The following is a 55,894-nucleotide window of genomic DNA, read 5'->3' as shown; positions in this document are numbered from 1 at the left end:
AATCTATTTACTGATGATGGGTACCCTGATGCTCCCCTGGGGGTTAGTACTGCTTATCACTTGTTGCATGAATGAGATCAAGGCCAATAAGCCGCGATCGTCGTCATCGCAGAGTGAGACAAAAGACGGCTAACCATGCACACGCAACCGTTTTCCTTGCCGGCAGTTCATGCTATTCTCTGTGGCCTCTAAAGCAGTGTGAAACACACCCACAGGAGTTTTAAGACGTATGTCTTCCCGCAATAATTCGGCGCGTATCGCCATCGTGATGGGGTCCAAAAGCGACTGGGCTACCATGCAATTTACCGCAGAAATTCTTGATGCCCTGAACGTTCCGTACCATGTCGAAGTGGTCTCCGCCCATCGCACGCCCGATAAGCTGTTCAGCTTCGCTGAAAGCGCCGAAAGCAATGGCTATCAGGTGATTATTGCTGGGGCAGGCGGCGCGGCGCATCTGCCGGGCATGATTGCGGCGAAAACCCTGGTGCCAGTGCTCGGCGTACCGGTTCAGAGCGCAGCCTTAAGCGGTGTCGACAGCCTTTACTCCATTGTTCAGATGCCGCGCGGTATTCCGGTCGGCACACTGGCCATCGGCAAAGCCGGCGCCGCGAACGCCGGTCTGCTTGCCGCGCAGATCCTCGCCCAGCATGATGCTGAACTCCACCAGCGCCTGAGCGCCTGGCGCCAGGCGCAAACCGATGAAGTGCTGGATAACCCGGACCCGCGGGGTGCGGCATGAAACAGGTATGCGTACTCGGCAACGGCCAGTTAGGCCGCATGCTGCGCCAGGCCGGCGAGCCGCTGGGTATCGCCGTCTGGCCGGTGGGTCTGGAAGCCGATCCGGAAGCGGTGCCATTCCAGCAGAGCGTCATCACGGCAGAAATTGAACGCTGGCCGGAAACCGCCCTCACCCGCGAGCTGGCCCGCCACCCGGCGTTCGTCAACCGCGACGTCTTCCCGATTATCGCCGATCGCCTGACGCAAAAGCAGCTGTTTGACAAGCTTGGTCTCGCCACTGCCCCGTGGCAGCTGCTGGCGGATAAAAGCGAGTGGCCGGCGGTGTTTGCCCGCCTTGGCGAACTGGCGATCGTTAAGCGTCGCGTTGGCGGTTACGACGGCCGCGGCCAGTGGCGTCTGCGGGAAAACGAGATCGATCAGCTACCGGCCGATAACTACGGCGAGTGCATCGTCGAGCAGGGGATTAACTTCTCCGGCGAAGTGTCGCTGGTGGGTGCCCGCGCCCATGACGGCAGCACCGTCTTCTACCCGCTGACCCGCAACCTGCATCAGGACGGTATTCTGCGCGCCAGCGTCGCCTTCCCGCAGGCCAATGTCCGCCAGCAGGAGCAAGCGGAAAGCATGCTGACGGCGATCATGAACGAGCTGAACTACGTCGGCGTGATGGCGATGGAGTGCTTCGTCACTGCCGAGGGACTGCTGATCAACGAGCTGGCGCCGCGCGTGCACAACAGCGGCCACTGGACGCAAAATGGCGCCTCCATCAGCCAGTTTGAGCTGCATCTGCGAGCGATTACCGGCCTGCCGCTGCCGCCGCCAGTGGTTAACAGCCCGTCGGTAATGATCAACCTGATCGGTACCGATCTCAATTACGACTGGCTGAAGCTGCCGCTGGTCCACCTGCACTGGTACGATAAAGAGGTGCGCCCGGGTCGTAAAGTCGGCCACCTGAACCTGACCGACAGCGATACTGACCGTCTGAGCGCGACGCTGGAAGCGATCAAGCCGCTGCTGCCAGCGGAGTACACCAGCGGTCTGTTCTGGGCGCAATCGCAGCTCAGCTAAACTCTTCGTGCCGGGGATTTGATCTATCCCCTTCCCCGGCACACCTTGAGGCGCGTACAATCCCCCCCTTGCTGTAAAGCCCATTTCTGTTTTGACTTCAGAGGATACCCCATGACCAATGGGACGGATTATCGCGCCATTCTCGCCAGCGATACGCCACTGATTGACGTACGCGCCCCGGTGGAGTTTAGCCAAAGCGCGATGCCGGCGGCGATCAACCTGCCGCTGATGAATGATGAAGAGCGCGCCGCAGTCGGCACCTGCTATAAGCGCCAGGGGCCGGAAGCGGCGCTGGCGCTCGGCCATAAGCTGGTTCAGGGCGATCTGCGCGCCAGCCGGATCCGGTCATGGCTGGAAGCATGCGCCCGTTACCCGCACGGTTACCTGTGCTGCGCCCGCGGCGGCCAGCGCTCGCATATTGTCCAGCAGTGGCTGAAAGAAGCTGGCGTGGATTACCCCCTGATCGTCGGCGGCTATAAAGCGCTGCGCCAGGCGGCGATCCAGTCTACCGACGCGCTGGTACAGCGGCCGATCGTGCTGATTGGCGGCTGCACCGGCAACGGCAAAACCCAGCTGGTTTGCTCGCGACCGGACGGTATCGATTTGGAGGGCCATGCCCACCACCGCGGCTCTTCGTTTGGCCGCACGCTACAGCCGCAGCATCCGCAAGCCACCTTTGAAAACCACCTGGCGGTCAGCCTGCTCAAAAAAGCCGAACAGCAGACGCGCTGGGTGCTGGAAGATGAAGGCCATATGATCGGCGCCAACCATCTGCCGGAGTGCCTGCGCATCCGCATGGCGCAATCGCCGCTGGCGGTGGTGGAAGATCCGTTTGACGTTCGCCTTGAACGGCTGCGCGAGGAGTATTTCGATCGCATGTATCGCGACTTTATCGCCGCCTATGGCGAAGAGAAAGGCTGGCAGGCATACGGCGAGTATCTGCATCACGGCCTGTTTGCCATCCGCCGTCGCCTGGGGCTGCAGCGTTTTGCCCAGCTCACTGAACGCCTCGATGAGGCGCTGGTGCAGCAGCAGCGCACCGCCAGCACCGAGGCGCACTTCGCCTGGCTGGTGCCGCTACTGGAAGAATACTACGACCCGATGTATCGCTATCAGTTGGGGAAAAAAGCCGGGAAGATTATTTTTCGCGGCAACTGGCAGGAGGTCGCCGCCTGGCTGGCGAAGTAATCGCATGCTCGATTGTCCCGGCTTGCGGCGTAAACGCCTTAGCCGGGCTACCGGTCGGCACGATTTGTAGCCCCGGTGAGCGCATCGCGACCGGGGAGATGTGACCGCTTAGAAGTCGTAGCGCAGACGCACCAGGTTCATATCGCCCAGATTGTCGGTGCTGGAGGTAAACACGTGCTCGTAGTCAACGCGGAAACCGTAATCCAGCTGGAAGCTAATCCCCAGACCGTTATCGATACGCTGGTAGTTGCGGCCATTCACGTACTGCAGGCGGTCGCCCATAAAGTACGGCTGAATAGATTTAACAGCGTATTGATTGATCGGGAATTTATAGCCCGCAAAATATTCAATCCCCCAGGCGTCGCCGGCGAAGTAATTATGCACATCGGTTTTTTTGGTGGTGAGGAAGTTCTGATACCAGCCGCCGCCGAAGGAGAAGGTCCAGTTATCCGGGGTCCAGCTCAGCGCGGTACCGACGATGTTCTGGTCATAGGTTTTGCTGTCGGCGCTTGACGGGTCGCGCATTTCGGCGCGGGTGTAGTTCCACGCGGTCCCCCAGGTCAGATCCTTCATGATGTGGTAGTCCGCGCCAACAGAACCGCCGCCTTTACGTTTATAGCGTAGACCGTTACCCGGCAGGTATTCGCTGTCTTCGAACAGATAAGAGCCGTAAAGATCGACATCGCCAACGGTTTTCTTATATTTCAGCATATTACGTGAACGATAAGAACCATCGTAATCGCCGTTAATGCCGTTGCCCGGCGCCTGGCCGATCATGTCGTAGTCCCAGATATCGGTTTTCACCCCCACCACATCATAGTAAATACTGTTCTGCTGACCGTAGGTTAACGTCCCCCAGGTATCGCTTTTCAGGCCGGTATACAGCATGCGGCGGGTAGTATTGTTCGCCCCTTCCGCGTAGTGGTTATCCCAGTCGAACAGCGCCGGAATGTTCACCCCCAGTTCGTAGTAGCTGATCCAGCTAATATCATCGAACAGGTAGTAATCCGCCGCGAAGCGGAAACGGGTGCCGCCGTCGAAACCGTTACGCTTATAGGAGCCTTTATCGCCATCGCCGGTCATCATGTTGAATTGCGGACGAATACTCCCGCCGACGGTAAAGTTAAGCCGGCTTAACGGATCGCCCGCCTGCGGATCTTGTTTCAGCAGCGTGATCTCCGCGTGAGAAGCAAATGAAGTGAACACCAGTGTTGCGCCGATCGAGATCGCCAGCGCTTTTATTTTATGTGCCATAGTTTTTCCTTGATTAATAAGCAACCTTATATTTACCAGCTGAATATTAACCGCGAATCAGTACAGCGTGTTGTCGGTTTTTTAATGTTTTGTGCGCTTAAAAATCAACGAGTTATCAATTTGTGCGCTTAAAATAAAAGCGCCGCCAAAAACGGCGGCGCATCATCAAAATGCAATAATCTTACTGGCTAAACTGACGGAACAACGCTTTCCCTTTTAACAAACGCAGCCCCAGCCCGCCGCCGCACAGGGATAACAACACCGCCCCCGTCAGCGGCAGCATCACCCACAGCCGCCAGTCCGGCGTCCAGGGGAAATCAAAGACTTTCGTCTGCAGCATCGCCAGCGCCACTTCGGCGCCTATCGCCGCCACCAGGCCGGAAACCAGCCCCAGCAGGGCAAACTCCGCCCACAGCGTGGCGCGCAGCAGCGATTTTCCGGCCCCCAGCGTGCGCCAGACCACCAGCTCCTGATGACGCTGGCGCATACCGACCTGGACCTGCGCCAGCAACAGCAGCACGCCGCAGGCCGTGACCAGGCCCACCATCACCTCCAGCGCCCGGCTGACCTGGGAGAGCACCTGGCCGACCTGACGCAGGATGGCGCCGATATCCAACAGGCTAACGGTGGGAAACTCGCGGTTCAACTGGGTCAACATCGCGGGACCGTTATCCCAGCGGAAGCTGGTGAGCCAGCTCTGCGGCTGCCCGTCCAGCGCCCCGGAGGGGAAAATAAAGAAGAAGTTGGGCCGCAGGCTCTCCCAGTCGACTTTGCGCACGCTGCTCACCTTCGCGCTGAAGTCCTGAGTATCGCCGGTAAAGGTCACCGTATCGCCGATCTTCACCCCCAGTCGCTGCGCCAGTCCCTCTTCAATCGATACCTCGCCCGGCTTCGGCGGCCAGTTGCCAGCCACCAGTGGATTATGATCCGGACGCTGTTCGCTCCAGGTGAGATTAAGCTCGCGATTCAGCGCTTCGTCTTTGTTCCCGTCCGTGGAGTGGCCGTTGATCTGCGTCAGACGAGCCCGGACGATCGGATAAAATTCCGCCGCCCGCGTCTGGTGTTCGGCGAGGAAAGTCTTCACCGGCATTATCTGCTCAGGGGCGATATTGATCAGAAAGTAGTTTGGGCTCTCCGGGGGCAGCTGCTGCTGCCAGCGGTCGAGCAGATCGCCGCGCAGCACCAGCAGGAGCGCCAGCAGCATAAACGACAGGGAAAACGCCGCCAGCTGGCTGAGGGTCGACCACGGCTGGCGCAGCAGGCGGTTCACCGCCAGGCGCAGCGGCAAGGCGCTGAGCGTCAGGCGTTTGAGCAGCCACAGCAATCCCCAGCCCACCAGGCCGCACAGCAGCGCCAGCACCACCGCCCCGGCCAGCACCGACCACAGCAGGGGGCTGCCGCCCATCAGCCAGGCCAGCAGGCCCACCACCACGGCGCTGACCGTCGGGATCCAGATTTTCAGCGGCCAGACGTTAGCCACCACGTCCTGGCGCAGCACCCGCAGCGGCAGGGTCGCCAGCAGCAGCCGATAGGGGCGCAGGCCCACCAGCAGGGAAATCACGCCGGTCGCGCCCACCGCCCACAGCCACGGCCAGCCGCTGGCCGGCGGGAGCGCGGCGGGCAGAACCGGTTTGAGCACCAGCAGCAGCAGGCGCTCCAGCGCTAGCCCTGCTGCCCCGCCGGTTATCAGCGACAGCGTCAATAGCAGCAGCCATTGGCCGACAATCAGCTTGCGCAGCTGCGCCCGTCCGGCGCCCAGCGTCTTGAGTATGGCGACCAGATCGTAGCGGCTGCGGCAGTAGTGGCCCATCGCCACGGCCACCGCCGCGACGGCCAGCAGCAGCGTCAGCAGCGCGGATAACAACAGGAATTGCTGCGAGCGTTCGAGGGATTTGCCCAGCGCGCTGTCGTCCTGGTCAAGACCAATCCAGCGATGCTCCGGGCCGAGTTTCGGCAGCAGCCACTGCTCATAATTGGCCAGCTGTTCAGCGTCGCCGGCGAACTTATAGCGCCATGCGACGCGACTCCCGGGCTGCACGGCGCCGGTCTTTGCCACGTCGGCCATATTCATCATCAGCCGCGGCGCCATCTGGAAGGGGTTGAACCCCGCATCCGGCTCCTGAATCACTTCCCCGGCAATGCGCAGCGTGGCGTCGCCAACGTCAATCGTATCGCCGGTTTTCAGGTTCAGCAGCGCCATCAACCTTGGCGCCAGCAGCACGCTGCCCGCCTGGGGCTTCAGCCCCGGCGGCTGCGTCTCGAGAGTGCCATACAGCGGATAGCGGTCATCCACCGCCTTGACGTCCGCCAGCTGCGGCGTATCGCCCGCAAAGGTCATGGTGGCGAAGCTCAGCTGTTCGCTGACGCTCAGCCCTGACTGGCCCGCTTGCGCGATCCACTCAGCGGGCACCTCGCGCGAACTGCGCAGCGTGCGGTCGCCTGCAATAAACTCACGGCTTTGCTGGCTGAGGCCTTTCTCCATCCGATCGCTTATCGACCCCAGGGCCAGCACGCAGGCCACGGCGAGGCTTAACGCCAGCCAGACGATCAGCAGCGACGGCGAGCGCCATTCGCGCCAGAACCAGCGGGCGATCATGCTTCCTCCCGCAGCTGGCCATCCACCAGGCGCAGACGACGGTCGCAGCGCGCCGCCAGCAGCGGATCGTGAGTGACGAGGATCAGGGTGGTGCCGTGTTCGCGATTAAGCGAGAACAGCAGATCGGCAATTTTATCCCCGGTCTGGCGATCGAGGTTGCCGGTGGGCTCATCGGCGAACAGAATGGCCGGACGACCATTGAAGGCCCGGGCCAGCGCGACCCGCTGCTGTTCACCGCCGGAGAGCTGTGCCGGCAGGTGGTGCAGGCGTTTGCCAAGCCCCAGCTGCTCAAGTAGCGCGCGGGCATCGCCCCGGCTCTGGCTGTCGCTGGCGCCACGCAGCAGCGCCGGCAGCTCGACGTTCTCCAGGGCGTTGAGCGTCGGGATCAGCATAAACGACTGAAAGACAAAGCCGACGTGCTGCGCCCGCAGCGCCGCCCGCGCCTCCTCATCCATCCGATGCAGCGGTTTGCCCAGCATCGATACTTCCCCACTGCTGCCATCGTCCAGGCCGGCGAGGATCGCCAACAGGGTCGATTTACCGGAGCCCGACTCGCCGATCAGGGCGATGGTCTGCCGCGGTTTGACAACCAGCTCAACTCCGGTAAGGATGGAGAGCTGATGCTCCCCCTGACCGACGGACTTCTTAAGATGATGAACTTCAAGTATGTTTTCCGCTGGCATGTGCCTTTCCTGTTTTTGTTCCTGTTTACCTGCCGCGCGATGGCGGCGGATACGCTGCTGATCCTCGGCGACAGCCTGAGCGCTGGCTATCGGATGGCGGCCAACGCCGCGTGGCCTGCGCTGCTCAATGAGAAGTGGCAGGCGAAAACGCCAGTGGTGAACGCCAGCATCAGCGGCGATACCTCCCAGCAAGGGCTGGCCCGTCTGCCTGCGCTGCTTAAACAGCATCAGCCGCGCTGGGTGCTGGTTGAGCTCGGCGGCAATGACGGGCTACGCGGCTTTCCGCCGCAGCAGACCGAGCAGACGCTGCGCACCATTATTAAGGATATCAAAGCGGCCAACGCCGAGCCGCTGCTGATGCAAATTCACCTGCCGGCGAACTATGGCCGCCGCTATAATGAAGCCTTCGGCGCGATTTACCCGGCCCTGGCCAAAGAGTTTGCTATTCCTCTCCTGCCCTTTTTTATGGAGGAGGTGTATCTGAAACCCCAGTGGATGCAGGACGACGGCATTCACCCGAATCGCGACGCGCAGCCGTTTATCGCCGAGTGGATGGCGAACCGGCTGGCTCCCTTAGTTAATCATGACTCCTGAACGCCAGGGGTTGCTGACAGGTAAAGTTATGCAAAAAACGGTTTTAGTGACAGGCTGTTCCAGCGGAATTGGTCTGGAAAGCGCACTGGATTTAACCCGCCAGGGCTTTCGCGTGCTGGCGGCCTGCCGCAAGGCAGAGGACGTGGCGCGGATGCAGGAGCTGGGGCTAACCGGTATTTTGCTCGATCTGGACGACCCGCAGAGCGTGGAGCGCGCGGCGGCGGAGGTGCTTGCGCTGACCGATAATCGTCTCTACGGCCTGTTCAATAACGCCGGATACGGCGTCTATGGCCCGCTGAACACCATCAGCCGCCAGCAGATGGAACAGCAGTTTTCCGCTAACTTTTTCGGTGCCCATCAGCTCACCATGCTGCTGCTGCCAGCGATGACGCCGCACGGCGAAGGTCGCATCGTGATGACCTCGTCGGTGATGGGGCTTATCGCCAGCCCCGGCCGCGGCGCCTACGCCGCCAGTAAATACGCCCTCGAGGCATGGTCCGACGCGCTGCGCATGGAGCTGCGTCACAGCGGTATCAAGGTCAGCCTGATTGAGCCGGGCCCGATCCGCACCCGCTTTACCGATAACGTCAACCAGACGCAAAGCGACAAGCCCGTTGAAAACCCGGGCATCGCCGCCCGTTTTACCCTCGGGCCGGAGGCGGTAGTGGAAAAAGTGCGCCACGCTTTTATCAGCGATAAGCCGAAGCTGCGCTACCCGGTCACCCTGGTCACCCACGCGGTGGCGCTGCTCAAACGCCTGCTGCCAGCCCGCGCGATGGACAAAATTATCCACGGCTGAGTTGAAGCGCGGCATGCCGCCCCCATGTAAAACAGAAATCGACTAACGAGAAATGCCCATGTCCGAACAGAATATTGTCAACATTAGCGAAGCGAACCTGCAGCAGACGCTACAGCAGTCCATGAACGTCCCGGTGCTGTTTTACTTCTGGTCTGCCCGCAGCCAGCACTGCGAACAGCTGACCCCGGTTCTTGAGCGCCTGGCCGCTCAATACAACGGCCAGTTTACGCTGGCAAAGGTCGATTGCGACGCCGAGCAAATGCTCGCTTCACAGTTTGGTCTGCGCGCCATCCCTACGGTTTATCTGTTCCAGAACGGCCAACCAGTGGACGGTTTTGAAGGCCCGCAGCCGGAAGAAGCGATCCGCGCCCTGCTGGATAAAGTCCTGCCCCGCGAAGAGGAGCTGAAAGCGCAGCAGGCCCTGGCCCTGATGCAGGAAGAAAAATACGCCGATGCCCTGCCGCTGCTGAAGGAGGCCTGGCAGCTGTCGAATCAGGACAGCCAGATTGGCCTGCTGTTGGCGGAAACGCTGATTGCTCTGCACCGTTCCGATGAAGCGGAAAATGTACTGAAGACTATTCCGCTGCAGGATCAGGATACCCACTATCAGGGTCTGGTGGCGCAGATTGAGCTGCTCAAACAGGCCGCCGACACGCCGGAAATCCAGCAGCTGCAGCAGCAGGTGGAACAGAATCCGGAGGACGCGCAGCTGGCCTCCCAGCTGGCGCTACAGCTGCATCAGGTCGGGCGTAACGAAGAAGCGCTGGCGCTGCTGTTCAGCCATCTGCAGAAGGATTTAGGCGCTGGCGACGGCCAGGCGCGCAAGATGCTGCAGGAGATCCTCGCCGCCCTCGGTACCGGCGATGCGCTGGCCGCCAAATACCGCCGTCAGCTCTATTCGCTGCTGTACTAATCCGTTGCCAGCCCCGGATAGCGCTGCGCTTATCCGGGCTACGCGAACGATGCGGAACCTAGCCTTAGTCGCCCGGGTGAGGCGTGAACGCCGCAACCCGGGATCGTTCACGGGCGCTTTTTCAGCTGCGTCACCACCAGCTGATGGCGGGCGTTGAAGAACTTCCGGTAGGTCAGATAGCCGGCGATAATCGTCGACAGGCTGGCGGTCGACAGCAGCATAAAGGTCACCATGATCTGGTACTTAATCGCCTTTACCGGGTCAATACCGGCAAAAATTAGCCCCGACATCATCCCTGGCAAGCTCACCAGCCCCACCGTTTTCGCTGAATCGACGGTGGGTATCAATGACGCGCGAATGCTGTCGCGGATCAGCCGCGCCGAGGCCATTTTCGGCGTCGCGCCGAGGCTCAGCTTCTCCTGAATCTGCTGCTGCTCGCTGCTGAAGCGCTGGCCCATATTGTTGTAGCACAGCCCCACCGCCACCATGGCGTTCCCGGCCACCATCCCGGCAATCGGGATCACCTGCATCGGCACGAAGGCTATCGAGCCAGAGAACACCAGCACCGCCAGCGTCAGCCCGGCGCCGGTGGTGATGGCGATAAATGACGAGACAAACGCCTTATCGATATACTTGCTGCGCTTTTTGGCATTCCACGCCGCGTTAAAGCAGATAAACAGCACCATCAACAGCGTCAGAACCGCATGGTTGACGTTAAAGATATATTTCAGCACATAGCCGACGATAATCAGCTGCACGATCGCCCGGCAGATGCTCCAGAGAATATCTTTTTCCAGCGCCAGCTTTTCCCGATAGCTCACCAGAATAGCGATCAGCACCAGCACCATCGACAGCGCCAGCGATTCGTTCGTAATGTTATGCCCGTTCATGCTGTGCCTCCTGCATGTTTCTGCCGGCAGGCTGCAAGGTAATCACTTCATCGGCATGCGAAATTTCGTTGCGATCGTGGGTGACCCACAGAACAGCGACCTGCTTTTCCGTCGCATAGCCATGAATAATGTCATTCACATTCTGTTTATTACTGTCATCCAGCGCGCTGGTAATTTCGTCCAGCAGCAGCACGCGCGGCAGAAATTGTAAATTGCGGATCAGCGAGACGCGCTGCTTTTCCCCGCCGGATAGTTCATTAATCGATTTTTCCAGCATATTTTCGCCAAGACCAAAGCGCTGCAGGTCGGCCACCAGCGCCTGCGGATCCGGTTGTTTATTGCGGATCTGCCACGGAAAAATCAGGTTATCGTAAACCGAATCCCCGAACAGCGCCGGCGTCTGCGCACAGTAAGAGACCTGCTGGCGATACCTTTCCGGCGACAGCGTCGCGACATCGGCATTGTCGAAAAACAGGCGTCCGGAGGTCGGACTGAGCAGCGAGGCGATAATTTTCAGCAAGGTGCTTTTCCCGCAGCCGGAAGGCCCGGTAATCAACTTAAATTCCCCGGGTCTGAGCTCAAGATTGATATTGTGTAAAATAACTGCGTCGTCGGTCTTAAATCCCACACCCTCGAGACGCAAAAGCGCGTTATTTTCCTTCATGAGGCTTCCTGATTATTTTCTGAAACACCGCTAGTTTACCGCACTTTCCTTTCTCCCGGTGGTGGAGAAAGATATACTCAGTTTAAACACGCGCTATTTCTTTGTAGCGCTTCACCAGGCAACAAGACAGGAGGTTTTTGATGCTGATTTTTATTCCTATCCTTATTTTCGTCGCGCTGGTCATTGTGGCCGCGGCGGTGAAAATCGTCCCGCAGGGCTACCAGTGGACGGTGGAGCGCTTCGGGCGTTTTACCCAGACGCTGCAGCCGGGATTAAGCTTAGTCGTGCCGTTTATGGACCGCATCGGCCGCAAAGTGAACATGATGGAGCAGGTGCTCGACATCCCCTCACAGGAGGTTATCTCCAGAGATAACGCCAACGTCACCATCGACGCCGTTTGCTTTATTCAGGTGGTTGACGCGCCAAAGGCCGCCTACGAGGTCAGCAATCTTGAGCAGGCGATCGTCAATCTGACGATGACCAACATTCGTACCGTGCTCGGCTCGATGGAGCTGGACGAAATGCTCTCCCAGCGCGACAGCATTAACACCCGCCTGCTGCATATCGTTGACGACGCCACCAACCCGTGGGGGGTGAAAATCACCCGCGTCGAAATTCGCGACGTTCGCCCACCGGCGGAGCTTATCGCCTCGATGAACGCCCAGATGAAAGCCGAACGTACCAAACGCGCCTATATCCTTGAGGCCGAAGGGGTGCGTCAGGCGGAAATTCTGAAAGCGGAAGGGGAAAAGCAGTCGCAGATCCTCAAGGCGGAGGGCGAGCGGCAGTCCGCCTTCCTGCAGGCGGAGGCCCGCGAGCGTTCCGCTGAAGCGGAAGCCCGCGCCACCCAGATGGTCTCCTCAGCGATCGCCTCAGGCGATATTCAGGCGATCAACTACTTCGTGGCGCAGAAGTACACCGATGCGCTGCAGCAGATTGGCGCCGCCAACAACAGTAAAGTGGTGCTGATGCCGCTGGATGCCAGCAGCCTGATGGGATCGATCGCCGGGATCAGCGAGCTGATCAAAGAAGGCGCTGGCGATCGGAAAAAATCATGATCGACATGATCCTCGCCCACCCTCATCTGTTCTGGCTAAGCCTCGGCGGGCTGCTGCTGGCGGCCGAGATGCTGGGCGGCAGCGGATACCTGCTGTGGAGCGGCGTCGCCGGCGTGGTGACCGGCGCCCTGACCTGGCTCCTGCCGCTGAGCTGGGAATGGCAAGGCACGCTGTTTGCCGTCCTCACTCTGCTGGCGGCGTGGCTGTGGTCGAAGTGGCTGCGCAAGCGCGTCAAACTGCAGCGTCCTGCCGATGCTCAACTCAACCAGCGCGGGCAGCAGCTGATAGGCCGCCGTCTGACGCTGGATGCCCCGCTGGTAAACGGCCGCGGCCACGTGCGCGTGGGCGACAGCTCATGGCCGGTGATGGCTGACGAGGACCTCGCCCCAGGCAGTCAAGTCGAAGTGGTCGCCGTGGAAGGGATTACGCTACGGATCAGACCCGTCGTTCGTTAAGCCTGCGCCTAGCGATGACAGCAGCCGGAAAGATTATCGATAATCGGGCATTCCGCGCTGTCGTCGCCGGGACAGGATTCGGCCAGCGCCAGCAGGTGCGCGCGCATATTTTGCAGCTCGCGGATATGGTTCTCGATATCCGCCACTTTCTCCAGCGTGCGTTTTTTCACATCGGCGCTGTGCCGTGACGGGTCGTTGAATAGCGCCACCAGCTCGCGGCACTCTTCCAGATTAAACCCCACCTGCCGCGCCTGGCGCAGCAGCGTCAGCTCATCGAGATGCTGCTGACGGTAGGTGCGGTAGCCGTTTTCGCTGCGCAACGGCGGCGTCACCAGCCCCTTTTCTTCGTAAAAACGAATCGCTTTGCTGGTTAAGCCGGTTTTTTTCGCCACATCGCTGATATTCATTTTTTCTCCTTGACCTTCCCCTTGCTGGAAGGTTTAACCTTCTTAATACTCGATGAAAGAGTGGTTCTGGTCAATCGTTGACCGGAAAATTATTCAGGAGTTATTTATGTCTAACACTATCGACCTGACGCTGGATGGCCTCTCCTGCGGCCACTGCGTCAAACGCGTGAAAGAGAGTCTGGAGCAGCGTCCTGACGTTGAGCAAGCGGAAGTCACCCTCACTGAAGCCCATGTGACGGGCAGCGCCAGCGCTCAAGCGCTGATTGAAACCGTTAAACAAGCCGGATACGGCGCGGAGCTCAGCCACCCAAAGGCTAAACCGCTGGCAGAATCATCAATCCCGTCGGAAGCACTGACAGCGGCCACTCCTGAGCTTCCGGCAGCCCATGACGAAGATGACAGTCAACAGCTGCTGATCAACGGCATGAGCTGCGCCAGCTGCGTCTCCCGGGTACAGAACGCGCTTGCCGCGGTTCCGGGCGTCTCACAGGCGCGGGTTAACCTGGCGGAACGCACGGCGCTGGTGATGGGCAGTGCGTCCGCCGCAGAATTAGTGCAGGCGGTGGAGAAAGCGGGCTACGGCGCGGAGGCGATCGAGGACGATCTGGAACGCCGCGAACGTCAGCAGGAAACCGCCATCGCCACCATGAAACGTTTTCGCTGGCAGGCGATTGTCGCCCTGCTGGTCGGCGTGCCGGTGATGGTCTGGGGCATGATCGGCGATAACATGATGGTCAGTGACGACAACCGTTCGCTGTGGCTGGTCATCGGCCTTGTCACCCTTACGGTGATGGTCTTCGCCGGCGGGCACTTCTACCGCAGTGCGTGGAAAAGCCTGAAAAACGGCACCGCCACCATGGATACGCTGGTGGCGCTCGGTACCGGCGTCGCCTGGCTGTACTCGATGAGCGTCAACCTGTGGCCACAGTGGTTCCCGATGGAAGCCCGCCATCTCTATTACGAAGCCAGCGCAATGATTATCGGTCTGATTAACCTCGGCCATATGCTGGAGGCCCGCGCCCGCCAGCGCTCCTCAAAAGCGCTGGAAAAACTGCTCGACCTGACGCCGCCTTCAGCCCGCGTGGTGACCCCTGAGGGAGAAAAGGATCTGCCGCTCGCTGAAGTTCAGGCCGGCATGACGCTGCGCCTGACCACTGGCGATCGCGTTCCGGTTGACGGTGTGATAAGCCAGGGCGAAGCCTGGTTTGATGAAGCGATGCTCACCGGCGAACCGGTACCACAGCAAAAAGGCGATGGCGATGCCATTCACGCCGGCACCGTGGTGCAGGACGGCAGCGTGCTGTTCACCGCCAGCGCCGTCGGCAGCCAGACCACGCTGGCACGTATTATCCGCATGGTGCGCCAGGCGCAGAGCAGCAAGCCGGAGATCGGCCAGCTGGCGGATAAAATCTCCGCGGTGTTTGTCCCGGCGGTGGTCGCCATTGCGCTGATTAGCGCGGCGATCTGGTACTTCTTCGGCCCGGCGCCGCAGATCGTCTATACCCTGGTGATCGCCACCACGGTGCTGATTATCGCCTGTCCGTGCGCCTTAGGGCTGGCGACGCCAATGTCGATCATTTCCGGCGTTGGCCGGGCGGCGGAATACGGCGTACTGGTGCGCGACGCCGATGCTCTGCAGCGCGCCAGTGAACTCGACACCCTGGTGTTCGATAAAACCGGCACCCTGACCGAAGGCAAGCCGCAGGTGTTGGTGGTGAAAACTTTCACTGGCGTTGATGAGATTACCGCGCTGCGTCTTGCCGCCGCGCTCGAGCAGGGCTCAAGCCATCCGCTGGCGCGAGCGATCCTCGATAAAGCCGGAGACAGCCCGTTGCCGGAAGTGAGCGGCTTCCGCACCCTGCGCGGCCTTGGTGTCAGCGGTGAGGCGGAAGGTCATCGCCTGCTGCTCGGCAACCAGGCGCTGCTCAACGAGCAGCATATCGCCACCAGCGATATAGAAAGCGAGATGATGGCGCAGGCCTCGCGCGGCGCTACGCCGGTGCTGCTGGCGGTGGATGGTCAGGCGGCCGCGCTGTTCGCCATCCGTGACCCACTGCGCGAAGACAGCGTCGACGCCCTGGCGCGCCTGCATCGTCAGGGCTACCGCCTGGTGATGCTCACCGGGGATAACCCCACTACCGCGAATGCCATCGCCAAAGAAGCCGGCATTGATGAAGTGATTGCCGGCGTGCTGCCGGACGGTAAAGCCGACGCCATTAAGCGTCTGCAGAGCCAGGGGCACAAAGTGGCGATGGTTGGCGATGGGATTAACGATGCCCCGGCGCTGGCGCAGGCGGATGTCGGGATCGCCATGGGCGGCGGCAGCGATGTCGCTATTGAAACCGCGGCGATCACCCTGATGCGCCATAGCCTTCACGGCGTGGCCGATGCGCTGGCGATTTCGAAGGCGACCTTACGCAATATGAAGCAGAACCTGCTGGGGGCCTTTGTCTACAACTCGCTGGGTATCCCGATTGCCGCCGGGATCCTCTGGCCGCTGACCGGCACGCTGCTCAATCCGGTGGTCGCCGGCGCGGCGATGGCGCTGTCGTCAATCACCGTGGTGAGTAACGCTAACCGCCTGTTGCGCTTTAAACCAAAAGAGTAAACGCTGTTGCAGGAAAGCGGACGCTGACAGGATCGGCGCCCGCTTTTTTTCCGGGACAAGAAAAGCCCGCCGGAAGGGTGACGTGTATCACCATATGCGCTAGCATGAATGCCTCACACTTCGGAGCGCGTATGGGCCTGTTAAACCGGATAAAAATGCTGTGGCGAGCCGCCGTCGGCTCGTCTTATTCCTGGCCTGCGATGGATATCGTCCTGCCCGGCGAACGTTATCTGCACCTCGTCGGCAGCATCCATATGGGCACCCGCGACATGGCGCCGCCGCCAGCGAAACTGCTGAAAAAAATACGCCAGGCCGATGCGTTAATCGTCGAGGCCGATATCAGCGGCAATGAAACCCCGTTTAGCAATCTCCCCGCTTATCCGCCGCTGGCGGAGCGCCTGAGCGACGCGCAGCTGAGCGAGCTACAAGCGCGAGCCGGCGAGCTGGGCCTGTCGGTCGAGCTGTTCGACAGCCAGCCGCTGTGGCAGGTGGCGATGGTTCTGCAGGCCACCCAGGCGCAGAAGCTGGGGCTGCGGCCGGATTACGGTATCGATTATCAGTTGCTGATGGCCGCCCGCGAGAGCAACATAGCGGTGATGGAGCTGGAAGGCGCCGACAGCCAGATCGCGCTGCTGCGCGACCTGCCCGATGGCGGAATGGCGCTGCTGGAAGATACGCTGACCCACTGGCGCACCAACGCCCGTTTACTGCAGGTCATGATCGGCTGGTGGCTGGAGCAACCGCCGTCGCGCGGTGCGGTATCGCTGCCGACGACCTTCAGCCAGTCTTTATATGATGTGCTGATGCATCAGCGCAATCTCGCCTGGCGCGAGACGCTGCTGGCCTTGCCGCCGGGGCGCTACGTGGTCGCCGTCGGCGCGCTGCATCTGTATGGCGAAGGGAATCTGCCGGATATGCTGACATAAAAAAATGGCCAATATTGCTATTGGCCCGTCAAAGAGGAATTTCATCATTATTATTATCCCGGGATTTGTATCCCGGATCGTCTGATTGTCGCTCAAAGTGACCATCACTGCCAACACTATTGCGCAAGATGGTACTATTTTTTAGACAACCTGCGGGCGTATTCTGACGTCACGCAAAACCGGTTGGTAAGAAGGATAGCTATGACTCCCGCCGTTAAATTACTCGAAAAAAACAAAATTCCCTTTCAGATCCACAGTTACGATCACGATCCCAATGAGACCAACTTCGGTGATGAAGTGGTGCGCAAGCTCGGCCTCAATGCCGATCAGGTTTACAAGACCCTGCTGGTCGCCGTTAATGGCGATATGAAGCATCTGGCGGTCGCCGTCACCCCGGTCGCCGGGCAACTGGATTTGAAGAAAGTGGCGAAAGCGCTGGGCGCCAAGAAAGTCGACATGGCCGACCCGATGGTGGCGCAGCGTATCACCGGCTATCTGGTGGGCGGTATCAGTCCGCTGGGGCAGAAGAAGCGCCTGCCGACGGTGATTGACTCCCCGGCGCAGGAATTTGCCACTATCTATATTTCCGGCGGCAAACGCGGGCTGGATATTGAGCTGGCGGCCAGCGATCTGGCGCAGCTTCTGGATGCGAAGTTCGCCGATATCGCCCGCCGCGATTGATAACACTATCCCGGATAGCGGCGCACGCGCCTTATCCGGGCTCCCCAACTCATAGCCACGGTAAGCGTAGCGCCACCGTGGAAATAGCTCACCCGAAACCCAGGCTTACTGCCAGCTCACCTCGCCTTTCGGCTCATAGGCGGCGGCATCCAGCGGCGAGTTCTTCTCGATATACTCTTTTAGCACTTCGGCATCGATAAAGCCGGTATTCACATACCCGGGTTTATCGGCGATGTTCGGGTAACCATCGCCGCCGGTGGCGTTAAAGCTCAGCGTCGCCATCCGATAGGTCTTCGACGGATCCACCGGTTCGCCTTTGATTTTCAGATCGTTCAACTTGCCGTCTTTGGCCACAAAGCTGACGTTGGCAAACTGCGGATAGGCGCCGGAATCCGGCTTCATCTGCGCGACGGCGGTCAGGTAATCCACCACCTCCTTGCCGCTCATATCGACATAGGTCAGCACATTGCCAAACGGCTGGACCTTCATCACATCCTTGTAGGTGATATCGCCCGCCTCAATGGAGTCGCGGATCCCGCCGCCGCTCATCACCGCGAAATCCGCATTACTGCGCGCCATCTGCGCCGCCAGCAGCAGGTGGCCCATATTGGTCTGCACGAAACGCACTTTACTGCGATCGCCCTCCAGATGACCATTCACGCTGCCGATCTTGACCTGCAGTTGCGCCTTACCTTTGTTCTGGAACGGCGTCAGCAGCGACATCATCTGCGGGTTCTCCGCGATCTGCGGCGTATACAGCACCCGCTCGCTTTGGCCGTTATCGTAAGTCACTTTTTTCTTCAGGTTGACCGGGATCAGCTGATAGTGCACCAGCTTCATCTCGCCGTTGCGGAACTCAAAATCGGCGCGGCCGACGTATTTGCCCCACTCATGCGCCTGGACGATCCAGATGCCGTTCTGACGATCCGGGGCGCACGGCGTCCCTGGCACATAGTCGACCTGCTTTTTATTTTCCGACGCCATGCACACCGGATCCTGCGAGTGACCGCCGACGATCATCGCCAGCGAGCCCGCGGGTAAACTCCGCGCCATCTCGACATCCCCCGGCGCGTTAGAGCCGTGGTTGCCGTTGTCATAGTGGCCCATATGGGTGGTGGCCAGGATCACGTCCGGCTTTTCATTCTGCTGCAGCTCCTGGATCACCAGCTTCGCCTCTTCCGCCGGTTTGCGGAATTCGATATCGGTGAAATATTCTGGATTGCCAATCTTGGCCGTATCGTCAGTGGTTAAGCCAATCACCGCGATTTTTAACCCGCCGCGCTTAAACAGCGCCCAGGGTTTGAACAGCCGTTCGCCGGTGCTTTTCTGATAAATATTGGCCGACAGGAACGGGAACTTCGCCCACTTTTCCTGCTGGCGCAGCACGCTCAGCGGATTATCAAACTCGTGGTTCCCCACCGCCATCGCGTCGTAGCCGATCAGGTTCATGCCGCGAAAATCGGGCTCTGCATCCTGTAAATCAGACTCCGGCACCCCGGTATTGATATCCCCGCCGGACAGCAGCAGAACGCTACCGCCTTCAGCCGCAACCTCTTTACGAATACCGTCCACCAGCGTTTTCTGCGCCGCGAGGCCATATTCGCCGTAGTCATTGCGCCAGAAATGGCCGTGGTGATCGTTGGTGTGCAGGATGGTAATTTTATAGGTTTTATCCTGCTCATAGGCCTGCGCGGACAGGCTGCCCAGCGATAACGCGGCGAATAACGCCAGCGCCACGCTGTGTTTTAAACAATGCATGCTTCACTCCCTGACTTAATCCCAAGTGCCGAAAGTATAGCGAGTTAGTCGCATTGACAAATATGTTTTCAGAATTGCGACTTCCTTCAAACCTTGTCAGCAGGTATGTTAGTTGGATAATAATTCCACCTGCATCCTCTATACGCCTTCGCGTTGTATGGCAGTGCGTTAGCCCGTTCGTCATATTTCCCATGCAGTAGCCGGGAAAATCAGGGCAGTCGCATGGCGTACAAATAACGAAAGCTATATAAAAAAGTGACGTGAACCTATGGCAATCAATCAGACCGCTCAACCCGTGTCCGGCCCCGCTGCGCCGCCGCAAAAAGCGCGCACCTCGTTTGGCATCTTAGGCGCGATCAGCCTGTCCCATTTGCTTAACGATATGATCCAGTCGCTCATTCTCGCGATCTACCCGCTGCTGCAGGCCGAGTTCTCCCTTACCTTTGTGCAGATCGGGATGATCACCCTCACCTTCCAGCTCACCTCATCGCTGTTCCAGCCGGTGATTGGCTATATTACCGATAAACGATCGATGCCGTGGTCGCTGCCGGTGGGCATGTGCTTTACCCTCTGCGGTTTGATCCTCCTGGCGCTGGCCGGTAGCTTCGGTATGGTGCTGCTGGCCGCCGCGCTGGTGGGTACCGGCTCCTCGGTTTTCCATCCGGAATCGTCCCGCGTGGCGCGGATGGCCTCCGGCGGCCGTCACGGCCTGGCCCAGTCGCTGTTCCAGGTCGGCGGCAACTTCGGCAGTTCGCTTGGTCCACTGCTGGCGGCGGTGATCATCGCCCCGTATGGTAAAGGCAACGTCGCCTGGTTCGTACTGGCCGCCCTGCTGGCTATCGTCGTGCTGTCGCAAATCAGCCGCTGGTACGCCGCACAGCACCGGATGAATAAGGGCAAACCGAAGCCGGCGATCGTCAATCCGCTGCCGCGCAATAAGGTGATTCTGGCGGTAGGTATTCTGCTGATGCTGATTTTCTCGAAATATTTCTATATGGCGAGCATCAGCAGCTATTACACGTTTTATCTGATGCATAAGTTCGGCTTATCGGTGCAAAATGCCCAGCTGCATCTGTTTGCCTTCCTGTTCGCGGTGGCCGCCGGGACGGTGATTGGCGGGCCCGTTGGCGATAAGATTGGGCGAAAATATGTTATTTGGGGCTCTATCCTCGGTGTGGCGCCCTTCACCCTTGTTTTACCCTACGCCAGCCTTGAATGGACCGGGATTTTAACGGTGATCATTGGTTTTATCCTCGCCTCGGCCTTCTCCGCTATCCTGGTCTATGCCCAGGAGCTGCTGCCGGGACGTATCGGTATGGTTTCTGGTCTGTTTTTCGGCTTCGCCTTTGGCATGGGCGGCCTTGGCGCCGCGGTGCTGGGCCTGCTGGCGGACCATACCAGTATCGACCTGGTGTATAAAATCTGCGCCTTCCTGCCGCTGCTGGGATTCCTGACGATATTTCTTCCTGATAACCGGCAAAAAGCCTGATTATCCGGCGGCCAAAGTGTAACGCTGGCCGCCGTACCCCCTTGCGCCATCGGCCTGATGCGCGCATTCCTCCCTCGATTTTCCCTTCTGTGCCTTTTCATCCCCTAATTGCATTTTTTTGCACAATTCAAGAATTATTCATAAACAAAGTGAACGTTTTTGTCATAAACTATTACGCGGACAGGGTAGCAAAATGGACCGATTCACCACTGGAAAGGAGACGGAATGCACCACGCAACACCGCTAATCACCACCATTGTCGGCGGCCTCGTGCTCGCCTTTATTCTCGGCATGATTGCCAATAAGCTACGTATTTCTCCTCTGGTGGGATATCTCTTAGCGGGCGTGCTGGCCGGACCTTTCACCCCTGGCTTTGTTGCTGACACCAAACTGGCTCCGGAACTGGCGGAACTCGGCGTGATCCTGCTGATGTTCGGCGTCGGGCTGCATTTTTCCCTCAAGGATCTGATGGCGGTAAAGTCGATCGCCATTCCCGGGGCCATCGCCCAGATAGCTGTGGCGACGCTGTTGGGTATGGCGCTCTCCGCCGCCCTTGGCTGGTCGCTGATGACCGGCATCGTCTTTGGCCTGTGTCTCTCTACCGCCAGTACCGTGGTGCTGCTGCGCGCCCTGGAGGAACGACAGCTGATTGACAGTCAGCGCGGGCAGATCGCCATCGGCTGGCTTATTGTGGAAGACCTGGTGATGGTCCTGACGCTGGTCCTGCTGCCGGCAGTGGCCGGTATGGCGGAGAAAGGCAACGTCGGCTTCGCTTCCCTCGCCCTCGACCTCGGGATCACCATTGGCAAAGTGGTGGCCTTTATCGCCATCATGATGCTGGTCGGCCGTCGGCTGGTGCCGTGGATCATGTCGCGCAGCGCGGCCACCGGCTCGCGCGAGCTGTTCACCCTGTCGGTGCTGGCCCTGGCGCTGGGCATCGCCTTCGGCGCCGTGGAGCTGTTTGATGTCTCCTTCGCCCTCGGCGCCTTCTTTGCCGGCATGGTGCTTAATGAATCCGAGCTGAGCCACCGCGCCGCCCATGACACCCTGCCGCTGCGCGACGCCTTCGCGGTGCTGTTCTTTGTCTCCGTCGGCATGCTGTTTGACCCAATGGTGCTGGTCCAGCAGCCGCTGGCGGTGCTGGCGACGCTGGCGATCATTATCTTTGGTAAATCCGCAGCCGCCTTTTTCCTCGTGCGTATGTTTGGCCACTCGCCGCGTACCGCACTGACGATTGCCGCCAGCCTGGCGCAGATTGGTGAATTTGCCTTTATTCTCGCCGGCCTGGGGATGGCGCTTAACCTGCTGCCGCAGGCCGGGCAAAACCTGGTGCTGGCCGGGGCGATCATCTCGATTATGCTCAACCCGGTGCTGTTTACCCTGCTGGAGAAATATCTCGATAAAACCGAAACCCTCGACGAGCAGACCCTGGAAGAGGTGCTGGAAGACGAGAAGCAGGTGCCGGTCGATATTTGCAACCACGCGCTGCTGGTCGGCTTCGGCCGCGTCGGCAGCCTGCTGGGCGAGAAGCTGATGGCCCAGGGGATCCCACTGGTGGTGGTTGAAACCTCGCGTACCCGCGTGGATGAGCTACGCGAGCGCGGGATCAGCGCGGTGCTGGGCAATGCCGCCAATGAAGAGATCATGGAGCTGGCGCATCTCGACTGCGCTCGCTGGCTGCTGCTGACCATTCCCAACGGCTACGAGGCCGGCGAGATTGTCGCCTCCGCACGGGAAAAATGTCCGAATATCGAGATTATCGCCCGCGCCCATTATGATGATGAAGTGGATTACATTATCGACCGTGGGGCCAATCAGGTGGTGATGGGCGAGCGGGAAATTGCCCGCGCCATGCTGCAGCTTCTGGAAACGCCACCCGCCGGTGAAGTGGTCACTGGCTGATGTACAGCCCTCTCCCGTCGGGAGAGGGACTCGCTTATCGATCCCAGTACGCCTCTTCCAGGCTGTCCTCACGTTCCGGCAGGCCGCGGGTTAAACGCGGCGAGTGCTGGTTCAGCACCTGATAGCTCACGCGGTTGGCATACTTACACACCTGCGCCAGCGAGGAGTAGGTCAGCCATTTGCATTTGTGTTTGCTGGAGTTGGGTACGTTATTGCGATGGTAGTTATTGGCGGTGATGTCATGCAGCAGCGCCGCCAGCGCGCCGTCGCCTGCGCCGTTGGTGTTCATGATCTTCTCCGGGCCGCCCATATACGGCGCGATGTGCGAATAAATACGCAGCGGATTGACGCAGTCCTGGTGACGCATCGCGCGACTGAATTCAAACTGGTTAAATTCCGGGATCGCCCCCGGCAGCAGCGGATGCTGGGTTTTACGCTTCGCCTCTTCTTCGGTGAAGCCCGCCATATATAGCCCCGCCGGTCCGGCGGTGCACAGCACCAGGTCGACCCAGTCCAGCGCTTTGTCCGCCGCCGACAGCGGATCGGCAAAACCGGTCAGCGCTTCCCCTTCCTCTTCATTCATCGCCAGAATCGAGACATGATCCTGCAGGAACTGCTGCCACCACGCCGGGTTATCGGCAATCACGTATTTGGTACCAAGAGTTAACACCACCGGCACATCATGCTTTTTGGCATACTCGATGGCTTTCATCGTCGCGTCCGGCATCGGCTCGCCCGGCTTGCAGCGTACCAGGTAGGAGGTCAGCACCAGCGCCGAGGCGCCAGCGATCACCGCTTCCGGAATGCTTTCCGGGCGCAGCTTGTTCATATGACCCGGGCTAATGGCGAAGGTGCGCTCGCCGCTATCGCTGATCAGGGTGAAGCAGCGGCCAATGGCGCCGTCAACGCCCTGCAGATAGTTCAGATCGGTACGGCTGGAGGTATTGCACAGGTAGCGATAGGCATAGCCGCCGATTTCGATATTACTGCACATGACGCCAAGCAGCACCGAGCGATCGTCCGCCAGCACCGAGTAGTTGTGCATGGTATTGCCGATCGTGCCGCCGGCAAACTGATGAGTAATAAGATTATTGCGCACCAGCTCCTGGTACAGCGACTCGGCGACATCATCTTCAATCACCAGAGAGTGGCCCGCGCTCAGGCCGTAGCGCACGATAAACGCCTCATCCACTTTCGCTTCGATATCCACCAGCGTCTGGTCGATACCCACCACCCAGGAGACGCTGGATTCATTCTCCGGCTGAATTTGCTGTAGCAGCGGGTCGCGGGCGTTAACGGGAAAATAGTGTTTGGATTTGCGTTTACCGGGAAATTTCATAGTGGCGCTTAAATAACAGGGAACAAGCGGGAAATAGTAGCATATTCCCCGCCCTGCGCGCGATCAGCGATAAGGCGCGGTCAGGTTGACCATCATCTCAATATGCGCGGCGTCCGCGTTAAGCGCCGGAATGTATTCATATTGCTTGCCACCCGCTTCGAGGAAGATTTCCCGGTTCTGGACGGCGATCTCTTCCAGCGTTTCGAGACAGTCGGCGGCAAAGCCCGGGCACAGCACCTGAATATGCTTCGTCCCTTTCTCGCCGAGCATCTTCAGCGTCTCATCGGTGTACGGCGTCAGCCAGGGTTCCCGGCCAAAGCGCGACTGGAAGGTCATCATCACCCGCTCCGGTGGCAGCCCCAGCGCGGAGACCAGTTCCCGCGTGGTATCACGACAGCGCTGAGGATAATCATCTCCCTGGTTGGCATAGCGCTGCGGGATCCCATGATAGGAAAGCAGCAGCAGATCCGGTTCCCCATGAACGGCAAACGAGGCGCGCACGCTGGCCGCCAGAGCATGGATATAGTCCGGGTGCCCGGCGTAATCGCGAATAAACGAGATACCGGGAATGGCGCGTTTTTTCGCGAGGATCCGCGCCAGCTCATCCCAGACGGCAGCCACCGTCGAGCAGGAATATTGCGGATACAGCGGCAGCACCACGATGTGCCCCACCCCTTGCGCCAATAAATCATCCACCGCGCTGGCCAGCGACGGCGTTCCATAGCTCATGCCCAGCGCCACCGGGGTATCCGGCAGTCTGGCGGCCAGCGCCTGCTGCTGGCGACGGCTGTATACCATCAGCGGCGACCCCTCTTCCATCCAGACGGACTGATAGAGTTTAGCCACGCGGGGAGAGCGAATCGGCAGTATGACGCCGCGCAGCAGCGGCCACCATAGCAGACGAGACGTATCCACCACCCGTTTGTCGCTGAGGAATTGTCGCAGATAACGCTTCACCGCACCGGGGGTGGGCGCATCGGGAGTGCCTAAATTGGCCAGCAAGATACCTGTTTTCGTCTGATGCATTACCGCCTCTTAACCATTTGAATCGCAGCCAATTGTAGCTGAAATGGCGCTAAACGGAACCAATCATAGCAAAAGGTAGGAATGAGAGGAGTTCTCATCCTGCCGCAGCAGGATGAGAAAAGGCTTTATCAGCCGAGGATTTTTTCCAGTTCGGCGCGCACGTCAGCCACCGCTTTGGTGCCGTCGACTTTGGCGTATTTGGTGTTGCCCGCCTGCGCTTCTTTGGTGTAGTAGCCGATCAGCGGCGCCGTCATCTGATGATATTCCACCAGACGCTTACGCACGGTCTCTTCCTGGTCGTCTTTACGGGTGGTCAGCTCTTCGCCGGTCACGTCGTCTTTGCCTTCCACCTTCGGCGGATTGAATTTGATGTGGTATACGCGACCGGATGCCGCGTGAACGCGACGGCCAACGATACGGTCGACAATCAGTTCGTCCGGCACGTCGAATTCCAGCACGTAATCAACGGTAATGCCCGCTTCTTTCATGGCGTCAGCCTGCGGAATAGTGCGCGGGAAACCGTCCAGCAGGAAGCCGTTACGGCAATCTTCCTGGGCGATACGCTCTTTAACCAGCGCGATAACCAGCTCATCGGTCACCAGCTTACCGGCGTCCATGATGTCTTTCGCCTGCTTACCGAGCTCAGAGCCGGATTTTACCGCAGCGCGCAGCATATCGCCGGTGGAGATTTGCGGAATACCGTATTTCTCCATGATGAACTGAGCCTGAGTTCCTTTACCCGCGCCCGGAGCGCCAAGCAGAATAATACGCATTACGAAAATCCCCTCAAAAGTCGATTCAATTTTTCAAAAACGCTAAACCATACCACCAGAACGGCGATGGCTCAAGGAAGGCGGTGCGGCTGAAACGGTTAATGGTGAGATATTTTATGCAATCCAATGTGAAATGCCCCGTCTGAGCAAATCGCTCAGACGGGGCATTTATCCCGTTCCCGGCGTCGCGTCGCTCGGCCGGGCTACTCGTTCAGGTTCGCGTCAGGAAGCCAGCAGCTGGTTCATACGGCGGATAAACTGGTTCGGATCTTCCAGCGTGCCGCGCTCGGCCAGCAGCGCCTGATCCAGCAGCAGTTCCACCCATTCGCCGAACTGCGCGTCATCCTGGGTATCGGCTGCGCGTTTCACCAGCTGATGCGCCGGGTTCAGTTCGAAGATGTATTTCACTTCCGGCGCCGCCTGGCCCGCAGCCGCGAAAAGCTTCGCCATCTGGGTGCTCATCTCGTCGGCATCGGTGGTGACAATCGCCGGGGTATCGGTCAGACGATGGGTCAGACGCACCTCTTTGACCCGGTCGCCAAGCAGGTTTTTCACACGCTCAACGAACGGCTCCAGCGCTTTTTCGGCTTCTTTGGTGGACTCGTCCACTTCATCCGCCAGCTTGTCCAGCGACTCGTCGGCTTTAGCGACAGACTGGAACGCTTTACCGTCGAACTCGGTCAGGTAGCTCATCATCCACTCGTCGATGCGATCGGAGAGCAGCAGCACTTCGATCCCTTTCTTACGCAGCAGCTCGAGGTGCGGGCTGCTCTTCGCCGCCGCATAGCTGTCGGCAGTGATGTAGTAGATCTTCTCCTGACCATCTTTCATGCGCGAGACGTACTCTTCCAGCGACACGGTCTGCGCGGAGGAGTCAGTATGGGTGGTCGCGAAGCGCAGCAGTTTGGCGATCGCCTCCTGGTTGCTCGGATCTTCCGCCGGCCCCTCTTTCAGCACCAGGCCGAACTGTTTCCAGAAGGTCTGATATTTTTCGGCGTCGTCTTTCGCCAGCTTATCCAGCATCTGCAGCGCGCGTTTGGTCAGCGCGGTGCGCAGGTTGCGGGTCACGCTGCTGTCCTGCAGAATTTCACGGGAGACGTTCAGCGGCAGATCGTTGGAGTCTATCAGGCCGCGTACGAAACGCAGGTAGTTCGGCATAAACTGCTCGGCGTCGTCCATGATGAACACACGCTGAACGTACAGTTTCAGGCCGTGTTTATGATCGCGGTTCCACATATCCCACGGCGCCTGCGACGGGATATACAGCAGGCTGGTGTACTCCTGCTTACCTTCCACGCGGTTGTGGCTCCAGGTCAGCGGGTCGCTGTAGTCATGGGCAATGTGCTTGTAGAATTCTTTGTATTCGTCGTCGTTAACTTCAGACTTGCTGCGAGTCCACAGGGCCTGCGCCTTGTTGATTTTTTCCCAACTGATAACGGTTTCGCCGTCTTTCTCTTCCCGTTTTTCAATCTCAACCGGCAGCGCGATATGGTCGGAATACTTGCTGATGATGGAGCGCACGCGCCAGTCGTTGAGGAAATCGTCCTCACCTTCGCGCAGATGCAGGGTGATTTCGGTCCCGCGATCGGCTTTGGTGATGTCGGCCACGGTATATTCCCCTTCGCCGGCGGATTCCCAGAACACGCCGTTCTCAGGTTTATCGCCTGCCGCACGGGTACGGACGGTCACTTTATCCGCCACGATGAAGGCCGAATAGAAGCCGACACCGAACTGGCCAATCAGCTGGCTATCTTTTGCCTGGTCGGAACCCATCGATTCGAGGAACGCTTTGGTGCCGGATTTGGCGATGGTGCCGAGATGGTCGATAACCTCTTCCCGGTTCATACCGATACCGTTATCGGCAATGGTCAGGGTACGGTTGTCTTTATCAAACGAAACCCGCACGCGCAGCTCGCCGTCTCCCTCATACAAATCCGGCTGCGACAGCGCGCGGAAACGCAGCTTATCGGCCGCATCAGAGGCGTTGGAAATCAGCTCACGCAGAAAGATTTCTTTGTTGGAATAGAGGGAATGGATCATCAGGTGCAGAAGCTGTTTTACTTCTGACTGAAAACCACGAGTTTCTTGTCCTTTCATCTGATTCAACCTCAACAATGCCATTTTAAATGGGTAAAAAACCGTTGAGTGGGAGATGGGGACAGCGGGGAAATTTTTCAAGCGGAGGCGGCGATAGCCGCCTCCATTTGTTCAGAAAGTAATCTTGTGGCGACCGGCCAGCGAGTGGGACAGCGTGGTGCCGTCGACCATCTCCAGCTCGCCGCCCACCGGCACGCCGTGGGCGATTCGGCTGGCGTCGACGCCATACTGCGCGCACAGCTCCGCGATATAGTTGGCTGTCGCCTCGCCCTCAACGGTCGGGTTGGTGGCAAGGATCACCTCGGTGATCGACTCCGCCTCCAGCCGTTGCTCCAGGCGATCGAGCCCGATGTCATCAGGCCCGATGCCGTCGAGCGGCGACAGGTGCCCCATCAGCACGAAGTAGCGGCCGGAATACTGCCCGGTCTGCTCAATGGCGTAGATGTCCGCCGGACTCTCCACCACGCAGATCTGGCCGTTTTCCTGGCGACGCGGGTTGCTGCAGATATTGCACACCTCCTGCTCGGTGAAGGTGCGGCAATCGGCACAGTGGCCGATCTCCGACATCGCGCGCGTCAGCGCCTGCGCCAGACGCATCCCGCCGCTGCGATCGCGCTGCAGCAGGGTAAACGCCATGCGCTGCGCCGACTTCGGGCCGACGCCCGGCAGACAGCGCAGTGCTTCCATAAGCTGAGTTAACAGCGGGCTGGTTTGCATCAGAACGGCATCTTGAAGCCTGGCGGCAGCTGCATACCGGCAGAGACGGAAGCCATCTTCTCTTTCTGAGTCTCTTCGATACGGCGCGCAGCGTCGTTGAACGCGGCAGCCACCAGATCTTCCAGCATATCTTTGTCATCTTCCAGCAGGCTTGGGTCGATCTCCACGCGGCGGCAGTTGTGCGCGCCGTTAATGGTCACTTTCACCAGACCCGCGCCGGATTCGCCGGTCACTTCCAGCTGAGCGATCTCTTCCTGCATCTTCTGCATTTTTTCTTGCATCTGCTGGGCCTGCTTCATCAGGTTACCCAGGCCGCCTTTTCCACCAAACATAGGCTTCTCTCTCAGTCAGTCATCATTAAAGGTACTGACTGCAAGTCAAACTTGCAGTCAAATGGGGCGAATACTCTCTTCATCCAGATCGGCGTCAAAGAAACGACGCAGGGTCTGAATGTTATTATCCGCAATAATCGCTTCGCGCGCCTGCGCGAGCTTCTCTTCATAAATAGCCTGCCGCCACTCCAGCGGCGTGCGCATCGCGGGATTATCGTCTTCCACGATGGTCAATTCAACGGGCGTACCGTACAACACCCCCAGCGCTTCAGCCAGCTTTTGCTGTGCGCCGGCGGAATTGAGGTGGCGCTGGCTGGAGCGCAGATGCAGACAGACGCGATTGCCCTCCTGCTCTTTCCACGCGTTGAGCGCTACCTGCTCGACCAGCTTCGGTACTGCCAACTGGCTCACTTCCGCCGCCCAGCTGTCGCGCTCGACCGCTTCAACGGCAAGCTTGGCCGCCAGCTCAGGCGTTTTTTCATGCTCCAGCGCTTTTTTCAGCGCTTTAGGCGTGGCGACTTCGACTTTGGTCTCTTCAACCACCGTCGTCGCCTTCCAGCGATAAGCCTCTTTCTTCGCCGGGGCCTGCTCCAGCGCCGCCGCGGCCGGACGAGCCTGGACGCGCTCGGTAATCGAACTCAGTCGCTCCAGCGCAGCGTTATTCACCGGCCGCGCGCGGGAAGCGGCTGCCGGTTCACTCTTTTTTGGGGTGGTTGCTCCCTGGCTGCGCTGCAGGTGGCTGCGGGCCGCCAGCACCTGGCTGGTGGTCGGCGGCAAACTCTGCGGCGGCTGTGGCGGCGGCGCTGCGGGGGAAACCGGCTGGCGCGGCGCGGGCGCGGCGGCCTGCGCCGGCTGCACCTCGGGCTCCGGCAGCGGCTTACGCGGATGAAACGCCAGGGCGCGCAGCAGCGTCATTTCGACGCCCATCCGCCGGTCCGGGGCATAGGGTAGCTCTTTGCGGCCAATCAGCAGCGTTTGGTAGTAGAGCTGAACGTCGCCCGGCGGTACGGTGCGCGCCAGTTCGCGCATGCGCACTTCGACCGCGGCCATGTCGGTGCCCAGCGCCGAAGGGGACAGCTGAACCATGGCGATGCGGTGCAGCAGGCTCTGCATCTCCACCAGCAGCGCCTCCCATTCAACGCCGCGCGCGGCGGCGTCATTGACGCCCGCCATGACTCGCTCGCCATCGGCGGCGACCAGGGCTTCAATCAACGACAGTGCCTGATCGTCATCGAGGGTGCCGAGCATGGTGCTCACCGACGCCGCCGTCAGTTGCCCTTCTCCACTGGCAATAGCCTGATCGGTCAGGCTTAAGGCATCGCGCAGGCTGCCGTCGGCGGCGCGCGACAACAGCTGCAGCGCGCGGGGCTCGAAGGCAATCTGCTCTTCGCCAAGAATATGCTCCAGCTGATGGCGGATCTGTTCAACGTCCAGCGCCTTCAGGTGGAACTGCAGGCAGCGGGATAAGATCGTCACCGGCAGCTTCTGCGGATCCGTCGTCGCCAGCAGGAATTTGACGTGCGCCGGCGGCTCCTCCAGCGTCTTTAATAACGCATTGAAGCTGTGGCGCGACAGCATATGAACTTCGTCGATGAGATAGACCTTGAAGCGGCCCCGGGCCGGCGCGTACTGGACGTTATCCAGCAGGTCGCGGGTATCTTCGACTTTGGTGCGTGAGGCGGCGTCAATCTCAATCAGATCGACAAAGCGCCCCTGTTCAATTTCCCGGCAGTTATCGCACACGCCGCAGGGGGTGGCGGTGATGCCGGTTTCACAGTTTAACCCTTTCGCCAGCAGGCGGGCGATGGAGGTCTTACCGACTCCGCGGGTACCGGAAAAGAGATAAGCGTGATGAATGCGCCCTAACGACAAGCCGTTCGCCAGTGCGGTCAGCACATGTTCCTGGCCGACGACGTCAGCAAAGGTTTGTGGGCGCCATTTACGGGCTAAGACCTGATAACTCATGGGCTGGCTCTGAAACGCTGGAAGGTGAAATCACGAAGGGGTCATGCTATCACAGCCCCGCCCGATCGGCGAGGCTATGTGGAGGGATTTGCTTAGTGGCCCGGGAACGGCACCAGACTGAAGCAGTGGATCCCCAGCTTCTCCAGGCGCTGTTCGCCGCCCAGATCGAAGAGATTGATAATGAAAGCGGCATCCTGCACTTCGCCGCCGAGACGGCGGATCAGTTTGACCGTCGCGTCGATGGTTCCGCCGGTCGCCAGCAGATCGTCCACCACCAGCACTTTGTCGCCCGGTTTGATGGCGTCAACGTGGATCTCCAGCTGATCGGTGCCGTACTCCAGCTCATAGCTCTCAGCGATGGTTTCACGCGGCAACTTACGCGGCTTGCGTACCGGAACAAAGCCCACGCCTAGCGCCAGCGCAACCGGTGCGCCGAAAAGGAAGCCACGCGCCTCAGTCCCTACCACTTTGGTAATTCCCGCGTCTTTGTAGCGCTCGGTCAGCAGTTCAATGCTGAGCGCGTAAGCTTTCGGGTCTTCCAGTAAACTGGTGACATCGCGGAAAAGAATGCCCGGTTTTGGATAATCCTCGATACTCTGGATGCTGTTCTTCAGATATTCAAGCTGCTGTGCAGTTGCGGTCATAAGTGTATGCCTGATTGAAACGGTGTTACCCACGGGCGTGCAAAAGGGGCCAAAGAAACATTTGTTTAACCTTTGACCAGGCTTACCCGCGCTCGAAAACGCCAGAATTTACTGGCTGTCAGCAACAATTGCAACAGGCATTATTGCGCATCAGTGCTTTTGTTGCTTTGCGTCAACCACCGGAATGCGCCACATAAAGATCAGCAGACAGGCCAGAATGACCAACAGCATGATGCGCACCCACGTAAGCTTAACCAGCCACAGCGAAATAGCAAAAGTCGCCACGATCATGGCAATGGCGCGCGGTTTGGCGCCGCGAGGCATGGCGCGGTACTGTTGCCAGTGGCGAAGATAGCCGCCGAACCATGAGCGATACAGCAGCCACTGGTGAAAGCGCGGCGATGAGCGGGCAAAGCACCAGGCAGCGAGCAGAATAAACGGCGTCGTCGGCAGCAACGGTAAGAAGACGCCCAGCGTACCCAGCGCTACCGCCAGCCAGCCGATAATGGTTAAAATAACAGGTGGCATAATGCGAATCGTTATCAAACAGATACGGCTACTGTAGCACAGTTGGCTGATGGAGAATGGAGGGGGTTGGTGAAAACAGCTCAACTTTTACAAACGCTGAACAATCAGCTCAGCGAGCTGGCCGCGCAGGTGGCGCCGCTGGCGGAGCACGCGACCCTCAGCCCGCGCTTTGACCGCCAGCTCTTCCACACCCGCAGCACGCTGATGCAGGCCTATCTGGCGGAAGCCCAACACAACTTTCACCAGCTCCGCCAGGCCGTCGAGCGCCAGCAGTTGCCGCAGGTAGCCTGGATCGCCGAGCGTCTGGCGGCGCAAATCGCTGCGCTGCGTCGCGAAACCGCCACCTGGTCGCTGCGCAGTTGGGACCATGCCTCGCCAACGCTGAGCCGCTGGCAGCGCCGTCGCCTACAGCATCAGGAGTATGAGCGCCGCCTGCTGGCGATGCGCGACCAACGCCAGCGCCAGCTGACGCAGGCTACCAGCCTCGACGAGCAGCAGCGGCTGGCCAGGGAAGTCGAGGTCTACAGTGGACGGCTGGCGCGCTGCCGACAGGCGCTGGATAAGATTGAAAACGTACTGGCGCGGCTGACGCGCTAACAGGAGAGTCCGATGTCGCTGGAAAATGCCCCCGATGAGGTCAAACTGGCCGTCGATTTAATCATGTTGCTGGAATCACATCAGATCCCGGCGCAAACCGTGCTGGACGCGCTGGAAATTGTCAGGCGGGATTATGCAAACAAGTTAAAAAACGCGGAAAGCGCCTCGCAAACGCCGCAGAAGTAAGATGTTGCCCACGGCGGAGTGCTGGCAGAGTGGTCCTCTGCGCATGACGCCGATGGAGGCAATATTGATGGAAAAGGTCAGTCAAACCCCGCACGATGCGGTTTTTCGCCAGATGCTGATGCATCAGGCGGTGGCGAAGGATTTCCTGCAGCTGTATCTGCCCGCGCCGTTTCTGGCAATCTGCGAGCTGGATTCGCTGCAGCTGGTCTCCGGTAGCTTTGTTGAAGAGGACCTGCGCGCCAGCTATTCCGATATCCTTTACTCACTGCGCACCCGCCACGGACCGGGCTATGTTTACGCGCTGATTGAGCACCAGAGTACCCCGGACAAGCTGATGGCGTTTAGACTGCTGCGCTACGCGCTGGCCGCCATGCAGCGTCATCTGGACGCTGGCCACGATACGCTGCCGCTGGTGGTGCCGATTCTGTTTTATCACGGCAAGGTCACCCCCTGGCCCTGGCCCCGCAACTGGCAACAGCTATTCGCCGAACCGGCGCTGGCGAAGGCGCTCTATAGCGGTGATTTTCCGCTGGTGGACCTCACCGTTATGCCAGATAATCAGATAGTCCGTCATCGGCGAATGGCCATGCTGGAGCTGTTGCAAAAGCATATCCGCCATCGCGATCTGGCCGAGCTGCAGGTGCCGCTGATCGCGCTGATGACGCAAGGCTATCTGACAGAAGCGCAGTTGAATACGCTGCTGCGCTATATGTTGCAGGCGGGTACAACGGAACATCCGGGGGCGCTGATCCGCGCGCTGGCGGCGCAGTCGCCCAGGCATAAGGAGCTGATGATGACCATTGCCGAATGGCTGGAAGAGAAAGGCCGTAAACAGGGGCAGCAGGAGGGCGAGCAGGAAGGTCGAGAAGCCGCCACTCGCAGCATCGCCGCCAGAATGCTGGCGCGCGGCCTCGAACGACAAATCGTGCGGGAACTCACCGGGCTTAGCGACGAGGAGCTCGCCGCGCTGGCGCCCTGATGCAACAGGGGCGGCGTTGCGCCGCCCCTCTTCAGTTAAGACGCGACGGAGGGAGCTAAATCGTCGCCCTTTCCATCCCGCTTCACTTCCGTGACTTCATCACCCTTTTCATTTCGCAGATGGACTTCCAGCTGGTTAAAGGCAATGTTGATGTCATTCTCCCGGCACAGACGGTCGATGGCGCGGTTGAGCTCATCAACCGTATAGCTGCGATCGCGCAGTTCACGGACATACAGACGTAGTTCATGATCCAGCGTACTGGGGCCGAAGGTGGTGAAGAAGACCGCCGGCGCTGGCTCCTGCATCACTTTCGGATGATCGTGCGCCACCTTCAGCAGCACCTCCTTCACCTTATCCAGGTCGGAACCATAGGCGACGCCGAGGCGGATCACCACGCGGGTCACGGTGTCGGAGAGCGACCAGTTGATCAAGCGCTCGGTAACGAACGCCTTGTTCGGGATGATCACCTCTTTGCGATCGAAGTCGGTAATGGTGGTGGCGCGAATACGGATTTTGCTTACCGTACCGGAGAAGGTGCCGATAGTCACCGTATCCCCAATGCGCACCGGACGTTCGAACAGAATAATCAGGCCGGAGACAAAGTTACCGAAGATCTCCTGCAGACCAAAACCTAAACCAACCGACAGCGCGGCCGCCAGCCATTGCAGTTTGTCCCAGGAGACGCCCAGCGATCCGAATACCGTCATCGCCCCAATGGCGATAATCGCATAGTTAAGAATGGTGGTGATGGCGTAGGAAGTGCCCTGGCGCATATTGAGCCGCGACAGGACCAGCACTTCCAGCAGCCCCGGCAGGTTGCGGATTAGCGCCCAGGCAACCATCGACGCCACAATGGCAAACAGCAGGCTGCCCATCGTCACGCTGCGCACCACGCTGGCCCCCGCCTCGGTGCCGTTGTAATGCCAGAGGGTGATGCTGTCGAGATAGGCGAAAACGGTGATCAAATCCGACCAAATCGCCCAGAACATGACCGCGAACAGCGCGATCATCACCAGCATGGTGATGCGCAACGTCTGCTGGTTAACCTGCTCGAGGGCGATAGTCGGCTCCTCCTGCGGCTCGGCGCCTTCCGCGCCCTCCTTCACCAGATGCTGACGGCGCGCCAGCGCCCGGCGCCAGGCGATACGCCGCGCCGCCACGCTCAGGCCACGCAGCACGGTCTGGTACAGCAGGTTCCAGATCATTACCAGATAAACCGTCTCGATCCAGCGTCCCGCCAGGCGCAGCGTGGTGTAGAAGTAGCCGGTCGCCGTCAGCACCATCAGGGCCACCGGAACGATAGACAGCACCGTGATCGTCAGCAGGCGCAGGCTGTGCGACTCTTTATCGCGCCAGCTTTCCCGGCACATCGGCCAGACCAGCACCGCGATCAGCAGTAAGTTGAAGAAAATCACCAACTGCCCCAGCACATCGTCCATCAGGTTCAGCGGCGACAGCTCGGAAATCACCGACCAGAAATTCAGCGGCAGCAGCGCCAGGCTGACGCGGACAATCTGCCGCCGCCAGTGGCTGGTCAACTGCGCCGGCATATTAAAGTGGCTGACCGCCACGCCGTTCTTTTCCAGCACTTTCCAGCACAGGCCAAACACCAGCCAGAACATCGCCAGTTTTTTACTGTACGCCCACAGCAGTCCGCTAATATTTAACTGCATGGTGAGTAAGATCAGGCCAATCGCCAGAATCACCAGCACCACCGGTAAGGCGCGGATCAGGTCGATAAAGATCGCCTTCGGCGTATGCAGTTGGGTATCATTGCGTAGTTGGCCTACCTGAGAAGCCAGCTTCGCCTGATAATCCTTGAGCCACTGCAAACGCCAGCGGATCAGGCCGGCAATTAGCAGCAGCGGTAATCCGGCGAGGAAAGCGATAAATACCGCCGGCCACGCTTTTTCCCAGTTCACGGTGATTTTCATCGCCTTAAACTGACCTTTCAGCGCTTCCGGGAAGGCCTTAATCCACTCCCAGTCCATCGGTTTATTGCTGTTCACCCAGAAAATTTGCTGGGTCAGGATTTCTTTCAGGCTGCTGGAGACGCTCATCAGCTGCTGCTGATTGATCTGCAGGTTGATGGCCATCATCAGCTGGTTCCCCAGCTGTTTATTGAACTGGTCAAGCAGCTCGCGACGCATGTCGATCACTTCCAGCAGCGCGGCGTGCACTTCATCGGTTACTTCAGCGCTGTGCCCCTCTTCCAGCTTAGCGACATAGGCATCGCTCTGGAACAGGGCGTCGCGCTGCTGGTTAACTTCAAACTGTTCGAGCCGCAGGTCGGCAATGCGATTAGTCATATCCTGCAGCTCATCCGCCGACGGCAGCGTCTGCTGCTGCTGATAAAGAATGCGCGACAGCAGCAGGCTGCCCTTGAGCACGGAAATTTGCTCTTTAATATCCCGCTCAGACTGCAGAGCGCGGTCGAGCCAGTTCTTTACCTGGATATTGCGCTGCACCAGCTGGTTGCCATTCTCCGTCGCCTGGATCAGCTTCTCGCTCAACTGGTGGTTAACATCCAGCTCCTGCTTGACCAGCGGGTTGGCCTGAATACGCGTGGTTTCATCCGGCGTGACCGCCTCCTGGGCGGTTTTCTCAGTCAGCGTCAGCCGCTTGCTGTTCACCGCCTCCTGCAGCAGCTGCAGCTGATGCTCCAGCCGGTTGCTCCAGGCGGTTACATAGTCACGCTGCTTCTGCAGGGTATCCTGCAGGATAGTGTTGCCTTCGAGGCTCTTACGCTGCTGCTCGATCTGCGCGTTGAGCAACGCCTGCTGGGCCTGCAGCAACACCTGCTGGGTCGGACGCAGAGTCTCATCGCCCACCGAGGTGCCATTCAGACGATTACGGATCTGCTGCAGCTGCTGGGAGGCGTTGTACATCGCATTTTGCACCCGTTCCGGCTGCGTTTGCAGGGAAACCAGCTGGCTGTTGTAGGTTGCCAGATCGTTTTGCGCATTCTGCAGATCGTCCAGCGTTTGGGTGACGCGTGATTCCAGCTGACGCAGGGAGAGCGTGCTCAGCGTCTTGCGCGTCGCGTCGTCGTTCGGGACATCGCTCAGGTTGTTAAGGTTATCCACCGCCTGGCGCAGCTTCGACGGGGCTTGCTCGACCTGCTGGCGGAGCTGCGTCGTCTCGCTCTTGATGCGATCGATTTTATCCAGCGTTTCCAGGGTCTGGGTCAAATCCTGCTGGACCAGTTTATCCTGCGGAGTCAGTTCCTTTTGCTTGTTTAATGTGTTGAGCTGACTCTGCACCTCCGCCCGGTCAGGGAGGTCTGCGGCGCGGCCCTGAACTGGACTGAAAAGGCCAATAAAACAGAGCAGCATAATGGTAAAGATGAACGTGGCGCGTTGCCTGGAGATCGTGTGCAGCATAGTTAATATGAATGAATGCAAATGCCGGAGAATACCGGGGGTCGTCGCAAGCGCGCAGAATAGCACTTCTCATCGCTGGCGAATAGCGGCGGACCGCGCTAAAAATTCACGCTCATCCGCACGCTTCGTTAAGCTGGCAGGCTCTCCGGGCCGCGAAGCGTGGGGCAGAATTGATACATCTCCAGCAGGATGGCGACGTAGTCACGCGCTTCCGCATGCAGGTCGAACGAGTCGGGAGCAAACAGCCAGTTCTCCATCAGGCCTGAAAGGTAGCTGCGCATTAAAATCGCCGCTCGCCGGGTGAGTAAATTGGCAGGCAACAGCTTCGCCGCGATACACTCTTTTAAGGTTTGCTCGATACGCTCGTAGCTCGCCAGGGAGAGCTGCCGCTGGGCCTGCTGCACTACGGTCATTTCTCCGACGAATTCACACTTATGGAAGATAATCTCCATCATCAACCGACGACGCTCTTCTGTCACTGTCGCTTCAAGAACATAGACTAATATCTCCCTGATAACTGAGAGTGGATCGTTGGGGAATTTTGCCCGATACTCAATTTCGAGATCGCTAATACTGGCGTCTGACAGCTCCCAAATTTCGTTGAATAAATCTGATTTATTCTTGAAATGCCAGTAGATAGCCCCCCTCGTTACACCCGCAGCTTTTGCAATTGTTGCCAACGAGGTAGATGATACGCCTTGCTGCGAAAACAGACGCAGAGCAACATCCAGAATCAGTTGCCGGGTTTCACGTGCCTGTTGTTTGGTTTTTCGTGCCATAGGTTAATGACTTTACAGAGGTTACGTTTACATACATTTGTGAATGTATGTACCATAGCACGACCATAATAGAAAGACTGTAGTGGGTTTGTGGTTGTTTGAGCCACTGAACATTTTGAAATTGGACACTCGAGGTTTACATATGAACAAAAACAGAGGGTTAACGCCTCTGGCGGTCGTTCTGATGCTCTCAGGCAGCTTAGCGCTAACAGGATGTGACGATAAACCGGCTCAACAAGGAGCCCAGCACATGCCGGAAGTCGGTATTGTGACGCTCAAATCCGCACCTCTACAAATAACCACCGAACTGCCAGGCCGCACCAGCGCCTATCGCATTGCGGAAGTTCGTCCTCAGGTCAGTGGCATTATTTTAAAACGTAACTTCGTGGAAGGTAGCGATATCCAGGCCGGCGTTTCCCTGTATCAGATCGATCCAGCCACCTATCAGGCCAGCTATGACAGCGCCAAAGGCGACCTGGCAAAAGCCCAGGCGGCGGCAAACATGGATCAACTGACGGTCAAGCGTTATCAGAAACTGTTAGGCACTAAATATATCAGTCAACAAGACTACGATACCGCCGTCGCGACGGCGCAGCAGAGCAATGCGGCCGTGGTCGCGGCGAAAGCAGCCGTTGAAACCGCGCGCATCAATCTGGCCTACACCAAAGTCACCTCGCCGATTAGCGGCCGCATTGGTAAATCCGCGGTGACCGAAGGGGCGCTGGTGCAAAATGGTCAAACAACCGCCCTGGCAACCGTTCAGCAGTTGGATCCGATCTATGTCGACGTCACCCAGTCGAGCAATGATTTCCTGCGCCTGAAACAGGAGCTGGCCGATGGCCGTCTGAAACAGGAAAACGGGAAAGCGAAAGTGGAGCTGGTGACTAACGACGGTCTTAAGTATCCGCAGGCCGGCACGCTGGAATTCTCGGATGTCACCGTCGATCAGACCACCGGCTCTATCACGCTGCGCGCTATTTTCCCTAACCCGGATCACACCCTGCTACCGGGGATGTTTGTCCGTGCCCGTCTGGAAGAAGGGGTTAACCCTGACGCCCTGCTGGTGCCGCAACAGGGTGTCACCCGTACGCCGCGCGGCGATGCAAGCGTCATGGTAGTGGGTGAAGGCGATAAGGTCGAAGTCCGCCAGGTCACTGCTTCTCAAGCGATTGGCGATAAATGGCTGGTCACTGACGGTCTGAAATCCGGCGATCGCGTTATCGTCACCGGCCTGCAAAAAATCAAACCAGGCGTGCAGGTAAAAGCGCAGGAAGTAGCTTCTGATGATAAACAGCAAGCCGCAGGCAACGCGCCATCAGAACAAACCAAGTCTTAACTTAAACAGGAGCCGTTAAGACATGCCTAATTTCTTTATCGATCGCCCCATATTTGCATGGGTGATCGCCATCATCATCATGCTGGCTGGGGGATTATCGATCCTCAAATTGCCGGTGGCGCAATATCCGACGATTGCGCCGCCAGCAATTTCCATTACCGCCATGTACCCCGGTGCTGACGCCGAAACCGTGCAGAACACCGTGACTCAGGTTATCGAACAGAATATGAACGGTATCGATCACCTGATGTACATGTCCTCGAATGGCGACTCCACCGGTACGGCGACCATCACCCTGACCTTCGAATCCGGTACCGATCCGGACATCGCCCAGGTTCAGGTTCAGAACAAGCTGGCCCTGGCCACCCCTCTGCTGCCGCAAGAAGTACAGCAGCAAGGGATCAGCGTTGAGAAAGCGTCCAGCAGCTTCCTGATGGTTGTCGGCGTTATTAACACCAACGGCACCATGAACCAGGACGATATTTCGGACTACGTGGCGGCCAACATGAAGGACCCGATCAGCCGTACCAGCGGCGTCGGCGACGTTCAGCTTTTCGGTTCCCAGTACGCGATGCGTATCTGGATGGATCCGAATAAACTGAATAACTTCCAGCTCACGCCGGTGGACGTGATCAGCGCTCTGAAAGCGCAGAACGCCCAGGTAGCCGCTGGTCAGTTAGGCGGTACGCCGCCGGTGAAAGGCCAGCAGCTCAACGCGTCCATCGTCGCACAGACGCGTCTGACCAATACGGAAGAGTTTGGCAACATCCTGCTGAAGGTGAACCAGGATGGTTCCCAGGTTCGTCTGCGTGATGTCGCCAAAATTGAGCTTGGTGGCGAAAGCTATGACGTGGTGGCGAAGTATAACGGCCAGCCAGCGTCCGGTCTGGGTATTAAACTGGCTACCGGCGCGAACGCGCTGGATACCGCCAACGCGATCCGCGCTGAACTGGCGAAGATGGAGCCGTTTTTCCCGTCGGGGATGAAAATTGTTTACCCGTATGACACCACCCCGTTCGTGAAAATCTCTATTCACGAAGTGGTTAAAACGCTGGTGGAAGCGATCATCCTGGTCTTCCTGGTGATGTATCTGTTCCTGCAGAACTTCCGCGCTACGCTGATCCCGACCATCGCGGTGCCGGTGGTCCTGTTAGGGACCTTCGCGGTGCTGGCGGCGTTTGGCTTCTCGATAAATACCCTGACGATGTTCGGGATGGTGCTCGCCATCGGCCTGCTGGTGGATGACGCCATCGTGGTGGTCGAGAACGTCGAGCGCGTCATGGCCGAAGAAGGCCTGCCGCCGAAAGAAGCGACGCGTAAATCGATGGGGCAGATTCAGGGCGCGCTGGTAGGTATCGCCATGGTGCTGTCGGCGGTATTTATCCCGATGGCATTCTTCGGCGGTTCAACCGGCGCCATCTATCGCCAGTTCTCCATCACCATTGTTTCCGCAATGGCGCTATCGGTACTGGTCGCGCTGATCCTGACGCCGGCGCTGTGCGCCACGATGCTGAAGCCTATCCAGAAAGGCAGCCACGGCGCGACCACCGGTTTCTTCGGCTGGTTTAACCGCATGTTCGATAAGAGCACGCACCATTACACCGACAGCGTAGGCAACATTCTGCGCAGCACCGGTCGCTATCTGGTGCTGTATCTGATCATCGTGGTGGGCATGGCGTGGCTGTTCGTTCGTCTGCCGAGCTCGTTCCTGCCGGACGAAGACCAGGGGGTATTCCTGAGTATGGCCCAGCTGCCTGCCGGCGCCACCCAGGAGCGCACGCAGAAAGTGCTGGATGAGATGACGAATTACTATCTCACCAAAGAGAAGGACAACGTGGAATCCGTGTTTGCGGTTAACGGCTTCGGCTTCGCCGGCCGCGGCCAGAACACCGGTATCGCGTTCGTCTCGCTGAAAGACTGGAGCCAACGTCCGGGCGAAGAAAACAAAGTTGAAGCGATCACCGGTCGGGCGATGGGCTACTTCTCGCAGATTAAAGACGCGATGGTCTTCGCCTTTAACCTGCCGGCTATCGTTGAACTGGGTACCGCGACCGGCTTTGACTTCCAGCTGATTGATCAGGGCGGCCTGGGACACGAAAAACTGACCCAGGCACGTAATCAGCTGTTTGGCATGGTGGCGCAGCATCCTGACGTGCTGACCGGCGTGCGTCCTAACGGTCTGGAAGATACACCGCAGTTCAAAGTCGATATCGATCAGGAAAAAGCCCAGGCGCTGGGCGTCTCCATCAGCGACATTAACACCACGCTAGGCGCTGCCTGGGGCGGAAGCTATGTCAACGACTTTATCGACCGCGGCCGCGTGAAGAAAGTGTACATCATGTCCGAAGCGAAATACCGTATGCTGCCTGAGGACATCGGCAAGTGGTATGTTCGCGGCAGTGATGGCCAGATGGTGCCGTTCTCCGCCTTCTCCACCTCGCGTTGGGAATACGGTTCGCCGCGTCTGGAACGCTACAACGGTCTGCCATCGATGGAAATTCTTGGCCAGGCAGCGCCAGGCAAGAGTACCGGTGAGGCGATGAGCCTGATGGAAGAGCTGGCGGGTAAACTGCCGTCGGGTATCGGCTACGACTGGACCGGGATGTCTTATCAGGAGCGGCTGTCCGGTAACCAGGCCCCTGCCCTGTATGCCATCTCGCTGATTGTCGTCTTCCTGTGTCTGGCAGCGCTGTATGAGAGCTGGTCGATTCCGTTCTCGGTCATGCTGGTCGTACCGTTAGGTGTGGTCGGCGCGCTGTTAGCCGCCACCCTCCGCGGTTTAACCAATGACGTTTACTTCCAGGTTGGCCTGTTGACCACCATCGGCCTGTCGGCGAAAAACGCGATACTGATCGTTGAATTCGCCAAAGACCTGATGGAGAAAGAGGGCAAAGGGCTGATTGAGGCGACGCTTGAAGCGGTGCGTATGCGTCTGCGTCCGATCCTGATGACCTCTCTGGCGTTTATCCTTGGGGTTATGCCGCTGGTTATCAGCTCCGGTGCTGGCTCCGGTGCGCAGAACGCCGTCGGTACAGGCGTAATGGGCGGGATGGTGACCGCGACGATCCTGGCTATCTTCTTCGTGCCGGTGTTCTTTGTGGTGGTTCGTCGCCGCTTTAGTAAGAAAACGGAAGATATTGAGCACAGCCATCAGGTTGAGCATCATTAATCTGCACTACTGAACAAAGGGCCGCCACCGCGGCCCTTTTTTTGTTCATTACCGACAGGGCACATATTGCCATTGTTTATTTTTCGCGCTGCATTTAATATCTATTGATGTGTTGCAGACTATATCTATCGCGCTGTTTAGCCCTTAGGGTCTTCTCACGCTCATTTACCAGGAATAATCCTAATATCATCATTCACGGCCGGCGGTTTCTGAACGCGACGACTGCCTGTCTTAAACCGATGATTGATAAGACATCTCTATTTTTCAGGCTGCGCGCCCGGGCCGCAGAAATTAATTCGTCTATTTTTAAGATAATTTCTCTCTGATAATTGTAATTTTTCGTAATAGCACGATGAAATCTCCTGGAGAGTGGATTATAGTTAAATCAGCAGGATTACTCAGTTAGTGTCAGGTCAGTTAGTCGTGTTCATCCCACAACGGTGTTTGTTAGTCGTCGTTTAAACCACTCAAAAGGGGATGCGTTATGGACGAATACTCGCCAAAAAGACATGATATCGCACAACTACGCTTTCTCTGCGAAACGCTGTATCATGACTGCCTTGCAAACCTGGAAGAGAGCAACCATGGCTGGGTCAACGACCCGACATCGGCTGTCAATCTCCAGTTAAATGAACTGATCGAGCACATTGCCACATTCGCCCTTAATTATAAAATTAAGTACGCTGAGGATAATAAGCTGATCGCTCAGGTTGACGAATATCTGGACGACACATTTACGTTGTTCAGTAACTACGGCATTAACTCTACGGATTTGCAAAAGTGGAAAAAATCCGGTAATCGGTTATTTCGTTGTTTTGTCAACGCCAGCCGGGAAAATCCGGCCAGTCTTTCGTGTTAGGATTATTACAATCAAAAGGTGGAATTATGTCTGATAAGCCATTAACTAAAACAGACTATTTGATGCGCTTACGTCGTTGCCAGACAATTGACACGCTGGAGCGCGTCATTGAAAAAAACAAATATGAACTTTCTGATAATGAGCTGGCGGTATTTTACTCAGCCGCCGATCATCGTCTGGCTGAACTGACTATGAATAAGCTGTACGATAAAATCCCGACGTCCGTCTGGAAATTTATCCGCTAATTAGTGCGCCCGACGCGGTCTGCTGACCGGATGGTAATCGCCAGCCTCAGCAGGACATCTTTGTGATAGTCATCACAGCATTCAGCCAACAGCAAACTTGTAACCGGTTTCTTTTTTATACTGTTGCGACCCTCTAACGTCAGGTATAAGGAAGACCAATGAGTGAAGAAAAACGCAAAATGATCGCCGGTGAGCTCTATTTATCTGGCGACCCAACGCTTCGCGCCGATCGCCTGCGCGCCAGACAGCTGCTGCACCGTTATAATCATTCCGCCCCGAATGCGCAGGAAGAACGTCAGCATATTCTGGCCGAGCTGTTCGGTCGCGCTGGCGATGCGTATATCGAGCCAAGCTTTCGCTGCGACTACGGCTACAATATCTTTCTCGGCGCCGGTTTTTACGCCAATTTCGACTGTGTGATGCTGGACGTCTGCCCTATCCATATTGGCGATAACTGCATGCTGGCGCCGGGCGTCCATATCTATACCGCCACCCATCCGCTGGATGCTGAGGCCCGAAACAGCGGCCAGGAATATGGCAAACCGGTGACCATTGGACACAATGTATGGATTGGTGGTCGGGCGGTGATCAATCCCGGGGTGACCATTGGCGATAATGCGGTCATCGCCTCCGGAGCGGTGGTCACTAAAGACGTTCCCGCCAGTACCGTTGTCGGCGGCAACCCGGCGCAGATCATCAAGCGCCTTCCGCCGCCGAATGCGTAACTGTTATGCTTTTCTGTAACTGATCTGTTACTTTCTCCGCAGAATACTGCAACATAAAATAACCTTCAGGCTGAGCCTGCCGCACCTGATCCATCGGGCGCACGGGGCGGGCTTATTGCAGAATTCGGGGACCAAGATGACAGAAATACAACGCCTGCTGACTCACACCATTGACGAACTTAACGTGCAGGAAAAACGCGATAATCGCCCGCGTTTTAGCATCAGTTTCATCCGCAACCATCCGGGCCTGTTTGTTGCCATGTATGCTGCGTTTCTGGCGACGCTGGTGGTCATGCTGCGCTCTGAAACGCTGGTAGATTCGGTCTGGTTGTTGGTGGTGCTGTTCATCCTGTTCAACGCTTTTTTCTTCTTTGACGTCTATCCACGCTATCGTTACGAAGATATCGATGTCCTCGACTTTCGCGTGTGTTACAACGGCGAATGGTACAACACCCGCTTTGTCCCCCGACAGCTGATCGACCGTATCCTGCAGTCGCCGGACGTCGATAGCGAGCAGAAGGCACAGCTTAAAAAAATGGTCGACACCAAAGGCGAGCTCTCCTTTTACGATGTCTTTACGCTGACCCGCGCCGGTACTGCGCAATAAGACGATTCAGCGTCCGCAGCGCCAGCGGATAGCGGGAAGCCGAAGTATTGCCATACCCCAGCACCAGCCCGCTCCGCCCCCGCCGCGGGTCGAGATAGAAATGACTTAGCGCAGCGGGCGCCAGCTGAAACTGACGCGCCTGCTGCGCAATCGTTCGATCGTCGATCCCCTCTATGGCCAACGTCAGATGGAGTCCCCCTTCCCCACCGAGGACTTCGCACGGCACGGTAATCTCTTGCGCCAGCGCCTCGCGCAGCTGTTGCTGACGTTTGCGGTACAGACGACGCATCGCTGCCAGATGACGCGCATAGTGTCCCTTCTCGATAAAGCTGGCCAGCGCACGCTGTTCAGCGCGGTGCCCGCCGCGCAGCAGCGCGCCAATGGCCTCCTGAGCTGCATCCGCCAGCGCGGACGGCATGACCATAAAACCGATACGCAGCGCCGGAAACAGGGTTTTGCTGAAGGTGCCGAGATAGACCACCGGGGCATCCGGGACCATCCCCAGCATCGCCGGGATCGGCTCTCCGCTGTGGCGAAACTCGCTGTCGTAGTCATCCTCCACAATCCACGCGCCGTGCCGATGGGCATACTCCACCAACGCCAGACGCCGCGCGGCGCTCATGACGCTCCCAAGGGGATACTGATGAGAGGGTGAGGTGAAAATCAGCCGGGGTGGCTCTGCCACGCCGTTGGCGATACACATCCCTTCACCATCGACGGCCATCCCGCAGACCCGCAGCCCCGCTCGCTGGAAACCACTCCTGGCGCCCAGGTACCCCGGCTCTTCCAGCCACACGCTGTCGCCCGGGTTGGTCAACAGCGAGGCGCATAAGTTGACCCCTTCCAGCGCCCCCTCGGTGATGACGATCTGCCGGATATCGCACCGGATGCCCCGGGAGAGCGCCAGATGGCGGGCGATAGCCTCCCGCAGTTGGGGATCGCCCGCGGCCTCACCGTAGCCCAGCAGCGTGCTGCCTTCGTCGCGCAATGCCTTATCGATTAACCGCCGCCACAGCGGCAGCGGGAAATAGTTCACCGCCGGCATGCCAGGCGTAAACGGCAGCGCCGGCGAGTCACGGCGCATAGCGGCTGGCAGCCCCTGCAGCCGCTCAGACAGCACAACGGGTGGCGCGATTACCTCCTGCCGACCGCTAGCGGCGAGCGGCACCACCTGCGTCCCCTGACGGCTTCGCGTCAGGTATCCCTCCAGCGTCAGCTGCTCCAGTGCGGCATTCACCGTATTACGCGACAGATGCAGTCGACCGGCAATCACGCGCGATCCTGGCAAACGGCAGCTGGCCGCCAGGGTTCCCTGCAGGATGGCATGGCGCAAAGTGTGGTAAAGGGCGCGCTGCAGGGTTTCGTCCGTTCGCTGCCGCATCCCCTGCGTCACCAACCCATAAAACGCATCGTCCGGTATATTCATGTCGCCTCCTCGTGGATCCATAAAAACATACTCTAATGGCACTTTTTATGGAACCAGCCAGCGCGTACGCTGCCTGTACATCCCCAATAAGGAAACCGCAATGTGTGAATACAATCAGTTTGGACAGGCGCTCGGCGCCGCGCTGCCCGACTGGCAACCCCGCCCCTGGCCGACCCGGCAGGTACTTCAGGGCAGCCGCTGTCGGCTCGAACCACTCACCCTCGCCCACGCCAGCGATCTGTTTGCTGCCCATCAGCTGGCGCCCGACGCCCGCAGCTGGACGTGGCTGCTGCGCGAACCGGAAACCAGCCTGGCTGAATTTAGCGCCTGGGTGGCGCAGGTTGCGACGCTGGCCGATCCGATCCATTTCGCCGTCGTTGACCAGCAGCGTGGAACGGCGGTCGGCTCGCTGGCGTTAATGCGCATCGATGCCACCCATGGCGTGGTCGAGGTGGGGCATGTCCATTTCTCTCCGCTGCTGAGCCGAACGGCTATGGCCACCGAAGCGCACTGGCTGTTGATGCAGTATGTGTTCGAGACGCTCGGCTACCGTCGCTATGAATGGAAATGCAATAGCCTCAATACGCCGTCAGGCCGGGCGGCAAGGCGACTGGGATTTCAGTACGAAGGACGTTTTCGTCAGGCGCTGGTGAGCAAAGGACACAACCGGGACACGGACTGGTTTTCAGTGATTGATGGCGAATGGCCGCAGCTGGATAGCGCCATGCGCCAATGGCTGGCCGCCGACAATTTTACCGCCGACGGCCAGCAGCGCCGTCCCCTGGAAAGCTTCCGTTAACGACGTTTTTTGCGCCCCTGCACTGCTTTGAAGCGGGGGTTGCTCTTACAGATCACGTACAGCCGCCCTTTGCGTTTGACCAGCTGGCAATCCGGGTGGCGCTGTTTGGCGCTGCGTAATGAGTTAACGACCTGCATCATGCCTTCCTTTTTGCATCAATGAAGCCGCCAAAGCGCTGGCGGAAACGGGCCGCGCTACCCTCGCTGGCGAACGTTTTTTGTTTGCCGGTGTAGTACGGATGCGATTTCGAGGAGACGTCGATCGTCACATACGGATACGTCTCACCGTCGAGCTCAATCACGCGTTCGGTGCGGATGGTTGAGCCAACTTTAAAATATTCATTGGCGCTGGTGTCGTGAAACACCACCGTGCGATAGGGAGGATGGATATGGGCTTTCATCATGACCTCGTCATTATGTTATAACATAACAATTAAGGTACGCCGTTCCACGACAAAGATCAACCATGGTCATATCAGGGGTAATAACAAAGAGGCGAGTTTCCTCGCCTTTGGCTTCAGGGCGCCAGACGGTGGGCGATAGCGCGAAGTTGCTCCGCGATAGCCTGCAGATCTTTCCCCTGCTCGACTCTGGCGCCGCTGGAATGGCGAATCACCAGGCGCGCCGGCAGGATGGATGAGGTATGCGCCGCGCCGCTGGTACTGGCGAGGATCCGCCGCACCGCCTCTTTCCCCTGCAGGTCGAGGTCCAGCGAGACCGTACTCAATGCCGGATAGAAAAAGGAGCTTTCGTAGGTATCGTCATAGCCAATCACCGACTTCTCTCCCGGCACCGCCACCTGATGCTGATGGAAGGCGCTGAGCACCCCCAGCGCCATCTGGTCATTGCCCACCAGCACGGCGCTGAAATTAGGCGTTTCCCGCAGCATCTGCAGCGCGCCGGCGTAGCCGCTCTGCGCATCCCAGTTGCCCCGCAGGACGGTTACCGGCTTCAGACCGTAGCCATCCAGGGTCTCGAGCCAGCTTTTCAGCCGCAGTTTCGCCGATACAGAGCTGTCCGGGCCTGCCAGCAACGCAATCTCCCGATGCCCCATCTCATAGAGATATTTGACGCTGGCCCGGGTGCCGTCCGCCGGGTTAAACGAAACGTTAAACACGGAACTGTAGGGATCAACGTCGAGAAACAGGCAGACGATATCATCATTGTCAGCGGCGATTTTCTGCGCCTGTTCAGTCTCCAGCGGCACGTTGATAATGACCTTATCCACCCGCTGAGACTTCAGCTCATTGATGGAATCCTGGATGCTTTGGTTGACGCTCTCATCAATCATTGAAATCAGGACCTGGTAACCTTCCAGATTGGCATAGCGTTTTACCGCCGCCGCCACCTGAGAGGGGGCATGCCAGGCCAGCGAAATCGTCACCAGTCCGACCGTCTGGCTCTCCTTCCCCACCAGCTGCTGCGCCAGCCGGTTTGGCACATAGCGCAGAGCCTCTATCGATTTCTCCACCTTGCGGCGCGTCGCTTCGGATACATTGGCAGATTTGTTGAGTACCCTGGACACGGTCTGGTAAGAGACGCCCGCATGACGAGCGACGTCTTCCAGAGTAGCGCTTTTAGACTTCATGGTCCGGTTCCTTATGTTGTTATCCCATGATTGTAACAGGGGCCATTTGAAAAAACGCTCACCGCTATCTCTCATCGCAAAATTACACCACAAAAAGTATTACGTTCACAACCAGGTTAATTGTGAATCACCTCACTCATCACAACAAAAACCAGCGTTATTATTTGCAGTTAGTCACACAATAATCATATCTCATTTGCCTGAAGTTACATTTAGGCATTTTATGACATCAGTTATGTGAACGTAATACAAAACAATAAGAGGATAGAGATGAATACGACACTGCGCGTCCTTTCCACAGCATTAGCCGCTGCGCTAATCGCCCCTTCCGCCTTTGCGGCTACCGCTGCGATCCCGACCGTTGATTTTCATGGCTATTTGCGTGCCGGGGTTGGGGTCTCCGGCGACGGTAGCGAAGCGGAATGGCAAAAGAACAAGCTGGGCCGGTTGGGGAACGAATCGGATACCTATGGCGAGCTGGAGTTAGGCTCCGAGGTCTACAAAAAAGATGATGTCAGTTTCTATCTCGACAGCATGGTCAGCATGGTCTCCGATGGCTCTAACGATAATGAAACCACGCTGAACGATGACGCGCAGTTCGGCTTACGTCAGCTGAACCTGCAGATCAAAGGGCTGATCCCGGGCGATCCGAATGCGGTGATCTGGGGCGGCAAACGTTACTACCAGCGTCACGACCTGCACATCATCGATACTAAATACTGGAACATTTCCGGCTCCGGGGCCGGGGTGGAAAACTACACCCTTGGCCCGGGCGCCGTCTCGCTGGCGTGGATCCGCGGCGATGCCAACGACGTTGACTATCGCGTCGATGGCGACAGCAACGTCAATATCAACTATATCGATTTACGCTACGCGGGATGGAAGCCGTGGTCCGGGTCGTGGACCGAATTCGGCATCGACTACGCCATGCCGAACACCACCAAAAAACAGGATAGCTACGGCGGACTGTACGATGCCGAAAATGGCGTGATGCTGACCGGTGAAATCAGTCAGGATATGCTGGGCGGCTATAACAAAACCGTGCTGCAGTATGCCAACAAAGGTCTGGCGCAGAATATGGTCTCCCAGGGCGGCGGCTGGTACGATATGTGGAACTACGTGAACGACGCCACCGGCTATCGCGTGATTAACACCGGTCTGATCCCCATTACCGAGAAGTTCTCCATCAACCACGTTCTGACCTGGGGCTCGGCGGATGACATTACCGACTATACCGATAAAACGCGGATGCTGTCGCTGGTCGCCCGCGGGCAGTATCAGTTCACCGACTACGTGCGCCTGATTGGCGAAGTCGGCGGTTTCTATCAGAAAGACAGCTATAACAATGGCACCAGCTACAAACAGGCCGGTGAGAAATATACCATTGCGCTGGGCCTGGCGGACGGGCCGGACTTTATGTCACGCCCGGAATTACGTATTTTCGCGTCGTATCTGAATGATTCCGAAGATGGTAAACCGTTTGAAGACCAGACGGCGAATAATACCTGGAATTTCGGCGTACAGGTTGAAGCCTGGTGGTAATCGCGCACGGCTAAGACTCATACGTTATTTTTATCTCCTGCTGTAAGACTGTTAATTATCTTCCGGTAAACTTTATTGCCACTGCTGTCTTTGTCTTATTTTCGGGATAACCTGTTTTCAGGTTATCCCGTTTTATTTATTTCCGCGCGGCAAAATGGTCATCCAGCAATTGACGTAGCGCATCGGACTGCTTACCGAAAATAGCATGAACCTGCTGGCCAAGAATAATGACACCCAGCGCGCCCTGCTGCTGTAATGCGTCCGAGTCCACGGCTGCCAGATGACGAACCGTTACCCGCAGACGGGTAATACAGGCGTCCACTTGGGTAATATTCGCTTCACCGCCGAAGGCCTGAACCAACGCCTCGATTTGCTGTTTTTCCGCTTCGCTTAACGGCTGTGCCGGACGTGCAGGAGAGAAATAGTGCAGGAAAGATTTTAAACTCACCATCATAAACTCCAGGGTAATAGATACAAAAAAGCCTGCTCGGCAGAGCAGGCGTGGAGAAAAAAGGATTAGGCGTGGCGACGGAGAATACGGCAATCCCATGCTGACAGGGTAAGCGGGTCCGACACCGCCGCGTCGGTCAGGCAATCCCGATACCCTGACGGCAGGCTCAGGGTATGGCTTTGCGCGCTGTAGTTCTGCAGGAAGACAAACGTGCTCTCACCGTCGGTGCGCGCAGTAGCCACCACGCCGGGCGGTAAATCCGCCGCGATCGCCCGCGGTAGCGCCAGCTCCTTGCTCAGGGCGGCAAAGAAGTCGCGCTGGAAGGCCAAATCGTTGCGGGAGGCCACATGCCAGGCTTTACCTTTCCCGAAGCCGTTCACCGTCACCGCTGGCCTTCCGGCATAAAAATCATCCCGGTAGGTGGCCAGCGTCTGCGCGCTTTCGGTATGGATCAGTTCACAGAGATGGCGCACCTGATACGGGCCCTGCAGACCGCACTGATTCCCGGCCAGGCCCTGCACCAGATTAAACTCGCCGTCATTCAGGCAGTCGATCTCTTCCGCCCAGATGCCCAGCAGATTGCGCAGCGGGCCCGGGAAGCCGCCGAGATAGCAGAGATCGGATTCGTTGACGATGCCGGTCCAGTAAGTGGTCACCAGATGGCCGCCGCTGGCGACAAACGCCTCCGCCCGCGCGGCAAAGCCGTCGCGCACCATGTATAACATCGGGGCAATGACCAGCCGGTACGGCGTTAAAGCAGCGTCGGCGTCAATCACATCGACGGCGATGCCCTGCTCCCAGAACGGACGGTAGTGCTCATTGACCGTCTTCTCATACTCCATCCCCAGATTGCGCGGTCCCTGGGCGTCATCGAGCGCCCAGCGGTTCTGCTGGTCGAAGATAATCGCCACTTTCGCCTCGGTGCGACAGCCCCGGACCTCCGGTAGCTTGCTCAGTATCTCACCGAGTTTGCTGACTTCACGGCCAATACGGGTATCGATGTGCCCGACATGGTCGACCACCGCGCCGTGAAATTTCTCAACCGAACCGCGACTTTTCCGCCACTGGAAATACTGCACCGAGTCGGCGCCATGCGCCACCGCCTGCAGCGAGGAGAGAATATGCATGCCCGGTTTCTTCAGTTTGCTGGTCGGCTGCCAGTTAGTCGCGCCCGGCGTGGACTCCATCAGCACAAACGGCTGGCCGCCCTTCAGGCTGCGCATCATGTCGTGATACATCGCGGTGTAGCAGGCCAGCGCGGTTTCGTCTTTATCGCGGTGCCACATCGGATAGCTGTCCCACGAGATAAAGTCCAGCACCTCCGCCAGCTGCCAGTAGTCGTAATCGTAGAAATACTCCATAAAGTTGGTGGTCACCGGCAGGGCGGCATTCGCCGCCTTCAGCGGGGCGATTTCATGGCGGCAGAAATCGGTCACCTGGGCGGTATTAAAGCGATGCCAGTCCAGATTCAGACCGTGGATCGACACCTCGCCCTGCGGCGCAGGCGATTCAATCTGCGACCAGTCGCTATAGGTATGGCTCCAGAAGGTGCTCCACCAGGCCTGGTTGAGGTTCTCCAGGGTCTGATACCGCGCCTTCAGCCAGCCGCGAAAGCGGGCCTGGCAGAGATCGCAATGGCATTCGCCGCCATATTCATTGGAAATATGCCAGCCCAGCACCGCCGGGTGCGCAGCATAGCGCTCCGCCAGCAGGCTATTAATTTTCAGGGTCTTCTCACGATAGATCGGCGATGACATACAGTGGTTGTGACGGCCGCCGTGCAGGGCCGGCACCCTATCGCGCCCCACCCGCAGAACCTGCGGATAGCGTTGAGACATCCACGCTGGACGCGCGCCGCTCGGCGTGGCCAGAAATACATGAATGCCGGCGGCATACAGTTTATCGAGAATAGTATCCAGCCAGGCGAAATCAAATACCCCTTCGCGCGGCTCAAGTTTCGCCCAGCTAAATATGCCCACCGACATCACATTGCATTTTGCCTGCTGCATCATGGCAATGTCTTTATCAATAATGTCGGGGTCATTCTCCCATTGTTCCGGATTATAATCCGCGCCATGCAGCAGCGTATTAACCTTTGGATGTAAAGGTGCAAATTTATTCATAATAAACTTCCTGAAAAGAACGACAAATAATTAATTAAATACTTTTACCGACGGCAGTACTTTTCCCTGGCAGTCAAATAGCGCCTGATTTTCCCGCGCATTACCCTCTTTCCATTCGTCATGGATATATTTCATCCCCGCCGGGGTGGCCCAGGTATTTCCCGGCACAGCAATCCACGTCGGCTCCCAGTAAAAAATACCTTTGCCGCGCTGGTCGGGAACATCTATTACGGCCTGCATCAGATCGTGGATATAGCGATATTGCCCCTGCACGGTGGCGGGATAGCCTCCGTCCTTTTCCTCTTTGGCCTGAAAACTGTTTTCCGCGTTATCGCAGTTAGCCAGGGTATAGGCATAGGCCGCCTCGACGACAATGACATCTTTGTTATAGCGTTTGCTGATGTCATCCATATTGGCCTTCAGGGCGCTGATCGGCCCGTTCCAGTAGGTGTACATCGACAAACCAATCACGTCATAGGGCACATGCCGTTTCTCTATTTCGTCAAACCACCAGCGGAAGGTATCGTTCTTGGTCCCTTCAGCCAGATGCAGCATGATTTTCACCTGCTCGCCATTGCGCAGATTCGCCTTCAGACCATCAATGGCCGCGTTCAGCAGCCCGGCCAGCCGGTCGAACTCGCCGCCCCCCTGCCCCCAGCTTTTCCCTTCCGGCCACAGCATACCGCCGTTGATCTCATTGCCGATCTGCACCATATCCGGCAGGACGCCCGCCTGCTTAAAGCGGGCGATGGTATCCCGGGTATAGTCATGAATCGCCGTTTTCAGCTGCGGATAATCCATCTTTTCCCAGGCCTTCGGTTTGAACTGCTTGCCGGGATCGGTCCAAAAATCGCTGTAATGGAAGTCGAGCAGCAGCTTCATTCCCTGGGCTTTCGCCCGTTTCGCCAGCGCCAGGGTAGTGGCCAGATCGTTATTCCCGCCGCCATAGCCCTCGCCGCTTGCCGATTGCGGATCCACCCACAGGCGGAGGCGAACATAGTTGACGCCGTTCTCTTTCAGAATGGCGATCGGATCCTTACGCTGGTTATTCTGGTCGTAGAAAATTGCCCCGTGCTTTTCGGCATCCAGCAGCGTGGAGATATCCGCGCCTTTAATAAAGTCCGCCGGCATACCCTGAAAGGCGCGGGTTTCAAGCGCGTCCGCTGCCAGCGAAGGGAGGGAAAAACTGCATGCCAGACAAACCGCAAGCCATGCGGGTGTAAATCTTTTCATGTGCTTATCCTTTAGTACTGCCCGAGGTCAGGCCGGAGACGAAGTATTTTTGTAACGCCAGATAGAGGATCGCGACCGGCACGGCAATCAGCACCGCCCCCGCCGCGTAGGTGGTGTAGCTGGCCCCCATTTTTTGCGCCACCAGGTTATACAGACCGATAGGCAGCGTGTATTTATCCGGGGTACGCAGGATGGTGCTGGAGAGGATGAAATCCCCCAGCGGGCCGGTGAAGGAGAACAGCGCCACCACCGCGAGGATCGGCCTCGACAACGGCATGATGATCTCAATAAAGATGCGAAAGCTACTGGCGCCGTCCATGCGGGCGGACTCATCCAGATCTTTAGGGATCGCGTCGAGATACCCCTTCATCAGCCAGGTGTTCATCGGGATCATTCCCCCGACGTAGATCAGCACCAGCGCCAGATGGCTGTTTATCAGGCCAAGCAGTTGCGACAGCACAAAGATGGCAATCAGCGCGGAAAACTGCGGGATCATCTGCAGCAGCAGGAACAGCATCAGCCCGTTCTGCCGCCCTTTAAAGCGGAAGCGGGAGAAGGCGTAAGCGGTAAAGCTGACGCTAATCAGGGTCAGCACCATGGTCAGAAAGCTGATTTTCATCGAGTTCCAGTACCAGGTGAGGTAATTCACATTGCCATTGAACAGATCGGCATAGTGCTGGAACGACAGGTTTTCCGGAATGATCGAGGTACTGAGCAGGCTATTGCCGGCGTTCAGCGACGCCCCGACGGTCCAGACCAGCGGGTAGATAATCACCACCGAGACCAGGATAACCACCAGCCAGGTGAGAGAGAGTCGGATCCACTTTTCGCGTTTAATACTGGGTGATTGAGCCATGTTGCTTCCCTTACGCCATGTCGTCATTTTTGAAGGATTTGGTGGCGCGGAACTGCCACAGCGCCAGGCCGACGACGAAGATCGACAGCAGGATAGTGATGGTCGCCGCGATGGCGTACTGCGACGAGGACATCGTCAGCTTATAGATCCACGACACCAGAATATCCGTCCCGCCGGCGTTAGATCCCGCCACCGCAGGGCCGCCGTTGTTAAACAGATAAATAATGTTGAAATTATTAAAGTTGAAGGTGTACTGGGTGATGATGATCGGCGCGATCGCGTACAGCACCAGCGGCAGGGTGATGGTGCGCAGGCGGGTAAAGGCGCTGGCGCCGTCCATCGTCGCCGCTTCATACAGATCGTCCGGGATCGCCTGCAGCACGCCGGTGGTCATGGCAAAGACAAACGGAAAGCCAAGCCAGGTCTGCATCATGATCAGCGCGGTTTTGGTCCAGAACGGATCGGTTAGCCATGCCTTCGGGCTGATGCCGAAGAATGACAGGATCGCGTTGTTAATCACCCCGAAGGAGTCATTGAACATCCCGGCAAAGACGAGGATAGTGACAAACCCCGGCACCGCCCACGGCAAAATAAAGATGGTGCGGATCAGCGGCTTAAAGCGCAGATCTTTTTGGTTCACCAGAATCGCCAACAGCACGCCCACCGTACACTGCAGGGTGGTCGCCAGCAGCGTCCACACCACGGTCCACTGCAGCACATCCAGGAAGGTGGAGCGCCAGATGGAGAGGGTGAAAATATTGACGAAGTTTTTCAGCCCCACCCAGTCCACCAGCTTCGCCGGCGGCGTGTGGTACAGGTTGTAGTTGGTGAAGGCGATGGCAAAACCAAACAGAATGGGAAAGATCACCACAAAGACCAGCAGAATAAAGCCCGGGGTGATCATCAGGTACGGGAAGCCGTCG

The 55,894-nt window shown here is 58.1% G+C and carries 54 protein-coding genes and 1 other annotated feature (2 of these 55 running past the window's edge); of the genes, 26 read left to right on the top strand and 28 right to left on the bottom strand.

Going from position 1 to position 55,894, the window contains the following annotated elements; translation table 11 throughout:
• The 4 genes from ACQUTP_RS09320 to mnmH form a co-directional block, all read left to right on the top strand.
• Positions 1-133, top strand: partial view of a hypothetical protein gene (locus ACQUTP_RS09320; RefSeq protein WP_062914522.1) — the end only. 206 nt of this gene lie to the left of the window's left edge; 133 of the gene's 339 nt are visible here — the last part of the coding sequence; its start codon lies beyond the left edge, outside the window; the stop codon is at positions 131-133.
• A 96-nt stretch (positions 134-229) separates the two neighbouring features.
• On the top strand, positions 230-739 hold the full coding sequence (gene purE, locus ACQUTP_RS09315; RefSeq protein ID WP_004204711.1) for a 5-(carboxyamino)imidazole ribonucleotide mutase: 510 nt from the start codon (positions 230-232) through the stop codon (positions 737-739).
• Positions 736-1,803, top strand: coding sequence for a 5-(carboxyamino)imidazole ribonucleotide synthase (purK, locus tag ACQUTP_RS09310; protein ID WP_004204712.1), 1,068 nt, complete (start codon positions 736-738; stop codon positions 1,801-1,803). The genes purE and purK overlap by 4 nt, the downstream gene beginning before the upstream one ends.
• 111 nt (positions 1,804-1,914) lie before the next feature.
• Entirely contained in the window at positions 1,915-2,991 is a 1,077-nt protein-coding gene (gene mnmH / locus ACQUTP_RS09305; protein ID WP_285755602.1) for a tRNA 2-selenouridine(34) synthase MnmH, read from the top strand.
• A 108-nt stretch (positions 2,992-3,099) separates the two neighbouring features.
• Here the strand turns inward: mnmH and ACQUTP_RS09300 are convergent, their stop codons facing one another.
• Entirely contained in the window at positions 3,100-4,245 is a 1,146-nt protein-coding gene (locus ACQUTP_RS09300) for a porin (protein ID WP_017898882.1), read from the bottom strand.
• Positions 4,246-4,336: 91 nt separating this feature from the next.
• On the opposite strand from ACQUTP_RS09300, the gene ACQUTP_RS09295 reads away from it, so the two are divergent.
• A complete protein-coding gene (locus ACQUTP_RS09295) occupies positions 4,337-4,465 on the top strand; it encodes a hypothetical protein (RefSeq protein ID WP_032426074.1) in 129 nt (42 codons plus the stop codon).
• On the opposite strand, the gene ybbP is transcribed toward ACQUTP_RS09295, so the two are convergent.
• Both ybbP and ybbA read right to left on the bottom strand, forming a co-directional pair.
• Positions 4,427-6,841 carry a putative ABC transporter permease subunit YbbP gene (ybbP, locus tag ACQUTP_RS09290; RefSeq protein WP_285755600.1) on the bottom strand — a complete coding sequence of 805 codons (2,415 nt, stop codon included), beginning with the start codon at positions 6,839-6,841 and terminating at the stop codon, positions 4,427-4,429. The genes ACQUTP_RS09295 and ybbP overlap by 39 nt on opposite strands.
• Positions 6,838-7,524 carry a putative ABC transporter ATP-binding protein YbbA gene (gene ybbA / locus ACQUTP_RS09285; RefSeq protein WP_004146399.1) on the bottom strand — a complete coding sequence of 229 codons (687 nt, stop codon included), beginning with the start codon at positions 7,522-7,524 and terminating at the stop codon, positions 6,838-6,840. The genes ybbP and ybbA overlap by 4 nt, the downstream gene beginning before the upstream one ends.
• Here ybbA and tesA point away from each other — a divergent pair.
• The 3 genes from tesA to ACQUTP_RS09270 are packed head-to-tail and all read left to right on the top strand — an operon-like array spanning position 7,495 to position 9,830.
• Entirely contained in the window at positions 7,495-8,118 is a 624-nt protein-coding gene (gene tesA, locus ACQUTP_RS09280; RefSeq protein WP_025999119.1) for a multifunctional acyl-CoA thioesterase I/protease I/lysophospholipase L1, read from the top strand. The genes ybbA and tesA overlap by 30 nt on opposite strands.
• On the top strand, positions 8,108-8,917 hold the full coding sequence (locus ACQUTP_RS09275; RefSeq protein WP_285755599.1) for an SDR family oxidoreductase: 810 nt from the start codon (positions 8,108-8,110) through the stop codon (positions 8,915-8,917). The genes tesA and ACQUTP_RS09275 overlap by 11 nt, the downstream gene beginning before the upstream one ends.
• Positions 8,918-8,975: 58 nt before the next feature.
• Positions 8,976-9,830 carry a co-chaperone YbbN gene (locus tag ACQUTP_RS09270; protein ID WP_004204720.1) on the top strand — a complete coding sequence of 285 codons (855 nt, stop codon included), beginning with the start codon at positions 8,976-8,978 and terminating at the stop codon, positions 9,828-9,830.
• A 107-nt stretch (positions 9,831-9,937) separates the two neighbouring features.
• Here ACQUTP_RS09270 and fetB read toward each other — a convergent pair whose 3' ends face one another.
• Together fetB and fetA are read right to left on the bottom strand one after the other, a co-directional pair.
• Positions 9,938-10,720: an iron efflux ABC transporter permease subunit FetB gene (gene fetB / locus ACQUTP_RS09265; protein WP_004204721.1), complete on the bottom strand. Its 783-nt coding sequence runs from the start codon at positions 10,718-10,720 to the stop codon at positions 9,938-9,940.
• Positions 10,707-11,384 carry an iron efflux ABC transporter ATP-binding subunit FetA gene (fetA, locus tag ACQUTP_RS09260; RefSeq protein WP_285755597.1) on the bottom strand — a complete coding sequence of 226 codons (678 nt, stop codon included), beginning with the start codon at positions 11,382-11,384 and terminating at the stop codon, positions 10,707-10,709. The genes fetB and fetA overlap by 14 nt, the downstream gene beginning before the upstream one ends.
• A gap of 140 nt (positions 11,385-11,524) precedes the next feature.
• Here fetA and ACQUTP_RS09255 point away from each other — a divergent pair, with 140 nt between their 5' ends.
• Entirely contained in the window at positions 11,525-12,442 is a 918-nt protein-coding gene (locus ACQUTP_RS09255) for an SPFH domain-containing protein (protein WP_004204723.1), read from the top strand.
• The gene (locus tag ACQUTP_RS09250) at positions 12,439-12,897 is read left to right on the top strand and encodes an NfeD family protein (RefSeq protein WP_017898886.1); all 459 of its coding nucleotides are present in this window, start codon (positions 12,439-12,441) and stop codon (positions 12,895-12,897) included. The genes ACQUTP_RS09255 and ACQUTP_RS09250 overlap by 4 nt, the downstream gene beginning before the upstream one ends.
• 8 nt (positions 12,898-12,905) lie before the next feature.
• Here the strand turns inward: ACQUTP_RS09250 and cueR are convergent, their stop codons facing one another.
• The gene (cueR, locus tag ACQUTP_RS09245) at positions 12,906-13,304 is read right to left on the bottom strand and encodes a Cu(I)-responsive transcriptional regulator (protein WP_285755595.1); all 399 of its coding nucleotides are present in this window, start codon (positions 13,302-13,304) and stop codon (positions 12,906-12,908) included.
• A 106-nt stretch (positions 13,305-13,410) separates the two neighbouring features.
• Between cueR and copA the strand changes: the two genes are divergently transcribed.
• The 3 genes from copA to ybaK all read left to right on the top strand — a co-directional run bounded on the left by copA (position 13,411) and on the right by ybaK (position 17,519).
• Positions 13,411-15,912 carry a copper-exporting P-type ATPase CopA gene (copA, locus tag ACQUTP_RS09240; protein WP_428902407.1) on the top strand — a complete coding sequence of 834 codons (2,502 nt, stop codon included), beginning with the start codon at positions 13,411-13,413 and terminating at the stop codon, positions 15,910-15,912.
• 131 nt (positions 15,913-16,043) lie between these two features.
• Complete coding sequence (locus ACQUTP_RS09235) at positions 16,044-16,838, top strand: TraB/GumN family protein (RefSeq protein WP_023319864.1); 795 nt, start codon at positions 16,044-16,046, stop codon at positions 16,836-16,838.
• A 201-nt stretch (positions 16,839-17,039) separates the two neighbouring features.
• Positions 17,040-17,519, top strand: coding sequence for a Cys-tRNA(Pro)/Cys-tRNA(Cys) deacylase YbaK (gene ybaK / locus ACQUTP_RS09230; RefSeq protein ID WP_048294272.1), 480 nt, complete (start codon positions 17,040-17,042; stop codon positions 17,517-17,519).
• A 105-nt stretch (positions 17,520-17,624) separates the two neighbouring features.
• Here ybaK and ushA read toward each other — a convergent pair whose 3' ends face one another.
• A complete protein-coding gene (gene ushA, locus ACQUTP_RS09225) occupies positions 17,625-19,277 on the bottom strand; it encodes a bifunctional UDP-sugar hydrolase/5'-nucleotidase UshA (protein ID WP_004204729.1) in 1,653 nt (550 codons plus the stop codon).
• A gap of 268 nt (positions 19,278-19,545) precedes the next feature.
• On the opposite strand from ushA, the gene ACQUTP_RS09220 reads away from it, so the two are divergent.
• On the top strand, positions 19,546-20,766 hold the full coding sequence (locus ACQUTP_RS09220; RefSeq protein ID WP_004204731.1) for an MFS transporter: 1,221 nt from the start codon (positions 19,546-19,548) through the stop codon (positions 20,764-20,766).
• Between the two features lie 225 nt (positions 20,767-20,991).
• Positions 20,992-22,668 (top strand): YbaL family putative K(+) efflux transporter, encoded by a 1,677-nt coding sequence (gene ybaL / locus ACQUTP_RS09215; RefSeq protein ID WP_004204732.1) that lies wholly within the window; start codon positions 20,992-20,994, stop codon positions 22,666-22,668.
• Positions 22,669-22,702: 34 nt separating this feature from the next.
• On the opposite strand, the gene ACQUTP_RS09210 is transcribed toward ybaL, so the two are convergent.
• The 9 genes from ACQUTP_RS09210 to ACQUTP_RS09170 all read right to left on the bottom strand — a co-directional run bounded on the left by ACQUTP_RS09210 (position 22,703) and on the right by ACQUTP_RS09170 (position 32,089).
• Positions 22,703-24,007: an inosine/guanosine kinase gene (locus ACQUTP_RS09210; protein WP_114506121.1), complete on the bottom strand. Its 1,305-nt coding sequence runs from the start codon at positions 24,005-24,007 to the stop codon at positions 22,703-22,705.
• A gap of 63 nt (positions 24,008-24,070) precedes the next feature.
• A complete protein-coding gene (gene hemH / locus ACQUTP_RS09205) occupies positions 24,071-25,033 on the bottom strand; it encodes a ferrochelatase (protein WP_017898889.1) in 963 nt (320 codons plus the stop codon).
• Positions 25,034-25,161: 128 nt separating this feature from the next.
• The gene (gene adk, locus ACQUTP_RS09200) at positions 25,162-25,806 is read right to left on the bottom strand and encodes an adenylate kinase (RefSeq protein WP_002892184.1); all 645 of its coding nucleotides are present in this window, start codon (positions 25,804-25,806) and stop codon (positions 25,162-25,164) included.
• Positions 25,807-26,028: 222 nt separating this feature from the next.
• Positions 26,029-27,903 carry a molecular chaperone HtpG gene (gene htpG, locus ACQUTP_RS09195; RefSeq protein ID WP_048294271.1) on the bottom strand — a complete coding sequence of 625 codons (1,875 nt, stop codon included), beginning with the start codon at positions 27,901-27,903 and terminating at the stop codon, positions 26,029-26,031.
• A 111-nt stretch (positions 27,904-28,014) separates the two neighbouring features.
• On the bottom strand, positions 28,015-28,620 hold the full coding sequence (gene recR / locus ACQUTP_RS09190) for a recombination mediator RecR (RefSeq protein WP_002892177.1): 606 nt from the start codon (positions 28,618-28,620) through the stop codon (positions 28,015-28,017).
• Entirely contained in the window at positions 28,620-28,952 is a 333-nt protein-coding gene (locus ACQUTP_RS09185) for a YbaB/EbfC family nucleoid-associated protein (protein WP_071556581.1), read from the bottom strand. The genes recR and ACQUTP_RS09185 overlap by 1 nt, the downstream gene beginning before the upstream one ends.
• 57 nt (positions 28,953-29,009) lie before the next feature.
• On the bottom strand, positions 29,010-30,917 hold the full coding sequence (gene dnaX / locus ACQUTP_RS09180) for a DNA polymerase III subunit gamma/tau (RefSeq protein WP_049117061.1): 1,908 nt from the start codon (positions 30,915-30,917) through the stop codon (positions 29,010-29,012).
• Positions 29,613-29,677, bottom strand: a sequence feature (DnaX frameshifting element). Its footprint overlaps the gene before it by 65 nt.
• A gap of 92 nt (positions 30,918-31,009) precedes the next feature.
• Positions 31,010-31,561, bottom strand: a complete 552-nt coding sequence (gene apt / locus ACQUTP_RS09175; protein ID WP_004204738.1) for an adenine phosphoribosyltransferase — start codon at positions 31,559-31,561, stop codon at positions 31,010-31,012.
• Positions 31,562-31,711: 150 nt separating this feature from the next.
• Positions 31,712-32,089: a DUF454 family protein gene (locus tag ACQUTP_RS09170; protein WP_004204740.1), complete on the bottom strand. Its 378-nt coding sequence runs from the start codon at positions 32,087-32,089 to the stop codon at positions 31,712-31,714.
• Between the two features lie 69 nt (positions 32,090-32,158).
• Between ACQUTP_RS09170 and priC the strand changes: the two genes are divergently transcribed.
• From priC to ACQUTP_RS09155, 3 genes are all read left to right on the top strand, one after another.
• The gene (gene priC / locus ACQUTP_RS09165) at positions 32,159-32,686 is read left to right on the top strand and encodes a primosomal replication protein N'' (RefSeq protein WP_004204741.1); all 528 of its coding nucleotides are present in this window, start codon (positions 32,159-32,161) and stop codon (positions 32,684-32,686) included.
• A 12-nt stretch (positions 32,687-32,698) separates the two neighbouring features.
• A complete protein-coding gene (gene rsmS / locus ACQUTP_RS09160; protein WP_004204742.1) occupies positions 32,699-32,872 on the top strand; it encodes a pleiotropic regulatory protein RsmS in 174 nt (57 codons plus the stop codon).
• Between the two features lie 67 nt (positions 32,873-32,939).
• Positions 32,940-33,851: an Rpn family recombination-promoting nuclease/putative transposase gene (locus ACQUTP_RS09155; protein WP_048294268.1), complete on the top strand. Its 912-nt coding sequence runs from the start codon at positions 32,940-32,942 to the stop codon at positions 33,849-33,851.
• 35 nt (positions 33,852-33,886) lie between these two features.
• Here the strand turns inward: ACQUTP_RS09155 and mscK are convergent, their stop codons facing one another.
• Positions 33,887-37,234 (bottom strand): mechanosensitive channel MscK, encoded by a 3,348-nt coding sequence (gene mscK / locus ACQUTP_RS09150; RefSeq protein WP_049003083.1) that lies wholly within the window; start codon positions 37,232-37,234, stop codon positions 33,887-33,889.
• 128 nt (positions 37,235-37,362) lie between these two features.
• Entirely contained in the window at positions 37,363-38,013 is a 651-nt protein-coding gene (gene acrR, locus ACQUTP_RS09145; RefSeq protein WP_004204746.1) for a multidrug efflux transporter transcriptional repressor AcrR, read from the bottom strand.
• Between the two features lie 142 nt (positions 38,014-38,155).
• On the opposite strand from acrR, the gene acrA reads away from it, so the two are divergent.
• From acrA to maa, 5 genes are all read left to right on the top strand, one after another.
• Positions 38,156-39,349: a multidrug efflux RND transporter periplasmic adaptor subunit AcrA gene (gene acrA, locus ACQUTP_RS09140; protein ID WP_004204747.1), complete on the top strand. Its 1,194-nt coding sequence runs from the start codon at positions 38,156-38,158 to the stop codon at positions 39,347-39,349.
• Positions 39,350-39,371: 22 nt separating this feature from the next.
• On the top strand, positions 39,372-42,518 hold the full coding sequence (gene acrB / locus ACQUTP_RS09135) for a multidrug efflux RND transporter permease subunit AcrB (RefSeq protein WP_004204748.1): 3,147 nt from the start codon (positions 39,372-39,374) through the stop codon (positions 42,516-42,518).
• 484 nt (positions 42,519-43,002) lie between these two features.
• On the top strand, positions 43,003-43,377 hold the full coding sequence (gene tomB, locus ACQUTP_RS09130) for an Hha toxicity modulator TomB (protein ID WP_002892066.1): 375 nt from the start codon (positions 43,003-43,005) through the stop codon (positions 43,375-43,377).
• A gap of 26 nt (positions 43,378-43,403) precedes the next feature.
• On the top strand, positions 43,404-43,622 hold the full coding sequence (locus tag ACQUTP_RS09125; RefSeq protein ID WP_002892050.1) for an HHA domain-containing protein: 219 nt from the start codon (positions 43,404-43,406) through the stop codon (positions 43,620-43,622).
• 158 nt (positions 43,623-43,780) lie between these two features.
• Entirely contained in the window at positions 43,781-44,347 is a 567-nt protein-coding gene (gene maa / locus ACQUTP_RS09120) for a maltose O-acetyltransferase (protein ID WP_004204750.1), read from the top strand.
• Here maa and ACQUTP_RS09115 read toward each other — a convergent pair.
• Positions 44,319-44,441 (bottom strand): hypothetical protein, encoded by a 123-nt coding sequence (locus ACQUTP_RS09115; protein ID WP_032426076.1) that lies wholly within the window; start codon positions 44,439-44,441, stop codon positions 44,319-44,321. The genes maa and ACQUTP_RS09115 overlap by 29 nt on opposite strands.
• 42 nt (positions 44,442-44,483) lie before the next feature.
• Between ACQUTP_RS09115 and ACQUTP_RS09110 the strand changes: the two genes are divergently transcribed.
• Entirely contained in the window at positions 44,484-44,954 is a 471-nt protein-coding gene (locus ACQUTP_RS09110; RefSeq protein ID WP_004204751.1) for a YlaC family protein, read from the top strand.
• Here ACQUTP_RS09110 and ACQUTP_RS09105 read toward each other — a convergent pair.
• Positions 44,923-46,380, bottom strand: a complete 1,458-nt coding sequence (locus tag ACQUTP_RS09105; protein ID WP_064150583.1) for a PLP-dependent aminotransferase family protein — start codon at positions 46,378-46,380, stop codon at positions 44,923-44,925. The genes ACQUTP_RS09110 and ACQUTP_RS09105 overlap by 32 nt on opposite strands.
• Positions 46,381-46,480: 100 nt before the next feature.
• On the opposite strand from ACQUTP_RS09105, the gene ACQUTP_RS09100 reads away from it, so the two are divergent.
• Entirely contained in the window at positions 46,481-47,179 is a 699-nt protein-coding gene (locus ACQUTP_RS09100) for a GNAT family N-acetyltransferase (RefSeq protein WP_004204753.1), read from the top strand.
• Here ACQUTP_RS09100 and ykgO read toward each other — a convergent pair.
• The 3 genes from ykgO to ACQUTP_RS09085 form a co-directional block, all read right to left on the bottom strand.
• Complete coding sequence (ykgO, locus tag ACQUTP_RS09095; RefSeq protein WP_002892018.1) at positions 47,176-47,316, bottom strand: type B 50S ribosomal protein L36; 141 nt, start codon at positions 47,314-47,316, stop codon at positions 47,176-47,178. The two genes, ACQUTP_RS09100 and ykgO, sit on opposite strands and share 4 nt — an antisense overlap.
• The gene (locus ACQUTP_RS09090) at positions 47,316-47,579 is read right to left on the bottom strand and encodes a type B 50S ribosomal protein L31 (protein ID WP_004204754.1); all 264 of its coding nucleotides are present in this window, start codon (positions 47,577-47,579) and stop codon (positions 47,316-47,318) included. Before ACQUTP_RS09090 ends, ykgO begins: the two co-directional genes overlap by 1 nt.
• A gap of 116 nt (positions 47,580-47,695) precedes the next feature.
• Positions 47,696-48,766: a LacI family DNA-binding transcriptional regulator gene (locus tag ACQUTP_RS09085; protein ID WP_004204755.1), complete on the bottom strand. Its 1,071-nt coding sequence runs from the start codon at positions 48,764-48,766 to the stop codon at positions 47,696-47,698.
• A 270-nt stretch (positions 48,767-49,036) separates the two neighbouring features.
• Between ACQUTP_RS09085 and ACQUTP_RS09080 the strand changes: the two genes are divergently transcribed.
• Positions 49,037-50,308 (top strand): maltoporin, encoded by a 1,272-nt coding sequence (locus tag ACQUTP_RS09080; protein ID WP_004204756.1) that lies wholly within the window; start codon positions 49,037-49,039, stop codon positions 50,306-50,308.
• Between the two features lie 136 nt (positions 50,309-50,444).
• Here ACQUTP_RS09080 and ACQUTP_RS09075 read toward each other — a convergent pair whose 3' ends face one another.
• The 5 genes from ACQUTP_RS09075 to ACQUTP_RS09055 form a co-directional block, all read right to left on the bottom strand.
• Entirely contained in the window at positions 50,445-50,759 is a 315-nt protein-coding gene (locus ACQUTP_RS09075; protein ID WP_004204757.1) for a glucose PTS transporter subunit EIIB, read from the bottom strand.
• 65 nt (positions 50,760-50,824) lie between these two features.
• The gene (locus tag ACQUTP_RS09070; protein ID WP_096833640.1) at positions 50,825-52,882 is read right to left on the bottom strand and encodes a beta-galactosidase; all 2,058 of its coding nucleotides are present in this window, start codon (positions 52,880-52,882) and stop codon (positions 50,825-50,827) included.
• 30 nt (positions 52,883-52,912) lie between these two features.
• Positions 52,913-54,115, bottom strand: coding sequence for a glycoside hydrolase family 53 protein (locus ACQUTP_RS09065; RefSeq protein ID WP_004204760.1), 1,203 nt, complete (start codon positions 54,113-54,115; stop codon positions 52,913-52,915).
• Between the two features lie 4 nt (positions 54,116-54,119).
• The gene (locus tag ACQUTP_RS09060; RefSeq protein ID WP_004204761.1) at positions 54,120-54,971 is read right to left on the bottom strand and encodes a sugar ABC transporter permease; all 852 of its coding nucleotides are present in this window, start codon (positions 54,969-54,971) and stop codon (positions 54,120-54,122) included.
• 10 nt (positions 54,972-54,981) lie between these two features.
• Positions 54,982-55,894, bottom strand: the 3' portion of a protein-coding gene (locus ACQUTP_RS09055; protein ID WP_017898898.1) for a carbohydrate ABC transporter permease. The gene runs 395 nt beyond the window's last position; 913 of the gene's 1,308 nt are visible here — the last part of the coding sequence; the start codon falls outside the window, past its right edge; it ends in the stop codon at positions 54,982-54,984.

Source organism: Klebsiella sp. 2-CIP_Kleb., assembly GCF_050378715.1.
Taxonomy (GTDB): domain Bacteria; phylum Pseudomonadota; class Gammaproteobacteria; order Enterobacterales; family Enterobacteriaceae; genus Klebsiella; species Klebsiella quasipneumoniae.
The sequence above is the reverse complement of the archived record's forward strand: the minus strand, read 5'-3'. Positions and strand labels throughout refer to the sequence as shown.

What these genes read in the sequence shown, in the direction of transcription:
- ACQUTP_RS09250 (WP_017898886.1), top strand. Translation starts at nt 12,439, where the DNA reads ATGATCGACATGATCCTCGCCCACCCTCATCTGTTCTGGCTAAGCCTC.
- ACQUTP_RS09185 (WP_071556581.1), bottom strand. Translation starts at nt 28,952, where the DNA reads ATGTTTGGTGGAAAAGGCGGCCTGGGTAACCTGATGAAGCAGGCCCAG.
- ACQUTP_RS09255 (WP_004204723.1), top strand. Translation starts at nt 11,525, where the DNA reads ATGCTGATTTTTATTCCTATCCTTATTTTCGTCGCGCTGGTCATTGTG.
- ACQUTP_RS09090 (WP_004204754.1), bottom strand. Translation starts at nt 47,579, where the DNA reads ATGAAAGCCCATATCCATCCTCCCTATCGCACGGTGGTGTTTCACGAC.
- apt (WP_004204738.1), bottom strand. Translation starts at nt 31,561, where the DNA reads ATGACCGCAACTGCACAGCAGCTTGAATATCTGAAGAACAGCATCCAG.
- ACQUTP_RS09300 (WP_017898882.1), bottom strand. Translation starts at nt 4,245, where the DNA reads ATGGCACATAAAATAAAAGCGCTGGCGATCTCGATCGGCGCAACACTG.
- adk (WP_002892184.1), bottom strand. Translation starts at nt 25,806, where the DNA reads ATGCGTATTATTCTGCTTGGCGCTCCGGGCGCGGGTAAAGGAACTCAG.
- ACQUTP_RS09060 (WP_004204761.1), bottom strand. Translation starts at nt 54,971, where the DNA reads ATGGCTCAATCACCCAGTATTAAACGCGAAAAGTGGATCCGACTCTCT.
- ACQUTP_RS09220 (WP_004204731.1), top strand. Translation starts at nt 19,546, where the DNA reads ATGGCAATCAATCAGACCGCTCAACCCGTGTCCGGCCCCGCTGCGCCG.
- ybbP (WP_285755600.1), bottom strand. Translation starts at nt 6,841, where the DNA reads ATGATCGCCCGCTGGTTCTGGCGCGAATGGCGCTCGCCGTCGCTGCTG.
- ACQUTP_RS09210 (WP_114506121.1), bottom strand. Translation starts at nt 24,007, where the DNA reads ATGAAATTTCCCGGTAAACGCAAATCCAAACACTATTTTCCCGTTAAC.
- acrA (WP_004204747.1), top strand. Translation starts at nt 38,156, where the DNA reads ATGAACAAAAACAGAGGGTTAACGCCTCTGGCGGTCGTTCTGATGCTC.
- acrR (WP_004204746.1), bottom strand. Translation starts at nt 38,013, where the DNA reads ATGGCACGAAAAACCAAACAACAGGCACGTGAAACCCGGCAACTGATT.
- mnmH (WP_285755602.1), top strand. Translation starts at nt 1,915, where the DNA reads ATGACCAATGGGACGGATTATCGCGCCATTCTCGCCAGCGATACGCCA.
- ushA (WP_004204729.1), bottom strand. Translation starts at nt 19,277, where the DNA reads ATGCATTGTTTAAAACACAGCGTGGCGCTGGCGTTATTCGCCGCGTTA.
- ACQUTP_RS09105 (WP_064150583.1), bottom strand. Translation starts at nt 46,380, where the DNA reads ATGAATATACCGGACGATGCGTTTTATGGGTTGGTGACGCAGGGGATG.
- ybbA (WP_004146399.1), bottom strand. Translation starts at nt 7,524, where the DNA reads ATGCCAGCGGAAAACATACTTGAAGTTCATCATCTTAAGAAGTCCGTC.
- ybaK (WP_048294272.1), top strand. Translation starts at nt 17,040, where the DNA reads ATGACTCCCGCCGTTAAATTACTCGAAAAAAACAAAATTCCCTTTCAG.
- fetB (WP_004204721.1), bottom strand. Translation starts at nt 10,720, where the DNA reads ATGAACGGGCATAACATTACGAACGAATCGCTGGCGCTGTCGATGGTG.
- ACQUTP_RS09170 (WP_004204740.1), bottom strand. Translation starts at nt 32,089, where the DNA reads ATGCCACCTGTTATTTTAACCATTATCGGCTGGCTGGCGGTAGCGCTG.
- ACQUTP_RS09115 (WP_032426076.1), bottom strand. Translation starts at nt 44,441, where the DNA reads ATGGATCAGGTGCGGCAGGCTCAGCCTGAAGGTTATTTTATGTTGCAG.
- ACQUTP_RS09065 (WP_004204760.1), bottom strand. Translation starts at nt 54,115, where the DNA reads ATGAAAAGATTTACACCCGCATGGCTTGCGGTTTGTCTGGCATGCAGT.
- purE (WP_004204711.1), top strand. Translation starts at nt 230, where the DNA reads ATGTCTTCCCGCAATAATTCGGCGCGTATCGCCATCGTGATGGGGTCC.
- ACQUTP_RS09070 (WP_096833640.1), bottom strand. Translation starts at nt 52,882, where the DNA reads ATGAATAAATTTGCACCTTTACATCCAAAGGTTAATACGCTGCTGCAT.
- cueR (WP_285755595.1), bottom strand. Translation starts at nt 13,304, where the DNA reads ATGAATATCAGCGATGTGGCGAAAAAAACCGGCTTAACCAGCAAAGCG.
- ACQUTP_RS09080 (WP_004204756.1), top strand. Translation starts at nt 49,037, where the DNA reads ATGAATACGACACTGCGCGTCCTTTCCACAGCATTAGCCGCTGCGCTA.
- ykgO (WP_002892018.1), bottom strand. Translation starts at nt 47,316, where the DNA reads ATGCAGGTCGTTAACTCATTACGCAGCGCCAAACAGCGCCACCCGGAT.
- rsmS (WP_004204742.1), top strand. Translation starts at nt 32,699, where the DNA reads ATGTCGCTGGAAAATGCCCCCGATGAGGTCAAACTGGCCGTCGATTTA.
- copA (WP_428902407.1), top strand. Translation starts at nt 13,411, where the DNA reads ATGTCTAACACTATCGACCTGACGCTGGATGGCCTCTCCTGCGGCCAC.
- purK (WP_004204712.1), top strand. Translation starts at nt 736, where the DNA reads ATGAAACAGGTATGCGTACTCGGCAACGGCCAGTTAGGCCGCATGCTG.
- ACQUTP_RS09110 (WP_004204751.1), top strand. Translation starts at nt 44,484, where the DNA reads ATGACAGAAATACAACGCCTGCTGACTCACACCATTGACGAACTTAAC.
- maa (WP_004204750.1), top strand. Translation starts at nt 43,781, where the DNA reads ATGAGTGAAGAAAAACGCAAAATGATCGCCGGTGAGCTCTATTTATCT.
- ACQUTP_RS09270 (WP_004204720.1), top strand. Translation starts at nt 8,976, where the DNA reads ATGTCCGAACAGAATATTGTCAACATTAGCGAAGCGAACCTGCAGCAG.
- ACQUTP_RS09275 (WP_285755599.1), top strand. Translation starts at nt 8,108, where the DNA reads ATGACTCCTGAACGCCAGGGGTTGCTGACAGGTAAAGTTATGCAAAAA.
- ybaL (WP_004204732.1), top strand. Translation starts at nt 20,992, where the DNA reads ATGCACCACGCAACACCGCTAATCACCACCATTGTCGGCGGCCTCGTG.
- ACQUTP_RS09235 (WP_023319864.1), top strand. Translation starts at nt 16,044, where the DNA reads ATGGGCCTGTTAAACCGGATAAAAATGCTGTGGCGAGCCGCCGTCGGC.
- recR (WP_002892177.1), bottom strand. Translation starts at nt 28,620, where the DNA reads ATGCAAACCAGCCCGCTGTTAACTCAGCTTATGGAAGCACTGCGCTGT.
- ACQUTP_RS09075 (WP_004204757.1), bottom strand. Translation starts at nt 50,759, where the DNA reads ATGGTGAGTTTAAAATCTTTCCTGCACTATTTCTCTCCTGCACGTCCG.
- ACQUTP_RS09100 (WP_004204753.1), top strand. Translation starts at nt 46,481, where the DNA reads ATGTGTGAATACAATCAGTTTGGACAGGCGCTCGGCGCCGCGCTGCCC.
- mscK (WP_049003083.1), bottom strand. Translation starts at nt 37,234, where the DNA reads ATGCTGCACACGATCTCCAGGCAACGCGCCACGTTCATCTTTACCATT.
- tesA (WP_025999119.1), top strand. Translation starts at nt 7,495, where the DNA reads ATGAACTTCAAGTATGTTTTCCGCTGGCATGTGCCTTTCCTGTTTTTG.
- hemH (WP_017898889.1), bottom strand. Translation starts at nt 25,033, where the DNA reads ATGCATCAGACGAAAACAGGTATCTTGCTGGCCAATTTAGGCACTCCC.
- ACQUTP_RS09125 (WP_002892050.1), top strand. Translation starts at nt 43,404, where the DNA reads ATGTCTGATAAGCCATTAACTAAAACAGACTATTTGATGCGCTTACGT.
- ACQUTP_RS09085 (WP_004204755.1), bottom strand. Translation starts at nt 48,766, where the DNA reads ATGAAGTCTAAAAGCGCTACTCTGGAAGACGTCGCTCGTCATGCGGGC.
- acrB (WP_004204748.1), top strand. Translation starts at nt 39,372, where the DNA reads ATGCCTAATTTCTTTATCGATCGCCCCATATTTGCATGGGTGATCGCC.
- fetA (WP_285755597.1), bottom strand. Translation starts at nt 11,384, where the DNA reads ATGAAGGAAAATAACGCGCTTTTGCGTCTCGAGGGTGTGGGATTTAAG.
- ACQUTP_RS09155 (WP_048294268.1), top strand. Translation starts at nt 32,940, where the DNA reads ATGGAAAAGGTCAGTCAAACCCCGCACGATGCGGTTTTTCGCCAGATG.
- dnaX (WP_049117061.1), bottom strand. Translation starts at nt 30,917, where the DNA reads ATGAGTTATCAGGTCTTAGCCCGTAAATGGCGCCCACAAACCTTTGCT.
- tomB (WP_002892066.1), top strand. Translation starts at nt 43,003, where the DNA reads ATGGACGAATACTCGCCAAAAAGACATGATATCGCACAACTACGCTTT.
- htpG (WP_048294271.1), bottom strand. Translation starts at nt 27,903, where the DNA reads ATGAAAGGACAAGAAACTCGTGGTTTTCAGTCAGAAGTAAAACAGCTT.